General features: G+C 65.3%; 55 protein-coding genes and 1 pseudogene (2 of these 56 running past the window's edge). 32 read left to right on the top strand and 24 right to left on the bottom strand.

Annotated features, from left to right (window positions below; genetic code table 11):
- From GTK09_RS03890 to GTK09_RS03875, 4 genes are all read left to right on the top strand, one after another.
- Positions 1–1,075: the 3' portion of an acetolactate synthase 3 large subunit gene (locus tag GTK09_RS03890; RefSeq protein WP_163461180.1), read on the top strand. Its footprint begins 716 nt before the window's first position; only the last 1,075 of its 1,791 coding nucleotides appear in the window; the start codon falls outside the window, past its left edge; the stop codon is at positions 1,073–1,075.
- Positions 1,076–1,210: 135 nt separating this feature from the next.
- On the top strand, positions 1,211–1,786 hold the full coding sequence (gene ilvN / locus GTK09_RS03885; RefSeq protein WP_163461179.1) for an acetolactate synthase small subunit: 576 nt from the start codon (positions 1,211–1,213) through the stop codon (positions 1,784–1,786).
- A 482-nt stretch (positions 1,787–2,268) separates the two neighbouring features.
- Positions 2,269–4,290 (top strand): hybrid sensor histidine kinase/response regulator, encoded by a 2,022-nt coding sequence (locus GTK09_RS03880; protein WP_163461178.1) that lies wholly within the window; start codon positions 2,269–2,271, stop codon positions 4,288–4,290.
- Between the two features lie 163 nt (positions 4,291–4,453).
- Complete coding sequence (locus GTK09_RS03875; protein ID WP_163461177.1) at positions 4,454–5,584, top strand: ATP-dependent DNA helicase; 1,131 nt, start codon at positions 4,454–4,456, stop codon at positions 5,582–5,584.
- A gap of 13 nt (positions 5,585–5,597) precedes the next feature.
- Here GTK09_RS03875 and GTK09_RS03870 read toward each other — a convergent pair whose 3' ends face one another.
- The gene (locus GTK09_RS03870) at positions 5,598–6,059 is read right to left on the bottom strand and encodes a cupin domain-containing protein (RefSeq protein WP_163461176.1); all 462 of its coding nucleotides are present in this window, start codon (positions 6,057–6,059) and stop codon (positions 5,598–5,600) included.
- A 94-nt stretch (positions 6,060–6,153) separates the two neighbouring features.
- On the opposite strand from GTK09_RS03870, the gene GTK09_RS03865 reads away from it, so the two are divergent.
- Positions 6,154–6,756: a TetR family transcriptional regulator gene (locus tag GTK09_RS03865; RefSeq protein WP_163461175.1), complete on the top strand. Its 603-nt coding sequence runs from the start codon at positions 6,154–6,156 to the stop codon at positions 6,754–6,756.
- Positions 6,757–6,811: 55 nt separating this feature from the next.
- On the opposite strand, the gene GTK09_RS03860 is transcribed toward GTK09_RS03865, so the two are convergent.
- The 4 genes from GTK09_RS03860 to GTK09_RS03845 form a co-directional block, all read right to left on the bottom strand.
- Positions 6,812–7,213, bottom strand: coding sequence for a hypothetical protein (locus tag GTK09_RS03860; RefSeq protein ID WP_163461174.1), 402 nt, complete (start codon positions 7,211–7,213; stop codon positions 6,812–6,814).
- 250 nt (positions 7,214–7,463) lie between these two features.
- Positions 7,464–7,934 carry a MaoC family dehydratase gene (locus GTK09_RS03855; RefSeq protein WP_163461173.1) on the bottom strand — a complete coding sequence of 157 codons (471 nt, stop codon included), beginning with the start codon at positions 7,932–7,934 and terminating at the stop codon, positions 7,464–7,466.
- Entirely contained in the window at positions 7,931–8,389 is a 459-nt protein-coding gene (locus GTK09_RS03850; protein ID WP_163461172.1) for a MaoC family dehydratase, read from the bottom strand. The genes GTK09_RS03855 and GTK09_RS03850 overlap by 4 nt, the downstream gene beginning before the upstream one ends.
- 69 nt (positions 8,390–8,458) lie before the next feature.
- A complete protein-coding gene (locus GTK09_RS03845) occupies positions 8,459–9,052 on the bottom strand; it encodes a hypothetical protein (RefSeq protein WP_163461171.1) in 594 nt (197 codons plus the stop codon).
- Between the two features lie 126 nt (positions 9,053–9,178).
- Between GTK09_RS03845 and GTK09_RS03840 the strand changes: the two are divergent.
- Positions 9,179–9,654: pseudogene (locus GTK09_RS03840) on the top strand (OsmC family protein).
- A 133-nt stretch (positions 9,655–9,787) separates the two neighbouring features.
- Here the strand turns inward: GTK09_RS03840 and ychF are convergent.
- On the bottom strand, positions 9,788–10,891 hold the full coding sequence (ychF, locus tag GTK09_RS03835; RefSeq protein ID WP_163461170.1) for a redox-regulated ATPase YchF: 1,104 nt from the start codon (positions 10,889–10,891) through the stop codon (positions 9,788–9,790).
- A gap of 176 nt (positions 10,892–11,067) precedes the next feature.
- On the opposite strand from ychF, the gene GTK09_RS03830 reads away from it, so the two are divergent.
- Positions 11,068–12,534, top strand: coding sequence for a hypothetical protein (locus tag GTK09_RS03830; RefSeq protein WP_163461169.1), 1,467 nt, complete (start codon positions 11,068–11,070; stop codon positions 12,532–12,534).
- A gap of 183 nt (positions 12,535–12,717) precedes the next feature.
- Here GTK09_RS03830 and pth read toward each other — a convergent pair whose 3' ends face one another.
- The 4 genes from pth to GTK09_RS03810 form a co-directional block, all read right to left on the bottom strand.
- Positions 12,718–13,449 carry an aminoacyl-tRNA hydrolase gene (gene pth / locus GTK09_RS03825; protein WP_163461168.1) on the bottom strand — a complete coding sequence of 244 codons (732 nt, stop codon included), beginning with the start codon at positions 13,447–13,449 and terminating at the stop codon, positions 12,718–12,720.
- Positions 13,450–13,580: 131 nt separating this feature from the next.
- The gene (locus GTK09_RS03820; RefSeq protein ID WP_163461167.1) at positions 13,581–14,246 is read right to left on the bottom strand and encodes a 50S ribosomal protein L25/general stress protein Ctc; all 666 of its coding nucleotides are present in this window, start codon (positions 14,244–14,246) and stop codon (positions 13,581–13,583) included.
- A 235-nt stretch (positions 14,247–14,481) separates the two neighbouring features.
- A complete protein-coding gene (locus tag GTK09_RS03815) occupies positions 14,482–15,204 on the bottom strand; it encodes a L,D-transpeptidase (protein WP_376767945.1) in 723 nt (240 codons plus the stop codon).
- A gap of 321 nt (positions 15,205–15,525) precedes the next feature.
- Positions 15,526–16,251 carry a L,D-transpeptidase gene (locus tag GTK09_RS03810; RefSeq protein WP_163461166.1) on the bottom strand — a complete coding sequence of 242 codons (726 nt, stop codon included), beginning with the start codon at positions 16,249–16,251 and terminating at the stop codon, positions 15,526–15,528.
- 450 nt (positions 16,252–16,701) lie between these two features.
- Here GTK09_RS03810 and GTK09_RS03805 point away from each other — a divergent pair, with 450 nt between their 5' ends.
- The 4 genes from GTK09_RS03805 to GTK09_RS03790 all read left to right on the top strand — a co-directional run bounded on the left by GTK09_RS03805 (position 16,702) and on the right by GTK09_RS03790 (position 19,616).
- Positions 16,702–16,896: a hypothetical protein gene (locus tag GTK09_RS03805; protein ID WP_163461165.1), complete on the top strand. Its 195-nt coding sequence runs from the start codon at positions 16,702–16,704 to the stop codon at positions 16,894–16,896.
- A 101-nt stretch (positions 16,897–16,997) separates the two neighbouring features.
- On the top strand, positions 16,998–17,651 hold the full coding sequence (locus GTK09_RS03800) for a DNA-3-methyladenine glycosylase I (protein WP_163461164.1): 654 nt from the start codon (positions 16,998–17,000) through the stop codon (positions 17,649–17,651).
- 284 nt (positions 17,652–17,935) lie between these two features.
- Positions 17,936–18,493, top strand: a complete 558-nt coding sequence (locus GTK09_RS03795) for a hypothetical protein (RefSeq protein WP_163461163.1) — start codon at positions 17,936–17,938, stop codon at positions 18,491–18,493.
- Positions 18,494–18,692: 199 nt separating this feature from the next.
- Positions 18,693–19,616, top strand: coding sequence for a hypothetical protein (locus GTK09_RS03790; protein WP_163461162.1), 924 nt, complete (start codon positions 18,693–18,695; stop codon positions 19,614–19,616).
- A gap of 98 nt (positions 19,617–19,714) precedes the next feature.
- Here the strand turns inward: GTK09_RS03790 and GTK09_RS03785 are convergent, their stop codons facing one another.
- Genes GTK09_RS03785 through GTK09_RS03775 form a run of 3 tightly spaced genes read right to left on the bottom strand, consistent with a single transcriptional unit; the run spans position 19,715 to position 22,284 of the window.
- Entirely contained in the window at positions 19,715–19,855 is a 141-nt protein-coding gene (locus GTK09_RS03785) for a DUF2474 domain-containing protein (RefSeq protein WP_163461161.1), read from the bottom strand.
- A complete protein-coding gene (gene cydB / locus GTK09_RS03780) occupies positions 19,852–20,856 on the bottom strand; it encodes a cytochrome d ubiquinol oxidase subunit II (protein WP_163461160.1) in 1,005 nt (334 codons plus the stop codon). The genes GTK09_RS03785 and cydB overlap by 4 nt, the downstream gene beginning before the upstream one ends.
- 9 nt (positions 20,857–20,865) lie before the next feature.
- Entirely contained in the window at positions 20,866–22,284 is a 1,419-nt protein-coding gene (locus GTK09_RS03775; RefSeq protein ID WP_163461159.1) for a cytochrome ubiquinol oxidase subunit I, read from the bottom strand.
- A 137-nt stretch (positions 22,285–22,421) separates the two neighbouring features.
- Between GTK09_RS03775 and GTK09_RS03770 the strand changes: the two genes are divergently transcribed.
- Together GTK09_RS03770 and GTK09_RS03765 are read left to right on the top strand one after the other, a co-directional pair.
- Complete coding sequence (locus tag GTK09_RS03770; RefSeq protein ID WP_163461158.1) at positions 22,422–23,717, top strand: glycerate kinase type-2 family protein; 1,296 nt, start codon at positions 22,422–22,424, stop codon at positions 23,715–23,717.
- A 251-nt stretch (positions 23,718–23,968) separates the two neighbouring features.
- Positions 23,969–25,543 (top strand): ATP-binding protein, encoded by a 1,575-nt coding sequence (locus tag GTK09_RS03765; RefSeq protein ID WP_163461426.1) that lies wholly within the window; start codon positions 23,969–23,971, stop codon positions 25,541–25,543.
- 19 nt (positions 25,544–25,562) lie between these two features.
- On the opposite strand, the gene GTK09_RS03760 is transcribed toward GTK09_RS03765, so the two are convergent.
- Complete coding sequence (locus tag GTK09_RS03760; protein WP_163461157.1) at positions 25,563–26,117, bottom strand: DUF2585 family protein; 555 nt, start codon at positions 26,115–26,117, stop codon at positions 25,563–25,565.
- A gap of 238 nt (positions 26,118–26,355) precedes the next feature.
- Here GTK09_RS03760 and GTK09_RS03755 point away from each other — a divergent pair, with 238 nt between their 5' ends.
- From GTK09_RS03755 to GTK09_RS03740, 4 genes are read left to right on the top strand one after another with little or no spacing between them, the layout of a single operon-like run.
- A complete protein-coding gene (locus GTK09_RS03755; protein WP_163461156.1) occupies positions 26,356–27,648 on the top strand; it encodes a glycosyltransferase in 1,293 nt (430 codons plus the stop codon).
- Complete coding sequence (gene crtY, locus GTK09_RS03750) at positions 27,635–28,807, top strand: lycopene beta-cyclase CrtY (protein WP_163461155.1); 1,173 nt, start codon at positions 27,635–27,637, stop codon at positions 28,805–28,807. Before GTK09_RS03755 ends, crtY begins: the two co-directional genes overlap by 14 nt.
- The gene (locus GTK09_RS03745) at positions 28,804–30,330 is read left to right on the top strand and encodes a phytoene desaturase (RefSeq protein ID WP_163461154.1); all 1,527 of its coding nucleotides are present in this window, start codon (positions 28,804–28,806) and stop codon (positions 30,328–30,330) included. The genes crtY and GTK09_RS03745 overlap by 4 nt, the downstream gene beginning before the upstream one ends.
- Positions 30,331–30,355: 25 nt before the next feature.
- Positions 30,356–31,360, top strand: coding sequence for a phytoene/squalene synthase family protein (locus GTK09_RS03740; protein WP_163461153.1), 1,005 nt, complete (start codon positions 30,356–30,358; stop codon positions 31,358–31,360).
- Here the strand turns inward: GTK09_RS03740 and GTK09_RS03735 are convergent.
- Complete coding sequence (locus GTK09_RS03735) at positions 31,334–31,870, bottom strand: sterol desaturase family protein (protein WP_246217685.1); 537 nt, start codon at positions 31,868–31,870, stop codon at positions 31,334–31,336. The genes GTK09_RS03740 and GTK09_RS03735 overlap by 27 nt on opposite strands.
- Positions 31,871–31,940: 70 nt before the next feature.
- The gene (locus GTK09_RS03730; RefSeq protein WP_163461151.1) at positions 31,941–32,873 is read right to left on the bottom strand and encodes a polyprenyl synthetase family protein; all 933 of its coding nucleotides are present in this window, start codon (positions 32,871–32,873) and stop codon (positions 31,941–31,943) included.
- A gap of 299 nt (positions 32,874–33,172) precedes the next feature.
- Between GTK09_RS03730 and fni the strand changes: the two genes are divergently transcribed.
- Positions 33,173–34,258, top strand: coding sequence for a type 2 isopentenyl-diphosphate Delta-isomerase (gene fni / locus GTK09_RS03725; RefSeq protein WP_203560877.1), 1,086 nt, complete (start codon positions 33,173–33,175; stop codon positions 34,256–34,258).
- 8 nt (positions 34,259–34,266) lie between these two features.
- Here fni and GTK09_RS03720 read toward each other — a convergent pair whose 3' ends face one another.
- A complete protein-coding gene (locus tag GTK09_RS03720; protein ID WP_163461150.1) occupies positions 34,267–35,214 on the bottom strand; it encodes a LysR family transcriptional regulator in 948 nt (315 codons plus the stop codon).
- Positions 35,215–35,341: 127 nt separating this feature from the next.
- Here GTK09_RS03720 and GTK09_RS03715 point away from each other — a divergent pair, with 127 nt between their 5' ends.
- From GTK09_RS03715 to GTK09_RS03675, 9 genes are all read left to right on the top strand, one after another.
- Complete coding sequence (locus GTK09_RS03715) at positions 35,342–36,379, top strand: class 1 fructose-bisphosphatase (protein WP_246217684.1); 1,038 nt, start codon at positions 35,342–35,344, stop codon at positions 36,377–36,379.
- A 157-nt stretch (positions 36,380–36,536) separates the two neighbouring features.
- On the top strand, positions 36,537–37,409 hold the full coding sequence (locus tag GTK09_RS03710; RefSeq protein ID WP_163461148.1) for a phosphoribulokinase: 873 nt from the start codon (positions 36,537–36,539) through the stop codon (positions 37,407–37,409).
- Between the two features lie 30 nt (positions 37,410–37,439).
- Positions 37,440–39,449 carry a transketolase gene (tkt, locus tag GTK09_RS03705; RefSeq protein WP_163461147.1) on the top strand — a complete coding sequence of 670 codons (2,010 nt, stop codon included), beginning with the start codon at positions 37,440–37,442 and terminating at the stop codon, positions 39,447–39,449.
- Positions 39,450–39,581: 132 nt separating this feature from the next.
- Positions 39,582–40,667 (top strand): class II fructose-bisphosphate aldolase, encoded by a 1,086-nt coding sequence (gene fba, locus GTK09_RS03700; RefSeq protein WP_163461146.1) that lies wholly within the window; start codon positions 39,582–39,584, stop codon positions 40,665–40,667.
- 183 nt (positions 40,668–40,850) lie between these two features.
- Entirely contained in the window at positions 40,851–42,308 is a 1,458-nt protein-coding gene (locus GTK09_RS03695; protein ID WP_163461145.1) for a form I ribulose bisphosphate carboxylase large subunit, read from the top strand.
- Positions 42,309–42,407: 99 nt separating this feature from the next.
- The gene (locus tag GTK09_RS03690; protein WP_163461144.1) at positions 42,408–42,830 is read left to right on the top strand and encodes a ribulose bisphosphate carboxylase small subunit; all 423 of its coding nucleotides are present in this window, start codon (positions 42,408–42,410) and stop codon (positions 42,828–42,830) included.
- Positions 42,831–42,933: 103 nt separating this feature from the next.
- Entirely contained in the window at positions 42,934–44,007 is a 1,074-nt protein-coding gene (gene cbbX, locus GTK09_RS03685) for a CbbX protein (protein WP_163461143.1), read from the top strand.
- An 11-nt stretch (positions 44,008–44,018) separates the two neighbouring features.
- Complete coding sequence (gene rpe, locus GTK09_RS03680; protein WP_163461423.1) at positions 44,019–44,705, top strand: ribulose-phosphate 3-epimerase; 687 nt, start codon at positions 44,019–44,021, stop codon at positions 44,703–44,705.
- Positions 44,706–44,877: 172 nt separating this feature from the next.
- Positions 44,878–46,017: an endonuclease/exonuclease/phosphatase family protein gene (locus GTK09_RS03675; RefSeq protein WP_163461142.1), complete on the top strand. Its 1,140-nt coding sequence runs from the start codon at positions 44,878–44,880 to the stop codon at positions 46,015–46,017.
- Positions 46,018–46,105: 88 nt separating this feature from the next.
- Here the strand turns inward: GTK09_RS03675 and GTK09_RS03670 are convergent, their stop codons facing one another.
- Complete coding sequence (locus GTK09_RS03670) at positions 46,106–46,327, bottom strand: DUF3072 domain-containing protein (RefSeq protein WP_163461141.1); 222 nt, start codon at positions 46,325–46,327, stop codon at positions 46,106–46,108.
- A 190-nt stretch (positions 46,328–46,517) separates the two neighbouring features.
- On the opposite strand from GTK09_RS03670, the gene GTK09_RS03665 reads away from it, so the two are divergent.
- A complete protein-coding gene (locus GTK09_RS03665) occupies positions 46,518–46,871 on the top strand; it encodes a hypothetical protein (RefSeq protein ID WP_163461140.1) in 354 nt (117 codons plus the stop codon).
- Between the two features lie 54 nt (positions 46,872–46,925).
- On the opposite strand, the gene GTK09_RS03660 is transcribed toward GTK09_RS03665, so the two are convergent.
- The 5 genes from GTK09_RS03660 to GTK09_RS03640 all read right to left on the bottom strand — a co-directional run bounded on the left by GTK09_RS03660 (position 46,926) and on the right by GTK09_RS03640 (position 50,676).
- On the bottom strand, positions 46,926–47,363 hold the full coding sequence (locus GTK09_RS03660) for an EVE domain-containing protein (protein WP_163461139.1): 438 nt from the start codon (positions 47,361–47,363) through the stop codon (positions 46,926–46,928).
- 1 nt (position 47,364) lies between these two features.
- Positions 47,365–47,655, bottom strand: a complete 291-nt coding sequence (locus GTK09_RS03655; RefSeq protein WP_163461138.1) for a YciI-like protein — start codon at positions 47,653–47,655, stop codon at positions 47,365–47,367.
- A gap of 94 nt (positions 47,656–47,749) precedes the next feature.
- Positions 47,750–48,730: an NAD(P)H-dependent glycerol-3-phosphate dehydrogenase gene (locus GTK09_RS03650; RefSeq protein ID WP_163461137.1), complete on the bottom strand. Its 981-nt coding sequence runs from the start codon at positions 48,728–48,730 to the stop codon at positions 47,750–47,752.
- Complete coding sequence (tsaD, locus tag GTK09_RS03645) at positions 48,727–49,803, bottom strand: tRNA (adenosine(37)-N6)-threonylcarbamoyltransferase complex transferase subunit TsaD (RefSeq protein ID WP_163461421.1); 1,077 nt, start codon at positions 49,801–49,803, stop codon at positions 48,727–48,729. The genes GTK09_RS03650 and tsaD overlap by 4 nt, the downstream gene beginning before the upstream one ends.
- 240 nt (positions 49,804–50,043) lie before the next feature.
- A complete protein-coding gene (locus tag GTK09_RS03640) occupies positions 50,044–50,676 on the bottom strand; it encodes a hypothetical protein (protein ID WP_203560875.1) in 633 nt (210 codons plus the stop codon).
- 204 nt (positions 50,677–50,880) lie between these two features.
- On the opposite strand from GTK09_RS03640, the gene hemC reads away from it, so the two are divergent.
- Together hemC and GTK09_RS03630 are read left to right on the top strand one after the other, a co-directional pair.
- Positions 50,881–51,819, top strand: coding sequence for a hydroxymethylbilane synthase (hemC, locus tag GTK09_RS03635; RefSeq protein WP_163461136.1), 939 nt, complete (start codon positions 50,881–50,883; stop codon positions 51,817–51,819).
- Between the two features lie 11 nt (positions 51,820–51,830).
- Positions 51,831–52,541, top strand: coding sequence for a uroporphyrinogen-III synthase (locus GTK09_RS03630; RefSeq protein ID WP_163461135.1), 711 nt, complete (start codon positions 51,831–51,833; stop codon positions 52,539–52,541).
- Between the two features lie 329 nt (positions 52,542–52,870).
- Here the strand turns inward: GTK09_RS03630 and GTK09_RS03625 are convergent, their stop codons facing one another.
- On the bottom strand, positions 52,871–53,323 hold the full coding sequence (locus GTK09_RS03625) for a hypothetical protein (RefSeq protein ID WP_163461134.1): 453 nt from the start codon (positions 53,321–53,323) through the stop codon (positions 52,871–52,873).
- A 163-nt stretch (positions 53,324–53,486) separates the two neighbouring features.
- Between GTK09_RS03625 and GTK09_RS03620 the strand changes: the two genes are divergently transcribed.
- Together GTK09_RS03620 and GTK09_RS03615 are read left to right on the top strand one after the other, a co-directional pair.
- A complete protein-coding gene (locus GTK09_RS03620) occupies positions 53,487–54,686 on the top strand; it encodes a COG4223 family protein (protein ID WP_163461133.1) in 1,200 nt (399 codons plus the stop codon).
- A 15-nt stretch (positions 54,687–54,701) separates the two neighbouring features.
- Positions 54,702–55,992, top strand: the 5' portion of a protein-coding gene (locus GTK09_RS03615; protein WP_163461132.1) for a heme biosynthesis protein HemY. 311 nt of this gene lie beyond the right edge of the window; 1,291 of the gene's 1,602 nt are visible here — the first part of the coding sequence; the start codon lies at positions 54,702–54,704; its stop codon lies off the right edge, out of view.

Raw genomic sequence — 55,992 nt, 5'->3', positions numbered from 1 at the left:
CGAGATGACCGGTTTTCCGATCACCTCGACGCTGATGGGCCTCGGCGCCTATCCGGCTTCCGGGAAGAGCTGGCTCGGCATGCTGGGAATGCACGGAACCTACGAGGCCAATCTCGCCATGCATGGCTGCGACGTCATGCTGTGCATCGGTGCCAGGTTCGACGACCGCATCACCGGCCGGCTGGATGCCTTCTCGCCGGGTTCGCGGAAGATCCACATCGACATCGACCCGTCCTCGATCAACAAGAACGTCCGCGTCGAATTGCCGATCATCGCCGACGTCGCCCATGCCATGAAGGATCTTGTCGCCGAATGGAAGAGTGCCGGAGCGTCGGTCGACCGTACGGCGATGACTGCCTGGTGGAGCGAGATCGAGGCCTGGAAGGCGCGCAATTGCCTGGCCTACAAGCCGCATGACGACGTCATCATGCCGCAATATGCCGTCCAGAGGCTTTACGAAGCGACGAAGCATCGCGAAACCTATGTCTCCACCGAAGTCGGCCAGCACCAGATGTGGGCGGCGCAGTTCTACGGCTTCGAGGCTCCGAACCGCTGGCTCACCTCGGGCGGACTCGGTACCATGGGCTACGGCCTGCCGGCCGCCATCGGCGCTGCGATCGCCCATCCTGACGCGCTGTCGGTCTGCATCGCCGGCGACGCCTCGGTGCTGATGAACATGCAGGAGATGTCGACGGCGGTGCAGCACCGGGCCAACGCCAAGATCTTCATCCTCAACAACCAGTATATGGGCATGGTGCGCCAGTGGCAGCAGCTGCTCCACGGTAACCGGCTGTCGCATTCCTATACCGAGGCGCTGCCGGACTTCGTCAAGCTCGCCGAGGCCTATGGGGCGGTCGGCTTGCGCTGCGAGAAACCCGGCGATCTCGACGATGCAATCGCCGAGATGCTGGAGGTCGATGCGCCGGTGCTGTTCGATTGCCGGGTCGCGAACCTTGCCAACTGCTTCCCGATGATTCCGTCGGGCAAGGCGCACAACGAGATCCTGCTGCCGGAAGAGGCGACCGATGAGGCCGTCGCCAAGGCGATCGACGCGAAGGACCGGGTGCTGGTCTAGATTTCTGACCCCACGGCCGGCGGGAGTTCGCCGGTCGTGATCTCATCTTCCAATAGGGGCTGCATCTTGCGACCGGGGAGACCCGAACGGGCGCAGGCTGAAAGCGCAGCGTCTCCATCCGCAAGGTCCAGTTTCATGAACAATCCCGTCGTCCAGCCGCCGGCCTCGGCCTATTTCATCACTCCGGAAAAGGAAACGGCGGTCGCGCGGACCCTCGCGGTGCTCGTCGACAACGAGCCGGGCGTCCTTGCGCGCGTGATCGGGTTGTTTTCGGGCCGCGGCTACAACATCGAGAGCCTGACGGTCTCCGAGACCGAACATGAGAAGCATCTGTCGCGCATCACCGTCGTGACGCGGGGCGCGCCCCACGTGATCGAGCAGTTGAAGAGCCAACTCGACCGGATCGTGCCGGTCCATCGGGTGGTGGATCTCACGGCCACGGCTGGCGAGACCGGCGAAACCGGCCCGATCGAGCGCGAACTTGGCATCGTCAAGGTCGCGGGCCAGGGTGAAAAGCGGGTCGAGGCGCTGCGGCTTGCCGACGTCTTCCGCGCGAAAGTGGTGGACTCCTCGATCGAGCATTTCGTCTTCGAGATTACCGGACGCCCCTCGAAGCTCGACAAGTTCGTCGCGCTGATGGCGCCGCTCGGGCTGGTCGAAGTCTGCCGAACGGGAGTCGCCGCGTTGTCCCGCGGCAGGGAGGGCATGTAGTTCTGCGTCCTTGCCCGTCGGTTGATATCCGGCGGGCAAGGACGCAGACACATCCGTCCGCCGAACATTCCGGCATTTCTCGGCCTTCGAGCCAAGGGCTCGACGAAGCCGCGATACGAAAGCATGAACCGTTTTCGATGCCTGTCGCTGATATCGTCGGCAGCGTCGCGCCGCTTTTCGACGGTCGACCTGCGGCAACCGCTGCAGCTCCCGACGGTGCGGCGGCTCGTGGAAGTGATACCCGATTTTGAATGATGTTCAGTCCGGATTGATTGTGATTCGTTTGACACGAGTTGGTTCGTGCAGAGAATGTATTGCGCAGTGATATTCGGCACTAAATCTGTCCGTTGACCTGGGAATTTCGCCATTTTGCGGCGAATTGTCACATGCGTACATTGCAGTCTCTGGAATTTCCGGACCGATGTGGCATCGTGTTCAAGCTCTGATGGACGTAATGTAACTTTAGATCGAAGGGTTACATTATGGATTCTGGAATTGATCGGCCCGACTGGCACCTCGGCGATGAAACCTATCGGCTATTCGTCGAAAGCGTGACCGACTACGCCATCATACTGTTGGACCGGGAAGGACGCATCGCTACCTGGAACGCAGGCGCGGAACGGCTCAGAGGCTTCTCGGAACGAGAGGTCATCGGACGCGATTTCTTTGCGGATTTTTACTGGCAGCGGCCCGGCGACGCGAAGATCGCCGAGATTCTCCACGGATCCGAGCACCGCATGCGCCACGAGGTCGAAGGGTGGTGCATGAGAAAGGACGGTGGCCGGTTTCGCTGCCATCTCGTCCTGCAGCGGATCGACGGCGGGACTCCTGCCAAGACCGGTTTCGTGGTGATCTGCCGGGACCGGACGCAGCGCTACAGCGCTGAAGGCGCCAGCCGTCGTAGCGAGCAGCAGTTTCGACGCCTCATCGGCGGTTTTCGCGATCTGGCGACCTGCACCTTGGACCAGGTCGGGCAGATCAACAGTTGGAGCGAGGCGCTCGAGCGGATGCTCGGCTATGGCTCGGGAGAAATCGTCGGCCGGGCCTATGCCGAGCTTTTTTCGGCGGAGTGCTGTCGGTTGGGACTTCCGAGCCAGGCCCTCGAGCACGCCCTGCGCGAGGGGCGGTTGCGACAGACCGGCTGGCGCAAGGCCAAGGACGGGACCCAGGTCTATGCCAGCGAGGTCATCGACGTGATCCGCACGGAGACTGGCGAGCACCTCGGATTTTCCTTGGCATTGCGCGACGTGTCGGCCCAGGCCGCCACCGAGGAGGCGCTCGACGCCGCGAGGCGAGCGTTGTTCCAGTCGCAGAAGCTCGAAATGATCGGCCAACTCACCGGTGGTGTCGCTCACGATTTCAACAATCTCTTGAGCGCCATCCTGGGAAACCTCGAACTCGGCCGCCGGCGCCTTCCTGCCGACAGCGACGTGACGCGGTTTCTCGACAACGCCATCGTCGGCGCCCAGCGCGGTGCCGCGCTGGTAAGTCGGATGATGAACTTCGCGCGCGAGCAGGAGATCGAAGTCAGGACGATCGAATTGCCGGCTCTCTTTAAGGAACTCTGCGAGCTCGTCGCCAAGGCGCTCGGGCCGGAGACCGTCATCCAATCGAACTTCCCCGACAGGCTCGCACCGCTGAGGATCGATCCGCATCAGTTGGAACTCGCGTTGATGAACCTTCTCATCAATGCCCGGGACTCGATGACGAAAGGCGGGACGATCCGGCTTTCCGCGCGCAACCGGCGGATCTCCGCCGGAACGGACGGTTTCGGCGAGCCCGGTCGCTACGTTCAGTTGGACGTCACCGATGACGGATGCGGCATGGATGCCGAGACGCTTTCTCGCGCCTGCGAGATTTTTTTCACGACCAAACCGCCAGGGAAGGGAACCGGGCTGGGGCTGTCGATGGTTCAAGGACTTGTCGACACCGTCGGAGGACGGATGTCGATCAAGAGCCGCCCCGGCAGGGGAACGACGGTGACCTTGCTTTTGCCGGCAGCGCCGTCGCGAGCGGACGAGGTGTTTGCGGGCGATGAATTGGAGACGGTCCACGTGCAAGCTCCCTTGGAGCGCAAGCTTCGCGTCCTCGTCGTCGACGACGACGCCCTGGTCCTCATGAACTCGGCAGCCTTGCTGACGGACCTGGGGCATGAAACGACTGCGCTTTCTTCGGCAGAGGAGGCACTGACCTTTCTGCACAGCAGGTCGTCGCGACGGCCGGTCGATCTCATCGTCACCGACCATGCCATGCCACGCACGACGGGATTGGAGCTGGCCCAGGTCGTGCGGAGCGAGTGGCCGTCTCTGCCCGTCATTCTCGCGACGGGTTATTCCGAAGACATCGTCGAGGGCAACGGCACGGTCTCCGCTCGCCTGCAAAAGCCCTTCGGCATTCGCGATCTGCGAGCCGTTATCGCCGCGGTGTTCGAGGGAGCCGAAGCCGGAAACGGCGGCGGCGTCGCCACCATGCCGCCCCACGCGTCATCGGCGATCCTGAGCTAGCGGCTCGCTCCAGGCGGCGCGACCTTCGTCGCGCCGTGGCGCAATCCCCCGATTTCTTCACCTTTTCGATTGATGACTGCGCGGCCCGCTGCCAAGTGTCGGTCGGTCGCATCGTTTCGACGCCTGCGATCATTCCGAGCCGACGCCATGCGGGAGAGACGCCTTGCAACTGACGCCGCAACAGGACGACGCGCTGCGCGCCGTCGCCGACTGGCTCGATCGGGGCGATCAACCGATCTTCCGCCTGTTTGGCTATGCCGGAACGGGCAAGACGACGCTCGCCCGGCACTTCGCCGAGGGGATCGACGGCGCCGTGCAATTCGCCGCATTCACCGGCAAGGCGGCGCAGGTGCTGCGCTCCAAGGGCGCGAAGTCGGCGCGGACGTTGCATTCGCTGATCTACCGGCCGCGCGGCGAGGAAACCGTCTCGGACGAGGCGAGCGGCGTCTCGCGGGTCTCGCCGACCTTCTCGCTCAATCGCCAGAGCCCCGTCGCCAAGGCCAAGCTCGTCGTCGTCGACGAATGCTCGATGGTCGACGAGGCGCTCGGCCGCGATCTCCTGTCGTTCGGCACGCCCATCCTTGTCCTCGGCGATCCGGGCCAGTTGCCACCGGTCTCGGGCGGCGGCTTCTTCACCGAGGCGGAGCCGGATTTCCTGCTCTCGGAGATCCACCGCCAGGCGCGAGACAATCCGATCATCGAGATGGCGCTCGCGGTGCGGGAAGGTCGCGAGCTGATGTATGGCGACTATGGCGAGAACGCGCAGGTGATCTCCAAGCGCGAGGTGGAGACGGAAAGAGTGCTCGCCGCCGACCAGGTGCTCGTCGGCACCAACCGCACCCGGCGGCGCTACAATGCCCGACTGCGCGAGCTGAAGGGCTTCGAAGGGCCGCTGCCGATGGCGGGCGACAAGCTGGTCTGCCTCAGGAACGATCCGCCAAAGGGGCTCCTCAACGGCTCGCTCTGGCAGGTGATGACCGCCTCGCGCGAGACGACGAAGCCCGGCGTCAACCTGATCGTCAAGCCGGACGACGACGACATCGACCAGGGCGCGGCGAAGATCCGGCTCCTGAAGCAGGCCTTCGAGGAGCCGGACGCCGACGTGCCCTGGGCGACCAAGAAGCGCTTCGACGATTTCGACTATGGCTACGCGCTGACCGTCCACAAGGCGCAGGGCTCTCAGTGGGACGACGTCATGCTGTTCGACGAGAGCTTCGCCTTCCGCGATACCCGCGAGCGCTGGCTCTATACGGCGATCACCCGGGCGGCGGAGAAGCTCACCATCGTGCGGTAGCTCTCGTTGCCGCTCAGTGCCCGGGCGGCGGCAGGATCGTCATGCCGACGGCCTCTGCGGTCTTGACGATCCGCCCGACATCCGGCGGGCCGTCCATGCCGGCGGGCTCGCGGGTCTCGTCGGCGACCGGCTCGCCGAGCTCCGTGAAGAAGCGCTCGTGCATGTGGCCGGGTGCGTTGAGGATGAGGATGCGGGCCGGCGACGGTCCCCTGGCGGAGAAGGCGTGGACCGCGCCGTCCGGCACCGCCACGTAGTCGCCGGCCTTGGCTGTGAAGGGTTCCGTGCCGAAGCGGAAATCGATCTCGCCGTCGAGAACGTAGAAGGCCTCGGTCTCGCCCGCATGATGGTTCGGCGGAGCTCCAAGGCCGGGCGGAACCACCGCCTCGACCAGGCAGAACTTGTCCTGCACATCACCGGGAAAAGCGTGGAATTTCATCAGGATGCCAAGGGACTGATAGGTCCTGGGGCGGGTCATCGCTGCGGTCTCCTGTTGCGGGAAGCACCCAATTCATTCACAATACACCAGTCTCTTTATAAGACAAGTGTCTCACGAAAGAATTTGGGTCCCGATGTCCCTGTCCCATGAACGCCTGCAGCAGAAGTCACGCACCCGGGAGGCCGTGCTCGCCGGGGCGCGGGCGCTCATCGCCAGGGGAGAGGCCGTGACAGTGGCGGCGGCGGCGGCCGAGGTCGGCGTCTCGAAGGCCACGGCCTATCGCTATTTCTCCGACCCCAACACCCTTGCTGCCGAGGCAGGGCTCGCCCTCGACGTTCGCCCCTACGAGGCGATCGTCGTGCATTCCTCGAAGCTGCGCGAGAAGCTTTTGGCGATCGGTCTGGAAATGTTCGATCTGGCGCTCGGTCACGAAGCCGAGTTCCGCCGCTTCCTGGCACGAAATCTCGATGCGTCGGGCCAGAACGATCGGCGGCAGGCGCCGCCACGGGGCGCCCGCCGTACGGCGATGTATCGACGGGCGCTCGACGAAACGCCGCACGATCTCACCGAGGAGGAACAGGCGCGGCTCGTCCGGGCGCTGTCGGTGGCGACCGGCGTCGAGGCGATGATCTCGCTTCTCGACGTCGCGCAGGCAAGCCGGGAAGAGGCTCGTGCGACGGTGCAGGAGGTCGCCGAAGCCATCCTCGACAAGTATCTGCCAACGAAAAAGCCCTGACCGTGGGGGAACGGCCAGGGCTTCCTTCAGGTGCGGGGATGCGGGATCTGGGGGATTATTCCGCAGGCACCATCTCCGGCGTGTTCCTTCGTGCGGGGGAAGCGAGGAACAGCCAGAGGAAGAGGACGACGCCAATGATGACGATCGGCGAACCGATCATCAGCAGGGCATTCGGGACGCCGGTCGCGTCGACCATGATCTTGCCGGCGAGGAGCACGATGGCGCCGATCTCGTAGACGGCAAACTGGATGACGGCGAGCGTTCGCTCGCGCAGTTCCGGCCAGCCACGATGGACGAGGCCGAAGAGCATGGAGGCGACGAAGCCGAGCAGGCCGATATGGGCGTGCGATTCGGAAAAGTTGAAATGGCCGCTCGCACCCAGCCACGTGCCGAAGCCGGCGGCAAAAATCAGCCACCCGAAGCCGGCGGCCACATACACCTTGTCGATGTTGCGCATGGAAGTGGATCTCGAAAGACGCCGAAACCAACGGACGCATCCGGGCAACCTTGCCTCGGGAACCGTTCGGCGGCCGCTCCTCTAGACCCACGGTATTTCAGATTGATTTCGCGTTGTGTTTCGCTCGGATTTCGTTTCTTTCGGTTCCTTGGTGCGGCGACGGCGCCGTTTCCGCCGGGGCTGATGAACCTCGTATGCATGGCGGATGCTGCGGGGCGCTCGCCGATCCTTGGCGCCGGTACCGAAAGTTCTAGTCCGTCCCCTGGAACGCCGCACCGTCGAAGGCGAAGACTTCCGCGCCGTTCTGGTTCACCCCGAGGGTGGTGAAGCTGAGGATCCCCCAGCCCGGCCGCGTCTCCGAAACCCGCTTGTCGGTGACCGTCTGGGTGAAGGTCACGGTGTCGCCGGCATAGACGGGCTTCGGCCAGCGCATGTTCCTGAAGCCGGGGGAGGGGCCGATCTTCGGCGCCGTATGGCCGGCCTCGACCCACTCCTTCAGCCTACCATAGCGATATTCGACGTTGAGCCGCATGCATGCGGCTGCCGTGTGCCAGCCAGAGGCACAGAGCCCCCCGAGGACGGAATTCTTCGCCGCCTCCGGATCGAGGTGGAAGACCTGCGGGTCGTACTTCTCGGCAAAGCGGATGATGTCCTCGGCCAGGAATCGATGCGATCCGAGGGCAATCGGCTCACCGACGACGAATGTGTCCCAGAACCTCATGCGGCGGCTCCCTCGCGGGTAAGGACGAGGAGGGTGTACTCGGTCTCCAGCACCGTCACACCGTCCTGATTTTCGAGGGTGACGCCCATCTTGGCGATGCCGAGGGTCGGGCGCTTGGCCGACAGCCGGCGCGAAAGAACGCGGGCCGTGCCGGTCAGCCTGTCGCCGGGGCGTACGGGAGCCCGCCACTTCACGAAGTCGACGCCGGGCGAGCCCTGGGACGTCGAGTCCAGGAGGAAGCCGTCGGCCATCGTCCGCATCAGCATCGAACAGGTGTGCCAGCCGGACGCCGTCAGCGAGCCCACGAGTTCGTTGGCGCCGCCCGCTGCGTCGTCCAGGTGAAAGGGCTGCGGGTCGAATTCCTCGGCGAAGGCGATCATCTCGTCACGTTCGGCCGTGTAAGGGCCGAGAGGAATCTCCAGCCCGTCCTCGAAATCCTCATAGGCGCGTTTCATCGCAGACGGACTCCCATCTCGGAACAAATCAGGCCGGGTTATAGGCTCATGGCCCGCACCGCGAAACGCCTATCTGAGGAGGTTGGCGCGGCGCAGCTCCACCGCCGAATTCGCCGGCGGGGCGTCGGCGCCCGCAAGCGTGCCCGCGAGGGTGATGGTGACGATCGCAGCCCCGCTCTCGAAGCGCATGCCGGGCGGCACGTTGACGACGAAGTATTCCTCCTCGCCAACGGTGTCCGCCTCGGTGAAGGCGACAGTGCCGGCGAGCCGGCTTCGATCCGCCTCCGTCAGCCGGGCGGGACCAGGCGCAGATTCCTCGCCGCTTTCGGTCTCGTCGCCGACCGGTTGGAGATAGACGTCGATGAACACGGTCGCGGCAGGATCGATGGCGCTTGGCGCCAGCACCAGCGACAGCCGTGTCGGCGCGAGCGGCGATGCAATCCGCATCCAGGCGTCGCTCTCGATCGTTGCGATTTTGTGCTCGGCCAGAGCATCCGGCTTTGCCGTCAACCGCTCCTCGGACTTCGGCGCCGTCTGGGCCATGGCAAGCGGGAGCGGCAATGCCGCGAACATTCCGGCGAGCAGGATCGCGGCGAAGATCGTCTTCGAAGCGGTGACGAAAGGGCGGTCGAAAGCGCGCGAAGGGGGCGATAGGCACTGCATGGGAGTTTATAAGCATTGCCGGACGCGCCTTCGCAAGCGCAGCGGGCGTCAGTCGTAAGACAGGGTTACCGCCGCCTCGAGAGCAGCCGGAGGCGCGTCGGGGTGCGGCGATAGGAGGAAAGAGCCATGGGCGAGAAGCGACACCACTACGCGATCCGGCTCGAATGGACCGGCAATCTGGGGCAGGGCACCGCGAACTACCGCGCCTATTCCCGCGACCATGTGATCTCAGGCGAAGGCAAGCCGACGATCGAAGGCTCGGCCGACCCCGCCTTTCGCGGCGATCCCGCCCGCTGGAATCCTGAGGAGATGCTGCTCGCTTCGCTCTCTTCCTGCCACCAGCTCTGGTATCTGCATCTGTGCGCCGTGCCGGCGTCGTCGTCACTGCCTATGAGGATGTCGCCGAGGGCGAGATGCGGGAGGCGGCGGACGGCGGTGGAGAATTCGTCCGGGCTGTCCTACGGCCAAGGGTCACGATCGCCGCAGAGAGCGATCAGGACCAGGCGATGGCGCTGCACCACGAGGCGCATGCCAAATGCTTCATCGCGCGATCGGTGAATTTTCCGGTGGGGTGCGAGGCCGAAATCAGCGTCGAGGGGTGAAGAGCCACAATGATTCTCGTCATCCTCGGCCTTGTGCCGAGGATGACGCAGTTTCAGAGGCCAAGGCCAGCTCTCATGCGTCGGTGGGAGGACGAGCAGCGTGGCCGGCTGGGGTTGCCGATTGATCGCGTCCTCACACGTTGAATTTGAAGTTCATGATGTCGCCATCCGCCACCACATATTCCTTGCCTTCGTCGCGGGACTTGCCGGCTTCCTTGGCACCCACTTCGCCACCCAGCGCGACGAAATCGGTAAAGGCGATGGTCTGGGCGCGGATGAAGCCCTTTTCGAAGTCGGTGTGGATGACGCCGGCGGCCTGGGGGGCCTTGGTGCCCTTGTCGATGGTCCAGGCGCGGGTCTCTTTCGGCCCGGCGGTGAAATAGGTGATGAGGTCGAGGAGTTCGTAGCCGGCGCGGATGAGGCGATCGAGGCCGGGCTCGGTGAGGCCCATGGCTTCGAGATAGTCGCCGACTTCTTCCTCTGGCAGCTGGGCGATTTCGGACTCGATGGCGGCGGAGATGATCACCGAGCTCGCGCCCTGCTTTTCGGCCATGGCAGCGACGGCTTGCGAATGGGCGTTGCCGGTGGCCGCATCCGCCTCGGCGACGTTGCAGACATAGAGGACGGGCTTGGAGGTGAGGAGGTTGAGGTTCCTCAGAATGGCCTTCTCCTCCTCGTCCATGTCGGCGAGGAGAACGCGCACCGGCTTGCCGTCGTTGAGGACGCCAAGGGCCTTTTCCATGACGGGGAGGACGGTGATCGCCTCCTTGTCCTTGCCGGTCGCCTTCTTGCGGGTGGAAGCGACGCGGCGTTCCAGGCTTTCCAGATCCGACAGCATCAACTCGGTCTCGACCGTCTCGGCGTCGGCGACCGGGTCGACCCGGCCCTCGACATGAACGATGTCGTCATCCTCGAAGCAGCGCAGCACGTGGACGATGGCGTCCACTTCGCGGATGTTGGCGAGGAACTGGTTGCCGAGCCCTTCGCCCTTGGAGGCACCGCGCACCAGGCCGGCGATGTCGACGAAGGTGATGCGCGTCGGCAGAATGGCCGCCGACTTGGCGATCCTCGCAATGTCCTTCAGCCGCGGATCGGGCACCGGCACGTCGCCGGTGTTCGGCTCGATCGTGCAGAACGGATAGTTCGCGGCGGCCGCGGCTGCCGTCTTGGTGAGGGCGTTGAACAGCGTCGACTTGCCGACATTCGGCAGGCCGACGATCCCGCATCTGAAACCCATGGGGGCAATCCTTCGGAAGACTGGGGGATCGCCATGCGATCCGGAATTTGAAGCGCTGTTTGCAGCCGAAAGGGCAGGGGGTCAACAGCGCTCGGATTCTGCCTAGCGAATGCGCCCAGTTGACCTAACGTCGTTACGATCTTAGATTGTGGTCTGATGGATGTTGGAGCACACTCATGTCGGATGGACCACCACAATCGACTGGACTCTCCCTTTCGGATGTGCAGGAAGTAGTCAAGCGCGAATTAAATCGACGTTACCGGAATATTACAATTATAAGCATTACATTATTTATGCTTGGCAATGGCGCTGCACTGTATGGTGTTTACCAATATCTCGATAAGCAAGTAAAGGAAAGCATAATTAGCGCAGTGTCCACAAGATCTAAAGAATTGCTCGATTCACAAGTTCGTATCGGCACCGAGGAGCTTCAGAGAAAAATGGCCGTCTTTGAAGATAGAATAGCCACAGCAAAAGCGGCAGCGGAGTTGGCCGAGGAAAATGCAAAAAACGTTAATGACAATGCAGTCAAAAGTATAAATAAGTCGGTCCAAGCTGCTAACAACAACTTGCAGAATTATTTGTCTAATGTTGATGAGGCATCATCCAATCTGGCGAGTAGAAAGAAAGAAATCGACGAGCGAGCAGAAAATCTTAGGGAGGTATACGAGAAAGCCCAAAATGGGATAAGTACGATATTACAGACCGCGCAAGGGAAATTGAATTCCTCCGAGGAGCTCCTTGAGAAAACTAAGGAAGAAACCATCCGAACAGAAGAAAGACTAAAGGTTGAGGCCAGAAGAATAACAGGTACTTTAGTAGAGCTTTCAAATTCTGTTCAAGTCGAAACTCTGAACTATAAAAGGAAGATAGAATTATTATATTCCGATCTTGATGATGCGAGCCAAAATCTTAATAAATTACGCGACCAAGTGACAACTTTGTCGAATGCGGATTTTGTTAAACTAACTCAGTATATTGAGTTAATCAAGAAAAACAAAGAGATTTCTGAAATGCTAGAATTTGGCGTCAAATTCGCGTCATTGTCAGCTGAAGTCGGAAGTTTGCAACAGGCATTAGATCGCTCGAATGATCAATTTCGTATCGCACAGGAGGGCCTTGCACGAGTTCAGGCGGCGAATATTGGTCAAGATGCGCACCTCAACGAGATCGAAACCGAAATGGGGATAATGAAACGCAATAGTATCGATTTTGAAAGCCAATATAGATATTTCGTGAACCAATTTTCCGAACTCGGAAAAGGTCAAGAAAATATTAGAAATAATATAAATCGCATAATTGACGTGATTGGAAGTGAAATGGTCGTCGGATCAGTCCGGGAGTGGGAGTTATGTCCAGAAAAGCGTTGCTATGATGTTTCAAATATGAGTTTAAGAGCGCTTATCCCCTTCGATATTAACATTTTCGGAAATAAGCCAATATTTATATCATCTGTTAATACGCGAAGCGGTGGGATTTACCTAGATGGTGCATCGACATCGTACAACATCAATGATGGTATGATCGAGGTCATAGTCCGTTGGCAGGGGCCGGGAAAGCCTGACGTCGAGCTCGCAAACGATAATCAATTTCGAGTTGACTACATTATGCTACCCGAGCGGTCATTGGGCGGTCCGGGGTGAAGTTCGGTCTGCATAAGATGCGTGGTTTATTCGCACTCTAAGACGGTTCCGGCGAAGTCCAGGGACGTATACGGCGATAGTTGTAACAAGTGTGGTTGCGAAACGTGGCAGCCTTTTTGTAGGGAAAAAGCGCGCCAAGTGTACTGTGGAGCAGGACGACAATCGAAGTCATCGCTGTTTCCCCTATTCATTCCCCCCGAACATCCGCCTGAGCATTTCCGCCATCGGGCCCTTTTCGGGCACCTTGATCGTCGGCTTCGGCGAGCGGGCCTGCTGGATGTGGCTCTGGGCCTTCGGGGCTGGCTTCGACGCGCCCGATCCCTTGGCGCCGGCGGGCTCCTCGCGGCCGCCGGTGGCGACGCTGACCTTATTCATGAACATTGCGTCCTCGCCTTTGGCGAGGCTCTCGACGTTGCGCGCGATGGCGTCGAGGAAGGGCTCCAGCCATTCCCGGTCGACCTTGGCGAAGTCGCCAAGGACATGCGGGTTGACCTTCTCCTTGCCTCCCGGATGGCCGATCCCGAGGCGCACCCGGCGATAGTCCTTCGAGCCGAGATGGGCGTCGATCGACTTCAGCCCGTTGTGCCCGCCATGGCCGCCGCCGGTCTTCACCCGCATCTTGGCCGGCGCGAGGTCGAGTTCGTCATGGATGACCACGACGTCCTTGGGCTCTAGCTTGTAGAAGCGCACCGCCTCGCCGACCGAGCGGCCGGACTCGTTCATGAATGTCTGCGGCTTGAGGAGCAGCACCTTGTCGCCGCCGATGAGACCTTCAGCGATCTCGGCGGAGAACTTCTTCGACCAGCCGGGAAAACTGTTCTGCCGGGCGATCTCGTCGACGGCCATGAAGCCGATATTGTGGCGGTTGCCGGCATATTTCGATCCCGGATTGCCCAGACCTGCGATCAGAAGCATCGATGATCTCCGTGATTGAGCCTGGCGTTCATGGCTCGCAGCGGCGCGCGAGCGGCATCAAGGCGGCGCTCGCAGAAACGGCCGGACAATGCCCGGCCGTCGCATGATGTCGCAAGACAAAGCCGAAAGGCTTATTCCTTGCCGGCCTTGGTCTCGCCCTCGACGGTCTGAGCCTTCTGCTCGGTGACCTCGGTCTCGCCGGCCTCGTCCTCGTCGCCTTCCGAGCGCATCGCGGCCGGGGAAACGATGGTGGCGATGGTGAAGTCGCGATCGGTGATCGTCAGCTCGACGCCCTTCGGAAGGGTCAGCGCCGAGGCGTGAATCGAGTCGTTGATCTCGAGACCGGTCAGGTCGATCGTGAAGAACTCCGGAATCTCGCCGGCCGGAGCCTCGACCTCGACCTCGTGGCGAACGACGTTGAGCGTGCCGCCGCGCTTCAGGCCCGGGGACTTTTCCTCGTTCTCGAAATGCACGGGGATCTCGACCGTCACGCGGGTGTCTTCGGACACGCGCAGGAAATCGACGTGCATGAGGAAGTCGCGGACCGGCTCGAGCTGGTAGTCCTTCGGCAGGACCTTGATCTGCTTGCCGCCCACTTCGATCGTCGCGATCGAGGTCATGAAACCGCCGGCGTGCAGCGCCAGGAAGGTTTCCTTGTAGGGCAGAGCGATCGGCATCGGCTCTTCCTTGCCGCCATAGATGACGGCGGGGATCTGGTTGTTGCGGCGCAGATGTCTGGCGGCCCCCTTGCCGACCTTTTCGCGCGCCTCGGCCTTGACCGTGAAGGTCTGGTGCATGGCGTAACGTCCTTCAATGTTCGAGGGGTCGGAACGGGCCCCATGCCCGGAACGACGAAAAGCGGCGCCCGAGCCGGGGCCGCTTCACTCCGCGCTGCCTCCAAGGGTGTCCGCGCGGACGCCCGAGCCTATAGCGCAAGGGCTGCCGGGAGACAAGGCGGGCGCCATTCATGGCACGCAAACGCCCGCCGCTTCGTTGGGAAGGGCGGGCGTCGAAACCGTCCTGGGCGGGAGATCAGCCGCCGAAAATCGCTTGAAGCAGCCCGGGCTGGCGGGCGGGACCGACCTCGGCATAGACATTGCCTGCGCCGCGGCCGTCCGGGCCGATGACGACGACCTTGGAGCCGACGGGGACGCGGCTGTAGAGATGCTCGACGTCCTCGTTCATCATGCGGATGCAGCCCGACGACATCATCTGGCCGATGGTCCAGGGCTGGTTGGTGCCGTGGATGCGGAACATCGAGTCGCGGCCGCCGCGGAAAAGATACATGGCGCGCGCGCCGAGCGGGTTGCCCGGGCCTCCCGCCATATAGGCCGGCAGTTCGCGGCCCTTGGCCCGCTCGCGCTTGACCATGGCCGCCGGCGGCGTCCAGCCCGGCCACTCGGCCTTGCGGCCGACCTTCATCGTGCCGGACCAGCCGAAGCCTTCCTTGCCGACGCCGACGCCGTAGCGCGTCGCCATGCCGTTGCCCTCGACGAAGTAGAGGTAGCGCCGGCTGGAATCGACGATGACCGTGCCGGGCTTCTCGTCGGTCTGGATGCGGACCTCGCGGCGCATGAACTCGGCGGCCGGCTTGCGGGCCAGGATCTGGCGCTGCCTTGCGGCGGGCGCATTCGCGTCCACCTCTTCCCACGAGAAGGTCGCATAGTTGTAACGGCGTGTCGTCTCCGCCGAGGCTTCGGCCGCAAGCGACGACACCATGCCGACTGCGGCCATGCCCATGACGAGCTTGTTCAAGACTTTCATCAACTTCTCTCCAGCCAATGCCCGCTCGATCGGCAGGCTTTCTGTGGTTACAGCCACGGACGTTGCCAGTGGCCTCGCATTCATCCATCGGTGCCTTCGGCCGATGGGCCGGCCGCTTCGGGCCGGCGGATGCACGCCATCACACCACCATGTTTTCGCCATGTTTCAAATGCGGAAGGTCGACGGATCGATCCCGCACGAAATGGCCGTATTTCGTAACAATTTCGTGAGGCGTGGCGTGGCGTGGCGTGGCGGGGCGGATGGCGTCCGGCGCCGGCCGACCGCAGGCGGCCTTGCCCGGCTGGGCGATCTTCAGAGGACGATCACCTTCGTGCCCACCGGCACCCGACCGTAGAGATCCGTGACGTCCTCGTTGCGCATGCGGATGCAGCCCGAGGAGACATTGCGGCCGATCGTCCAGGGCTGGTTGGTGCCGTGGATGCGGTAGAGGGTGGAGCCGAGATACATCGCCCGTGCGCCGAGCGGATTGGCCGGGCCGCCGGGCATGTGGGATGGCAGGTTGCGACCCTTTTTCCTCTCGCGGGCAATCATCTGCGCGGGCGGGGTCCAGCCCGGCCATTCGGCCTTGCGGGTGACGCGGTGGGTGCCGGACCAGCCGAAGCCCTCCTTACCGGTGCCGACGCCGTAGCGGCGGGCGGTGCCGTTTTCGCCGACGAGATAGAGGAAGTGCGACCTGGAATCGATGACGATGGTGCCCGGCTTCTCGTTGCCGGCATAGGCCACGTCCTGGGGCAGGAACTTCGGATCGATCGCGTGGCGCGGGTCGAGGGTGCGACCACCTTGAGCCGGCTGGCCGGCGAGCGCGACAGACTGGATCGCGGCGGCGGAATCGGGGGTGCGGGCGCCGAGCACCACGCCGCTGGGCGAAGCGAATTCCATCATCCAGGGTCCGCCGACGCCGGGGGCGATGCGGACGGCGGGGCGCCAGGCGTTTCGCTCCTGCGCCCCGGCGGAACCGGCGCAGAATGCCAGGCTCGTGCCGACGGCGAGCGCAGCGAGGGCTGCTCGTGAAAGCATCTGTGTCTCCTCATGTGACGATCGGTCGCCTCTCATGCGACCGGCTCGCCTCAGAGGCTCGCGCGAAAGACCAAGCGAATGGTTAATCCCAAGCGCCTGGCCGCTAACGATCTTTCGAAACCGTTCCCTAGGGTTAACAGGGGGTTGTCGCGCGGCCGCGGCGGCCCGCTCGACCCGCGTGGCAAAGCTGTTTGGTGCAAGGAGACGATGAAACCATAGGCAATACAGAAATAGCCCAATTTGAGGGCGTTGTGCAGTGCAGCAAAGCTGCTACCATCGCCGGCGTCTGCCGGTTCCACTGGCAAGGCCAAGGTCGCGAAGGCCGGATAGCAAAGGCCCGTTCGAGGCCGACACGGGGAAGGCGTTCGAAAGGGTCACGTCCGGCCGAAGAGGCGGACGACCATCCACCGTGCCGCCAGGGAGGAGCGGCCCAGCACCCGGAGCCGATCCATGATCGCCCTGACTTTGGTCATGTGCCTGAATTCCCAGCCCGCCAACTGCCATGCCGAGGACGTCGCCTTCGACGGCTCGATCATGCAATGCGCTATGTTCGGCCAGGCGGTTGCCGCCAACTACATGAACGGACGGCCGAAATGGTCGCTGCAGCGCTATCGCTGCTCGTCGCGGCGGCTGAAGGACGCGTGAGATCGTCTGCTGGACGCGCCAGCAGCCTCGCCGCCGGCATGGGTTCGACGGCGGTTTGAGCTCTTGCCAGCCGGCGCGCCGACTGACATGAGCTTTCGGCCATGGACGCCGATCACCACATCGCAGACGGATTGATCCGCCGGGACGATGGCTCGCTCGCCTGCGCCTGGCATGGCGCCGATCCGCTCTATCGCCGCTATCACGACGAGGAGTGGGGCCGGCCGACGGCCGACGACGATCGGCTCTACGAAAAGCTCTGCCTGGAAGGTTTCCAGGCCGGGCTCTCCTGGCTGACGATCCTGAGGAAGCGCGAAGCGTTCCGCGAAGGATTCGAGGGCTTTTCCATCGAGCGCGTCGCACGGATGGGCGAGGCGGACGTCGAGCGGCTGGTGACGAATCCCGGCATCGTCCGCCATCGCGGCAAGATCGTCTCGGCGATCAACAATGCCCGGCGCGCCGCGGCTATCCAGGAGAGCCACGGCTCGTTGGCGGCGTTTCTCTGGTCGTTCGAGCCTGAAAAAGGCGAGCGCCCGGATGAGGTGGATATCGCCTTCATTCGCGCGACTCCGTCGAGCGCCGCCTCCATCCGCCTGTCTAAGGCGCTGAAGAAGCAGGGCTTCAGCTTCGTCGGCGCAACCACCGTCTATGCCTTCATGCAGTCCATGGGCTTCGTCAACGACCACATCGAGGGATGTACGGTACGAGCGGACTGCGAGGCGGAGCGCGTGCGGTTCCAGCGGCCGTTGCGCGTGTAGCGCGGGCGGCCGGATCAGCCGAATGAGCGGCAACCCTACTGGGCGCCCGCCTTCAGGCACATTTGAAGCAGAACACATTGAAAGTATTCGGATCGACTTGAGCTCTGTGATCTCTCTCTTTCTCGGACCAATAAGGTGAGTCGGATTCGATCTACACCACTAGCGTGCGGCTTCAGATCTGAAGAACCTCGTCACTGTGCGACACTGAAATTTTTTGATGGTCTCCCAGTTCACTAGGCTGTTCAGCGCAAACATCTGTGATATTGACGTTGCGGAAGGGGCGGGTGGGGTCGCTGCGCGTGCTCGGGACAGCAGCCGGCGATGTCGGCATCACGAAGGCAAAACAGGAAATGAAGACTTTTCAGCGCGCCGCACGAGCCATCGTGCTGGTCGGGGCTATGATTGTGGGCGGCTCGCCGGCTCACGTACAGGCGGAACCCTTCGGACAGCCGATCAGCGGCTGGAGCCTCACGCAGGAAGCGGTGAAGGGGGAGTGGAGGGTCCGGTGTCGCGCAACGCGTAACCGCAGTGGCAGCACCTACCGGATCGATGTCTATGCGAACTGGAAATGGTACGTCTCGGTGTCGCCGATCCCTCGCGGGCTGAACGGGAAATATCCGAAGGCCCACATGAACCTGACGGATGGCCCAATCGACACGCCCGCTTACACGTCGGGCAATCTGCTCGTCTTCGGACCGATCGAGGATTTTTCGCTGGATGCCATCGCGCAACAGGGCGGCGGCGTCGCCGTCGTCGGGCCGACGACGGTCGAGGTCGATCTCGGCGACAACACCTCCACCGTCACGAACAGCCTGGTGCAATGTATCCAGGCGAACTCTTGAAAGCCGGACGATCCATCGGATCCTAGCACGATCAGGAAACCGACCGCGCGGGGCGCAAGATCATTTCGTTTGCGTTGATTTTCACTCTGCGATGCGGTGTCCTGAATAGCATCATATCCAGCCACCATCAATCTGCGGAACATGGCGTTATCGTCGGTTCTGCGTCCTCGTCGCTACTTGCTTCTGAAAGGCTGCTCAGATGATCGGTTCGTCCCGTTGGTTCGCCTGTGCACTTCTCCTTTGGCTTGGCGGTCCTGTACTTGCTCAGGCACCGGAGAGGGGCGACGGTTCCATCACCATCGTCGATGATCCCGAAGTCACGCAGGGCGATTTTTACGCCGAGACGCGCGGCTGGAACGTGGTCTCCGGCAGCACCGACGAGGGATTCGCCTTCTGTGCGGCGGAAACGGCAACGCCGGAACTGACATGGCGCTTCGGCTACGACATCGGCCCGCAGTGGCAGATCGCCATCAAGCACCCGTTCTCCGGCGAAACGCCTTATGGGACCTTCGAAGTCGACGGACACAAGTCGGGGATAAGCGGGTGGGGCAGCGGCGAATGGGTAATCCTGTTTCCCCATAAGGGCGAGTACGAAAGGATTGCCAAGGGTAGCCGGATGGAAATCCGCCTGGGCGACATCTGGTACGAGATGCAATTGAAAGGCACCGCGGCGGCTGCGCTGAAAGTCCAGGAATGCGTGGCGAGCCGTGGCAATCCGGAGGGTGCCGCAGCACCACGCAACGCGGCGCGGCCAGTCGCACTTGCCCGCACCGCATCGGCCGGCGCGTCGCAAATGCCGGACCCGAACCGGCGCGGCGAGGAGTTCGTCGGCAATTGCCGAACCGACTATGCGAGTTACCGCTGCATGGCGGCGACGCTGACGCCGACGATCGGCAACGGCCAAGCGGAGCTTGTCTACGACCCTTCAGGCAGCGAATTCAGCTACATCGTTCAAACCGACAAAAACGATCTGTCTGAGGTCTGGGTGGAATTCGGCGGCCAGCCCTACCGATACATGGGTCGGTGGAGTTCGGATGGCCGCTGCCGCAGCCCTTTGCCGGATCAGAATCCGCAGGTCATTGCGAATCTAGGCCATGACGCGTGGAAACTCTGCATCGAGTGACCTGAAAAGGCGCAGGCTTTACAAGAAGGGGATGAACTCTCGCGCGAATATCTGCGGCTATGCCATCACGCCGGAGGGGATGCCGATAAACCCCAATGTTATCCGATCAGCGCAAGCCGGATCGTCAGGGCGATCGCGCCGACCATGCCGACGCCGGCCATCCAGAACAGGACGAACCACAGCCAGCGATGCCAGCGCGGGCTTTCGTCGGATTCTCGTCTGACCTCGTCCGGGGTCAATGGTGATATCCTTCGCCCTCGCGCACCTTGCCGCGGAAGATCCAGTAGGCAAAGCCGGTATAGATCAGGATCGCCGGGATCAGAACCGCGGCGCCGACGAGCAGGAAGATCAGGCTGGATTCGGGCGCTGCCGCCTGCCAGATCGTCACGTCCGGTGGGATGATGTTCGGATAGAAGTTGATCCCGAGGCCGACGAAGCAGAGCAGGAACAAGCCGAGCACCGAGAAGAACGGCCGGTGATGGCGCCCTGCGATGAGCGACTGGAAGAGGCTGAAGGCGAAGACCAGGAGCAGCAGCGGCACCCACGCGACGCTTGCGAACTGCGCCGTCGAGGAAAACCAGCGCGTATAAAATTCCGGCTGCAGATAGGCCATCCACAGGCTGACGATGCCGATCGCCGCCAGCGTTGCGCCGGCGAGGACATAGGCGTAGCGGCGGGCGATGTCGTGGACGTCACCTTCGGTCTTCATCACCAGCCAGGTCGCGCCGAGGAGCGCGTAGCCGGCAACGACCGAAACCCCCGTCATCAGCGAGAACGGCGTCAGCCAGTCGAACCAGCCGCCGGCATAGGCTCTGTTCGAGACTTCGATGCCCTGCACCAGCGTGCCCAGCGCAAGACCCTGGCAGAAGGCGGCGACGAGCGAACCGGTGAAGAAGGATACGTCCCACATCCAGCGGCCGCGCACCGTCTTGAACCGGTATTCGAAGGCGACCCCCCGAAAGATCAGCGCCAAAAGCATGGCGATGATCGGCGCGTAGAGTGCCGGCATGATGATCGCATAGGCCAACGGGAAGACGGCAAAGAGGCCGCCGCCGCCGAGCACCAGCCAGGTCTCGTTGCCGTCCCAGATCGGGGCGACGGAGTTCATCGCCGTATCGCGGCTCTCGTGCCGGCCGAGAAACGGAAAGAGGATCCCCGTTCCCAGATCGAAGCCGTCGAGGACGACATAGGCGAAGACGGCGAAGGCGATGAGGAACGCCCAGAGAACCGCGAAATCCATGGCTGTCTCCTATTCCGCCGGATCAGGGACGTTGCGCCCCTCCAGGGAGGGGGCGGGGGTGATGCCGGCCGTCCGCGTCGGCTGATGCGGCGTATCCTCCTCGTAGGGGCTCGGTGCCTTGCCCATCAGGCGGAGGATGTAGAAGGTCCCGGCGCCGAAGAGCAGGAAGTAGACGACGATGAAGGCGACGAGCGAGGCGCCGACCGCCGGCGCGCTGATCGGCGAATGACTTTCGGCCGTGCGCAGGAGGCCGTAGACCGTGAAAGGCTGGCGGCCCATCTCCGTCGTCACCCAGCCGCACAGCACGGCGACGAATCCCGCCGGCGACATCAGGATCATCGCCCGCTGCAGCCAGTGGGACTCGTAGAGCGAACCCCGGAAGCGCTTCCAAAGGGACCACAGGCCGAGGCCGAGCATGGCGAAGCCGATCGCCACCATGACCCGGAACGTCCAGAAGATGACGGTGGAGTTGGGCCAGTTTTCGCGCGGGAAGTCCTTCAGGCCCTTCACCTGGCCGTCGAGCGAGTGGGTGAGGATCAGGGAGCCGAGATAGGGAACGTCGAGGGCATAGTCGGTCTGCGCCGTTTCCATGTTCGGAATGCCGAACAGGGTGAGCGGCATCGGATGGTCGGTGTTGGTCTCGAAATGCCCTTCCATCGCGGCGATCTTCGCCGGCTGATGCTCCAGCGTGTTGACGCCGTGGAAGTCCCCCGCGACGATCTGCAGCGGCGCGACGATCGTCGCCATCCAGAGCGCCATGGAGAACATGACCCGGGCGCTCGCATTGTAGCGATTGCGCAGGAGATGGAAGGCGCCGACGCCGCCGACGACGAAGGCCGTCGTCAAGTAGGCGGCGAGCACCATGTGGACGAGGCGGTAGGGGAAGGACGGGTTGAAGACGATCGCCCACCAGTCTTCCGGGACGAACTGCCCGTCCGCATTGATGCCGTAGCCCTGCGGCGTCTGCATCCAAGAATTCACCGACAGGATCCAGAAGGCCGAGAACAGCGTGCCGATCGCGACGACGACGGTGGCGAAGAAATGCAGGCCGTTGCCGACCCTCTTCTGCCCGAACAGCATGATGCCGAGGAAGCCGGCCTCAAGGAAGAAGGCCGAGAGGACTTCGTAGCCCATCAGCGGGCCGAGGATCGGTCCCGTCTTGTCCGAAAATACCGACCAGTTCGTGCCGAACTGGTAGCTCATTACGATGCCCGAGACGACGCCCATGCCGAAGGACACGGCGAAGATCTTCACCCAGTACTTGAAGGTGTCCATGTAGACCGGCTTGCCGGTCGCCAGCCACAGCCCCTCCAGCACCGCCAGATAGGAGGCGAGGCCGATGGTGAAGGCAGGAAAGATGATATGGAACGAGACGGTGAAGGCGAACTGGAAACGGGCCAGGTCGACGGCATCGAAGCCCTCGAACATTTCAAGGCTCCCGGTTGTTTCGGACAGGCGTTGTCTGGACTCAATCTAATCATCCTGCAACGCAGCACGAGGCGAATGCGACCTTTTTTCGCTCTTTGCGCTATGCATTGTCAGGATGGCAGGAAAAAGCGGAGGACATGATGGACGAAGCGCAGACGAAACGGTGTTTGGAAGAGATATTTACCGCCTGCGTCGGCGCGGCTCATCCGGCGAAGATCCTGGCGGAGCATCTGCCCGAGCCACCCACCGGCCGCATCGTCGTCCTTGCCGCCGGCAAGGCCGCGGCCTCGATGGCATCAGCCGCCTTCGAGCATTACCGCGACATCTGCGGCCTCGATCCTGCCCGGATCACCGGCGTTGCGGTGACGCGCGAAGGCTACGCGCTGCCGGCCGGCCCGATCCGCGTCGTCGAGGCGGGCCATCCGCTGCCGAACGAGGCGGGCCTCGCGGCGACCGAGGAGGTGCTGGAACTTGCCGCCGGCGCCGGCGAGGGCGATCTCGTCCTGGCGCTGATCTCTGGCGGCGGTTCGGCGAACTGGCTAGCGCCGGCGGACGGCGTCTCGCTCGCGGACAAGCAGGCGGTGACCAAGGCGCTGCTGCGCAGCGGCGCCGGGATCGGCGAGATCAACACCGTTCGCAAGCACCTGTCGCGGATCAAGGGCGGGCGCCTCGCCGCCGCCGCGCGGGTGAAGGGCGCGCGGCTGGTGACGCTGGCGATTTCCGACGTGCCGGGCGACGATCCGAGCGTCATCGCCTCCGGGCCGACGGTGCCGGACATGTCGACGCTCGCCGAGGCCTTGGCGATCATCGAAAGCCGCGGCATCGCGCTGCCGGAAAGTTGCCGCGCGGCGTTGAACGATCCCGCCAACGAGAGCCCGAAGCCGGGAGATCCGGCTTTCGCGGGGGCCGAATTTGCCATCGTCGCGACGCCGGCCGAAGCGCTCGCCGCGGCCGCGCAGGCGGCGGAAGCCGCCGGCTACCGCGTCGAAAATCTCGGCGCCGATGTCGAGGGCGAGGCGCGCGACATTGCCGCCGAGCATGCGCGGCTGGCGCTGGAGGCGAGGGCTCGGGGTGAAAAGCTCGCGATCCTGTCGGGCGGCGAACTCACCGTGACGATCCGCGGTGAGGGGAAGGGCGGCCCGAACCAGGAATATGCGCTGGCCCTCGCCGTCGCCCTGAAAGGCGAAGAAGGCATCGCCGCGCTCTCCGGCGACACCGACGGCACCGACGGCGGCACCGGCCTCGCCACCGACCCGGCCGGCGCCTTCGTCCTGCCCTCCACCCTGGAGCGGGCGCGGGCGGGTGGCATCGATCCGACCGCGGCGCTGGCTGACAACGATTCGACCGGGTTCTTCACGGCGCTTGGGGACCTGCTGGAACCGGGACCGACGCACACGAACGTCAACGACTGCCGGGTGATTCTGGTGGGGTGAGCAACGGGGGCGGTGGTTTGCTGACAGCCGCGCTGAGCACGCCTATGGAAGGGGCGCTGCAGAATTCTCGCGGGCCGGCCTTGGCCACTGTAGGTGTCTCCACAGTGGACTTGCGATTCTGTGGACAGCCGCATCTGCGGCGGCAAAGCTACACCGCGCCGTGCTAGTCTCAGCCATGGTGCTGGTCGCCGCTCCGGCGTTCCGCGCGCCGCCCCGCCGAACCCAAGCCCGATCCACCCGAAAGGCAGATGATGACCGTCGCCGTCGATCTCGGCACGACCCAGAACGGTGAGCCCGCCGAACTCGATCTGGAAGAGCTCCTGTCGACGCGGTTGCTCGTCCAGGGCAATTCCGGCTCGGGCAAGTCGCATCTCCTGCGCCGTCTCCTGGAGCGCAGTGCCGGCCACGTGCAGCAGGCGATCGTCGACCCGGAGGGCGACTTCGTCACGCTCGCCGAGAAATACGGCCACGTCGTCGTCGACGCCAATCGGACCCCTGCCGAGCTGACCCGCATCGCCGGCCGCATCCGCCAGCATCGCGCCTCCGTGGTGCTCAATCTCGAAGGCCTCGACGCGGAGGTGCAGATGCTGTGCTCGGCGGCGTTCCTCAACGGGCTGTTCGAGGCCGACCGGGCCTTCTGGTTCCCGATGCTGATCGCCGTCGACGAGGCGCATCTGTTCGCCCCCTCGATGTCCGGCGAACATTCCGAAGAGGCGCGGAAAGCCTCGCTCGGCGCGATGACGAACCTGATGTGCCGCGGTCGCAAGCGCGGCCTTGCCGGCGTCATCGCCACCCAGCGCCTCGCCAAGCTCGCCAAGAACGTCGCGGCGGAAGCCTCGAACTTCCTGATGGGCCGCACCTTCCTCGATATCGACATGGCCCGCGCTGCCGATCTCCTCGGCATGGACCGGCGCGCCGCCGAGCGGTTCCGCGACTTGAACACCGGCGAATTCGTCGCCCTCGGACCGGCGCTCTATCGCCGCCCCATGCCGATCCGGATCGGCACGACCGAGACCCATTCGAAGGCCGGACGGCCGACGCTGGCCCCGCTGCCGGAACTCGCGCCGGAGGATCTCGCCGATCTCGTCTTCACCGCCAGCCCGGAAGAGCAGGAGGCCGAGCGCCGCCAGTCCCGGCGCCAGACGCCGGGCTTTCCGCCGGCGCCCGCCGCGCCGCGCCTCGATCCTGCCGACGCGGCCGTGCCCACCCGGGCGATCCTGGAGCGTGTCAGCCAGAGCCCGTCTGTTTCGGAACCGGTCGAGGACGAGGACCCGCGGTCTGCCGAAGATCGTGCTGCCGCCGTCGACGCGATCTTTGCCGAAATGCTCGACGACCCGGAAGCCGCCTTCCGGCCGGTGCCGGTGCTCTATCAGGAGTTCCTGACCCACTGCCGGCTGAAGCGCATCTCGGGCGCTGCCACCGACATGACGGCGTTCCGCCGCCGGTTGTCGCTGGCCAGGGCCGGTATCGGCGAGGCCACCGACGATCCGGAATGGCAGGCGGTGATCGCGCTCGCCGGGGAACTGCCGGAAGAGATGCAGGGCGTCTTCATGATGCTCGCCAGGGCCGCCAGGGACCAGGCCGAATGCCCCTCCGACGAAGCGCTGGCGCGGGCCTATGGCAGCCACTCGCCGTCGCGCGGCCGGTTCCTCCTGTCCTTCATGGACGAGCGCGGTCTGATCAAGGCCGACCGCGACTTCCGCGGCAACCGGGTGGTGACGATATCGGGCACCGACTGGCGGACCAAGCTGCCGGAGGTCAGGCTCGACAGCATCGACGAGGCACGGGCGAGGCGCGCGGCAAGGCTGGCGCGGACGAGCGGGTAGAACGTTTCTCGCGCCTGCGTCAGCCGGAAATCAGCCGCAGCGTGCCGAGTACGAAGCCGTCGCCGATCGCCAGTTCGATGGTCAGATCGAGCGCGACGGCCATGACGACCGTCACCCAGACCGGAAGCCTTGCCGCCATGAAGAAACCGGCGAGCACGAACAACGTGTCGCCGCTCGCATTGAGAATCGAGTCGCCGAAATAGTCGGGCGCGTCGGGGGAGTGGCTGAAAGTCGCGATGAGGAGCGGTGTGTTCTCCATCGCCTCCCAGGCGGCGCTCGACAGAACGGCCAGGACGGCGCGCTTGGCGAGCGGCCAGCGGGGCGCCATGACCGTCACGAAGCCGTAAAGCGCCATGCCAAAGATCACGTGCAGCGCCGAGTACCAGTCCGAGAACTGCTGGCTGTTCTGGGCCTGCGTCAGCTCGCCTTGCCAGATCTCGACGATCCCGCAGGGACAGATCCAGGGACGGCCGAGAATGCGCAGCCACAGGACGAGGCCCGCAAACACGGCGGCGCCGGCAAAGACGCTGACGCCCAAGGACTGGAAGATCGATCTGTCGACCTTCGCCGGCATGCGCTCGCTGATCGCGTGCCTTGCCGACTGCAGAGGATTGTGGCGCGCCTTCTGTGTGCTGGAGGGCGCTGCGGCACTTTGATCTGACGGAAGAGACAAGGGCGCTTGCTGAAGAGAGGACTTCGGTGGCTGGAACGGCAATGAACCAAGCGCGGGAATGGCGCGGCTGGAAGGCTTGGCCTAAGGATGTCATGCCCGCCGAGCGTTTCAAGCTGCATCTGCCGCAAAGCCCCTCTCGATGACCGAATTTGCCGTCGTCTGTCCACCCTATTACAGCCATATGCGCCTCTTCGAAGCCCTGGCGGAGGAGTTGCGCTGCCGCGGCCATGGCGTTCACTTCATCGTCAATGCAGGCGCCGCCGAGATGATCTCCGCCGCCGGCGAGGGGATCTTCGTCCACGAGGTCGGCCGGCGTTCGCGTCACGATCTCGACCGGCTGATCGCCAGGGCGGCTGGCGGCGGCACGCCTTTGGCGGTGCTGAGGACGGTGCGCGATGCCGCGCGTTTGACGGAGGATCTCTGCCGCGAGGCGCCAGCGCTGTGCCGGGAACTGGACGTCACGGCGATGGTCGGCGATCAGATGGAGCCGGCCGCCGGGCTGATCGCCCGCCACCTCGGCCTGCCGCTCGTCTCGGTCGCCTCGGCGCTGCCGGTGCATGACGATCCGACGGTGCCGCTGCCGTTCCTCGGCTGGCCCTACGATCCGAGCGAGACGGGGCTGAAGCGCAACCGGGGCGGGGTGACGGTGGCTGGCCTCCTGCTGGCCCGGCAGAAGAAGACCATCGTCCGTTGGGCTAATGTCTTCGATCTGCCTGGTATCGCGACGCTGGGCGACTGCCTGTCGACGACCTGCCAGATCAGCCAACTCGCCGACGGCTTCGACTTCCCGCGCCAGCCCTCACCGATCCGCCATGCCGTCGGGCCGATCCGCCGAAGAGGACTCGACGAAGCGGGGCTGCCGATCCGGCGCGACCCGGCTCGCCCCCTCGTCTTCGTCTCTTTCGGTACGCTGCAGGGCCATCGTCTGCGCCTGTTCCGCAAGATCGCCAAAGCATGCCAGCGGGTCGGCGCGGACTGCGTCGTCGCCCATTGCGGCGGCTTGACCGAGGCGGAAGCGGCGACGATCGGGGCCCGCCTCGTCACAGATTTCGTGCCGCAGCGCGCGATGCTCGCCGAGGCCGACGTCTGTGTCACCCATGCCGGAATGAACACCGTCCTCGACGCGCTGGAAGCGGGCACGCCCATGCTGGCGATCCCGATGGCCTTCGATCAGCCGGGAATTGCCGCCCGCATCGTCCATCACGGCGTCGGCCTGCGTCTGACACGCGGCCATTTGTCCACGCGATCCATTGCCGCCTGCCTTGAGCGATTGCTGAGAATGTCTAGTTTCACTGACAATGTGTTGCGCATCGGGCGCGACATCCAACGGTCCGGTGGAGTGAAGTTGGCGGGAGACATCATCGAGCGGGCCGTGGCAGCCCCCGGCGCCTTCGAGCGGCCGGCCGGTCGGGACAGCCATGTCGGAACCTGAACGTCTCGACATCGCGCTCGTCGGAGGCGGGCTCGCCAACGGCCTCATCGCCTGGCGCCTGTCGCAACTGCGTCCCGAACTGCGTTTCCGGCTGATCGAAGCGGGCCCCGAGGTCGGCGGCAACCACACATGGTCGTTTCACGAGGGTGATCTGACGTCCCCCGAACACGCCTGGATGGCGCCCTTCGTGACCTATCGCTGGAGCGACAACGAGGTGCGTTTTCCGAACCGCCGCAAGCGCCTCGGCACCGGCTATTGCAGCGTCTCCTCCGAGAGGTTCCGGGAACTGCTGACGGCGCGGCTGGGTGAGCGGATACTGTGCGGCTCTCCGGTTAGGGGCGTGACGCCGACCTCCGTCTTGCTCGACGACGGCACCGAGATCGAGGCCGGCTGCGTCGTCGACGGGCGCGGCCATGCGCCGAGCCGGCACATGCGGCTCGGCTTCCAGAAATTTCTCGGCCAGGAAATCGAGATGGCAGAGCCCCATGGAGTGGACCGGCCGGTGATCATGGACGCGACGGTGCCGCAGTCGGACGGCTACCGCTTCGTCTATCTTCTGCCGCTGACGGCGACCCGGCTGTTGATTGAAGACACCTACTACGCCGACGGCGCCGACCTCGATCGTGCGCGGCTGACGGCCTCGATCCGGCAGTACATGACCGACCATGGCTGGGAGGCTCAAACGATCGTCCGGGAGGAGGAGGGCATCCTGCCGATCGCCATCGATGGCGACATCGAGGCCTTCTGGGACGAGAAGGCCGGCGTTCCCGCCTCCGGACTTGCAGCCGGGCTGTTTCACCCGACCACCGGCTATTCGCTGCCGGATGCGGTCAAGCTGGCCGACCGCCTGGCCGGTTTGCCGGACCTTCATGCCGAGGCCGTCTATGCCGAGACACGGGCCCATTCCGTCTCAACCTGGAAGGAGCGCGGCTTTTTCCGCATGCTCAACCGCCTTCTCTATTTCGCCGGCGACGCCTCGCAGCGTTACCGCATCCTCGAACATTTCTATCGGCTCGACGCGCCGCTGGTCGCGCGCTTCTACGCCGCCCGGCTGAAGACGCGGGACAAGCTGCGGATTCTGACGGGCAAGCCGCCTGTCCCGTTCGGCAATGCCATCCGCGTCCTTGCCCGCCACCGCCTGACGGGAGATCTCGCATGAGCGCCGCGCCTCTGGATGCGACACGAGACACCGCTGCAGCCGGCCGCCGGGCGGTGGTCGTCGGCGCAGGGTTTGGCGGCATCGCGCTCGCCATTCGCCTGCAGGCCGCGGGCATCGAGACGGTGCTCCTCGAGAAGCGCGACAAGCCCGGCGGTCGGGCCTATGTCTACGAGGATGCTGGCTACACCTTCGACGCCGGGCCGACGGTGATCACCGATCCGAGCGCGCTCGAAGAGCTTTTCGCCGCGGCCGGCCGGACGATGGCGGACTATGTCGAACTCCTGCCGGTCTCGCCCTTTTACCGGCTCTGCTGGGAAGACGGCCGCTTCTTCGACTACGTCAACGACCAAGCCGAGCTCGACCGGCAGATTCTCGAGTTCGAGCCGGCCGACGTCGAGGGCTATCGCCGCTTCCTCGCCTATTCGAAGGACGTCTTCCGGGAGGGCTACGAGAAGCTCGGCACCGTGCCGTTCCTGAATTTCCGCGACATGATCCGCGCCGGGCCGCAGCTCGCCCGGCTGCAGGCGTGGAAGAGCGTCTATGCCAAGGTCGCCGATTTCATCAAGAACGAGCAGCTGCGCCAGACCTTCTCGTTCCACTCGCTGCTGGTCGGCGGCAATCCCTTCGCCACTTCCTCGATCTATGCGCTGATCCACGCCCTCGAGCGGCAATGGGGCGTCTGGTTCGCCCGGGGCGGCACGGGCGCGCTCGTCGCCGGCCTCGTCAAGCTGTTCACCGACATCGGCGGGCGGATCGAACTCTCGGCGGAAGTCGCCGAGATCGAGATGGCGAACGGCCGCGCGAGCGCCGTCCGGCTGAAGGACGGGCGCCGTTTCAAGGCCGACATGGTCGCCTCCAATGCCGATGTCGTCCACACCTATGGCGGCCTGCTCGGCGCCAGCGCCCGCGGCGCCTCCGAGGCGAAGCGGCTGACGAAGAAGCGCTTCTCCATGTCGCTCTTCGTCATCTACTTTGGTTTGAAGACCCACCGGCCGGACATCCGCCACCACACCGTCTGCTTCGGCGCGCGCTACCGCGAACTGATTTCCGAGATCTTCAACGGCGCGGATCTGCCCGGCGACTTCTCGCTCTATCTGCACAATCCGTGCGTCACCGATCCCTCGCTTGCGCCGGAGGGGGCGGGCGCCTTCTACGTCCTGTCGCCGGTGCCGCATCTCGGCAATGCGGATATCGACTGGGAAAGGGAAGGGCCGATCTACCGCGACAGGATCCTCGCCTATCTGGAGGAGCGCTACATTCCCGGCCTTCGCGACGACCTCGCCACCTGCCGGATCTTCACCCCCGCCGACTTCAAGTCGGAGCTGAACGCCCATCTCGGCTCGGCCTTCTCGCTCGACCCTGTGCTCACCCAGAGCGCCTGGTTCCGGCCACACAACCGCGACGACAAGATCGCCAACCTCTATTTCGTCGGCGCCGGGACGCATCCAGGCGCCGGCGTGCCGGGTGTCGTCGGATCGGCCAAGGCGACGGCCGGTCTGATGATCGCGGATCGTGCGGGCTGAGACGATGTCGATTGCGAGCGAACCGATGCCGCCGCCGCACGCCCGCGCCGACAGGGCCGAACTCGCGGCCCTCGCCGAGGACACGATCGCCAAGGGCTCGAAGAGCTTTGCCGCGGCCGCGAAGCTGTTTGCTCCGGAGGTTCGAAAGAGCGCCATGATGCTCTATGCATGGTGCCGGCATTGCGACGATGTGATCGACGGCCAGCATCTCGGCTTTTCGAGACGTCCGGTGGCCGAGCAGCCGGAGCCGATGCAGCGGCTGAACCTTCTCGTCATCGACACGCTCCGAGCCCTCGACGGCGACGGAGGGGTGGATCCCGCGTTTCTCTCGATGGCCGACGTCGCCCATCGCCACCAGCTGCCGACACGGCTCTTCGTCGAGCACCTCGAAGGCTACCGTATGGATGTCGGCGAGGAGCATTACGAGACGATCGAGGAGACGCTGTCCTACTGCTACCGCGTCGCCGGCGTCGTCGGCGTGATGATGGCGATGATCATGGGGGCGAGGGGCGAGCGCGCTCTGGACCGGGCGAGCGATCTCGGCATCGCCTTCCAGCTGACCAACATTGCCCGCGACATCGTCGAGGACGCGCGCCTCGGGCGTATCTACGTTCCCGCCGCGTGGCTGGCCGAAGCCCGGTTGGAGGCGAAGGACCTCGCGGATCCGGCGAAACGGGAGAAGGTCGCGGCGCTGGCGGCGCGGCTGATTGATTTCGCCGAACCCTATTATCGCTCCGCCTTCTTCGGCTTGAGCGCGCTTCCGGCCCGCTCGGCCTGGGCGGTGGCCACGGCGCACGGCGTCTATCGCCAGATCGGACTCGACATCAAGGCGCGGGGGGCGGCCGCCTACGGCCAGCGTGTCTCGACCAGCCGGGCGGCGAAGCTGCGCCATGTCGGGCTCGGCGCCCTCAAGGTAAGCGCAACGCGAATCCCCTGGCCGGTCAGGCGTTCGTCGAAGCTGTGGGCGCGGCCGCTCGGGGAAGCGCCCGGCGCCGAGCGGACGTCAGGAGACCGGCGCACGAGGCTCTGACGGCTCGCCCTTCTGCGCTTGCCGCTCGGCCGCGACCGTTCCCCGGCGCCGCAGCTCCGAGGACAGCTGCTCGACCGGCGGCGCGTAGAGGAAGCCGAAGGAGACGCAGCCCTCCTTGCCCTCGACCGCGTGGTGCAGGCGATGGGCCTGCACGAGCCGCTTGGCATAGCCCTTGTGCGGAATGTGGCGGAATGGCCAGCGCTGATGGACCAGGCCATCATGCACCACGAAGTAGAACACGCCGTAGAGCGTGATGCCGACGGCGACGGCGAACACCACCGGATGGCCGTCCGAACCGACGACGAACAGCGCGATCGCGAGAACCGAGAACACCACGGCATAAAGGTCGTTCTTTTCGAAGAGACCCTCGGTCTCCTCGTGATGGGACTTGTGCCAGCCCCAGCCGAAGCCGTGCATGACGTATTTGTGGGCCGCCCAGGCGACGCCTTCCATCACCAGAAAGACGACGAGCGCCACTACCCCGAGGCCGAGAAATTCGAGCGTCGTCATAACTTTCTCCATCGCTGGCGGCCCCTCTCGGCGGCGCCGCCACATGTCTTCACCGACGTCCTGCGCCCGCCTAATTCGCGCCGACGTCCTGCCGGCTGGTGGCTGCACGCGCCATCTCGGCAGGTATCGCCTCTTCGAAGATGAAGTCGACGCAGCCGTGCATCAAGCTCTTCGGGCCGAGCGACTCGTTCAGAAAGGCGTGTGCCCTCTTCACGTGAGCGCCGATCCGTCCGACGACGGAATCGCTGCCGATGACCGAACCGATGGTCGACTTGCCGACATCCTTGCCGACGTCCTTGCCGGTGCGGCCAGCATTGACGGCCTCGTCGAGCAGATCGTCGAGCAGCTGAAACGCGTGGCCGAGCTCGGTGGCGAAGTTGCGGAGCGAGATCCGCACCCGGTGGTCGGCACCGGCGACGACCGCGCCGATTTCCACCGCCGCCGAGAACAGGGAGCCGGTCTTCAGGCTGTTGGTCGCGGCGATGTCCGTCACGTCCCGCTGATGGGCGCCGTCGCGCAGATCGGCCAGCTGGCCGGCGACGAGGCCGGAAACGCCGACCGCCCGGGTAAGGATCACGACGCTTTCCGCCCGCACCTGGTCGCTCGCGCCGGACAATTTCGCCAGCGTCTCGAAGGCGCCGGAGAGCGCGGCGATGGCGGCAAGGATGGCGACGTCCTCGCCATAGGCCGCATGCACGGCAGGACGGCCACGTCGCATCGTCGCGTCGTCCATGGACGGCAGGTCGTCGAGGGTGAGCGAGGCGGCATGCACCATCTCGACCGCACAGCCGGCATCGACGGCGGTTTCGACGTCGCCGCCGAGATCCATGGCGACCAGGACGGTCATCATCGGTCGGAGCCGCTTGCCCGGCGCAAGGACACTCGCCGCGATGGCTTCGTCGAGTGCCGTCTGGCCGGGCAGGGCGCGGGGAACCAGGTATCGAAGCCGCCGATCGATCAGATCACGCTGCTTGGTCAGGCTGCGAAGGAGCTCAGGCGACATCGCCACCTCGCCGGGTCGAAGCGCGGGCCGGGACGGCCGCCGAGGGGAAGGTCGCGAATTCTGCGAGCATTGCTATCGTCTTGAACTCCATACCGCATCGACAATTGGCGACGTTCGACTGGACCTTTAACCGGAAACCGACCTTGTCGACAGTCTTTCCTCGCCGTAAACGCGTTGTATGTGGCGCTTCCAGTCAGCGGCGATGGTCATCGTCGCAAACGAATCCGCCCAGGACAATAGCCGGATCGGCAGGCCGTGAAAGCTCCCGCCCGAAGGCTGCGACGATAGGACCAGCGCGCTTGACCAAGCCACGAGAGCCCCGCGACGGACCGGTGGCAGAAGGCGCCGACATCGCCGGACGCAAGAGCGACCACATCGACATCGTGCTCGCCGCCAGCCCCTCCGAGAGCGACCGGATCGCCACGGGCCTCGAAGCCGTGCGCTTTGAACATTGCGCGCTGCCCGAATTGTCGCTGGCCGAGATCGACGTTTCGGCGGCGTTTTTCGCCAAGCGGCTGAAGGCGCCGCTGTTGATCTCGTCGATGACCGGAGGGCCGGAGCGGGCGGCACGAATCAACGCCCATCTGGCGGAAGCCGCCGAGGAACTCGGCATTGCGCTCGCCGTCGGCTCGCAGCGCATCGCCATCGAGGGGCGGGCCAGCGGCGGGCTCGACGCCTCGCTGCGACGCCGCGCCCCCTCGATCCCGATCCTGGCGAATATCGGCGCCGCGCAGCTCGTCCTCGGCTATGGCCGCAACGAGGCGATGCGGGCCGTCGAGATGATCGGGGCCGACGCGCTGATCGTTCATCTCAACCCGTTGCAGGAAGCGGTCCAGGCCGGCGGCGACACGGACTGGCGCGGGGTCCTCGGCAAGATCGGGACGTTGGCGCGGGAGCTCGCCGTGCCGCTGGTCGTCAAGGAGGTGGGTGCCGGCATCTCCGCATCCCTGGCCCGGCGGCTTGTCGATCTCGGCGTCGCCGCGATCGACGTCGCGGGAGCCGGCGGCACGAGCTGGGCGGCCGTCGAGGCGGAGCGCGCTGCGGATGCGAGGCTGAAACGGACCGCCATGGTCTTCGCCGACTGGGGCATCCCGACGGCGCGCGCCATTGCCGAGGCGAGGGCGGCCTGCCCCGACACCCTCCTGATCGGCTCGGGCGGACTGAAGACCGGTCTCGACGTCGCCAGGGCGATCCGGCTCGGCGCCGACCTCTGCGGGCAGGCGGCGGCATCTCTGGCGGCGGCGGATCATTCGTCCGAAGCGGTGGTGGCGCATTTTGCCGCCGTCGTGGAGGAACTTCGGATCGCCTGCTTCTGCACCGGCTCGACCGATCTTAAGGCATTGAAGCGGGCGCCGCTGATCAATCCGCCGGATCTTGCCGGCTGATCGCGGTGCTATCCCGCCTCGATCGCCTCCGCCGGATAGAGCCGGTCGAGCAGTGGAAGGTGTTTTGCGCCGCGTTCCACCAGGAACTGCTTGAAGGCTCTCTCGGCCGGGGCGGCGATACGGTCCTTCCGGCAGACGGCGTACCATTTGCGTCGGATCGGCATGTCGGCGACGTCGAGGACCACGAGCCGCCTCATCTCCACCTCGAAGGCGATCGTGTGGGCCGAGATGAAGGCGATGCCGAGCCCGGCCATGACCGCCTGCTTGATCGTCTCGTTGGAGCCCATCTCGACGCTTCGCTCGGCGAGCCGATCGGGATGCTCGGCGAAGAAGCCTTCGAGCGCCGCCCGTGTGCCGGAGCCCTGCTCGCGGATGATGATCGTCTCCGCGAGCAGCCGGTCGCGCCCGATGTCCCGCTCGCGCACCAGCGGATGGGCCGGATCTGCGATGATCACCAGCGGGTGGTCGCCGAAGAAGATCGACTCGACGGGAAACTCGATCGGCGGGCGCCCCATCAGCGCGACGTCGAGCTTGTAGTCCTTGATGCCCGCGATGATGTCGTGGCGATTGCCGACCTTGAGCTTGAGGTCGATCTGGGGATAGGCCTCGCGGAAAGAGGCGATCAGCCGCGGCGCGAAGTACTTCGCCGTCGAGACCACGCCGAGATGGATGGTGCCGGACCTGACGCCCTTGATCGAATCGATTTCCTCGGACAGCCCCCGCAGCGTCGTCTCGATGGCATTGGCGGCCGCAAGCACGGCGGCGCCGGCCACGGTCAGCCGCATGCCTTCGCTCGTCCGGTCGAACAGGGCGAGTCCGACGTCGTCCTCCATCTGTTTCACCTGTAAGGTCACAGCCGGCGCCGTCAGCCCTACTTGTCTGGCGGCCGCGGCGATGGTGCCGTGCCGGCTGATCGCCTGGATCGAACGCAACTGGCGCAAAGTGAGGTTCCGCATGGCCCTTAGTTAGTTTGATTTACCGCTTGCGTAAAGATAATAAATTTTACTTACCCGTCCCGGGCGCCCATGCTGCTTTCACTCGAGCGAGCGGGGCGAAGAACCTCGCAGCTCAATGGAGGAAAGCATGGCATCGTCCCTCGACGCTCATCTCGAATCGCAATGCGGCAACGACCCGCTGAAGCGTCAGGTCGCCACCACGATCCGCAACCTCGCGGCCGCCGCGGTCAAGCTTCGCAACAAGATCACCGCCGGCGGAGAAGGTCTCGGCCAGGCAAGGGGTGGCACGAACGCCGGTGGCGACGTGCAGAAGGAGCTCGACGTCGTCGCCGACAAGATATTCATGGAAGCGGCCGAGGCTTCGCCGCTCGCCTTCTTCGGCTCCGAGGAACAGGACGAGGCGGTTCTCATGAAGCCCGATGCCGGGCTGGCGATGGCGATCGACCCGCTCGACGGTTCGTCCAACATCGAGACCGACGTCACGATCGGCACCATCTTTTCGGTCCTGCCGGTCGAGGAAGAGCATCGCAACGACCCCGCGACGGTGTTCAGGCAGAAGGGCTCGCGGCAGCTCGCGGCCGGCTTCTTCGTCTACGGGCCGCAGCTGCTCCTCGTCATGTCGATGGGCAACGGCACCCACGTCTTCATCTTCTCGCCCAGCTTCGGCGGCTTCGTCGAGCTGAGCGCGGCCATCGCCATCGCCGACAAGGCGAACGAATTTGCCATCAACGCCTCGAACTACCGCCACTGGGACCAGCCGATCCGCAGCTACATCGACGATCTGCTCGCCGGCGGCGAAGGTCCGCGCGAGCGCGACTTCAACATGCGCTGGGTCGGGTCGCTGGTCGCCGACTGCTACCGCATCCTTTTGCGGGGCGGGATCTTCCTTTATCCGGGCGACGGACGGAAGGGATATGCGAAGGGCCGGCTGCGGCTGGTCTACGAGGCCAACCCCGTCGCCTTCTGCGTCGAGAACGCCGGCGGCAAGGCGACCGACGGAACGACGCCGATCCTCGACATCGTGCCGGAAGGCCTGCACGACCGCACGCCGCTGGTCTTCGGCTCCAAGCGCGAGGTCGAACGGGTCGCCCGATACATCCTCGATCCCTCGGCGCTGGCCGAGCGTTCGCCTCTGTTCGGCAAGCGCAGCCTTTTCAGGCCGTGAACCGGAACGCTGGCGTGAGCTCGCAAGGCGCCGAGGATCGAGCTGAGACGGCGTTCGATCGAGTGCCCGGCGTCCGCCCCTGCGCGAGCCACGGCATGCGTGAGTGATTGATTGCCGGCGCGTTGGGAGGCGCGCCGGATTTCGGGAGGGAAAACCGATGTCTGCCAAGCATCCGATCATCGCCATCACCGGCTCGTCCGGCGCCGGCACGACGTCGGTGAAAAACATTTTCGACCAGATCTTCCGCCGCGAGCACGTGATGGCCGCCTTCATCGAGGGCGACGCCTTCCACCGCTACGACCGGCAGGCGATGAAGGCGAAGATGCTGGAGGAGGAGGCGAAGGGCAACCGCGACTTCTCGCATTTCAGCCCGGAGGCCAACATCCTGGAGAAGCTGCAGGAAGTCTTTCAGGACTATGGCCGCAAGGGCCGCGGCGAAACCCGCCACTACATCCACGACGTCAAGGACGTCGAGCTCTATGGCGGCGAGCCCGGTACCTTCTCGGACTGGGCGCCGCTGGAGGAGAGCGAGCTGCTGTTTTACGAAGGACTGCATGGCTGCGTTAAGACCGAGACGGTCGATCTCGCGCCGCTGGTCGATCTGAAGATCGGCGTCGTGCCGGTGATCAACCTCGAATGGATCCAGAAGATCCACCGGGACAAGGCGACGAGGGGCTATTCGACCGAGGCTGTGATGGACACGATCCTCAGGCGCATGCCGGACTACGTGAAATACATCTGCCCGCAATTCGCCCGCACCGACATCAACTTCCAGCGCGTGCCGATCGTCGACACCTCCGACCCGTTCATCGCGCGCTGGATCCCGACGCCGGACGAATCGATGATCGTCATCCGCTTTGCCAAGCCGCGGGGCATCGATTTTCCCTATCTTCTGTCTATGATCCACGGGAGCTTCATGTCCCGCGCCAACTCCATCGTTGCGCCGGGAAATAAGCTCGACATCGCAATGCAGCTCATCCTGACGCCGCTGATTCTCCAGCTGATGGAAAAGAAACGTCGCGCGTCCTGAGCTCGAAAAGAGATTCCAAGGGAAAACATCATGTCCCAAGCCGCCGAAAACACGCCGCAAGAGATGGCGGGCGTTTCGACCCGCGACATGGCCAATGCCATCCGCGCGCTGTCGATGGACGCCGTCCAGAAGGCCAATTCCGGCCATCCCGGCATGCCGATGGGCATGGCCGACGTCGCCGCCGTGCTGTTCTCCAAGTTCCTGCGCGTCGATCCGAGCCAGCCGGATTGGCCAAATCGCGATCGTTTCGTCCTGTCGAACGGCCACGGCTCGATGCTGCTCTACTCGGTCATGCATCTTCTCGGGTTCCCGGAGATGACCATCGAGGAGATCGAGAATTTCCGCCAGCTCGGCAGCCGCACCGCCGGCCATCCGGAATATGGCCACGCCGCCGGCATCGAGGCGACCACCGGCCCGCTCGGCCAGGGCATCACCATGTCGGTCGGCATGGCGCTGGCCGAACGGATGCTCGCGGCCCGCTTCGGCGAGGATCTGGTGGACCACTACACCTATGTCTTCTGCGGCGACGGCTGCCTGATGGAGGGCATCTCCCACGAGGCGATCGACCTCGCCGGCCACCTGAAGCTGAACAAGCTGATCTACTTCTTCGATGACAACCACATCTCGATTGACGGCGATACCAAGCTCGCCACCTCGATCGACCAGCGCGAGCGCTTCGAGGCGCACGGCTGGAACACCTGGGCTGTCGACGGCCATGATCCGGAGGCGATCGAGAAGGTGATCGTCGAGGCCCGCGCCAGCGACAAGCCGGCCTTCATCGCCTGCCGCACCATCATCGGCTATGGCGCTCCCAACCTGCAGGGCACCGACAAGGTGCACGGCAACGCGCTCGGCAAGGACGAGGTCGCGGCGACGCGCAAGAACATCGGCTGGACGTCGGAGCCCTTCGTCCTGCCGGAGCCGATCACCGCCGCTTGGCACAAGGCCGCCCAGAAGGGCCGGGAGGCCCGGGAAGCTTGGGAGAAGACCCGCGACGCCGCGCCGAACCGCGCCGCCTTCGAGGCGCAGTACGCGACGACGCTGCCGGAGAACCTCGCCGAGCTGATGGCCAAGGCCCGCGCCGACATCGTCACCGAGAAGCCGAACGTCGCCACCCGCAAGGCGTCGGAAATGGCGCTCGAGGTGATCAACGGGGCGAGCGAGTTCACCATCGGCGGCTCGGCGGATCTGACGCCGTCGAACAACACCAAGACCAAGGGCCTGAAGGACATCACGCCCGGCGACTATTCCGGCCGCTACGTCCGCTACGGCGTGCGCGAGCACGGCATGGCCGCAGCGATGAACGGCATCGCTTTGCATGGCGGCTTCGTGCCCTATGGCGGCACCTTCATGTGCTTCACCGACTATGCGCGCGGCGCCATTCGCCTGTCGGCGCTGATGGGCATCCGGGTCGTCTATGTCATGACCCATGACAGTATCGGTCTCGGCGAGGACGGCCCGACGCACCAGCCGATCGAGCATCTGGCGATCCACCGCGCGACGCCGAATCTCCTGCTCTTCCGCCCGGCCGACGCGGTCGAGACCAACGAAGCCTGGGAAATCGCCATGGGCGAGACCAAGCGTCCGTCGGTGATGGCGCTGTCGCGCCAGGGCGTGCCGACGGTGCGCTCCGGCTCGGTCTCGGAGAACAAGACCCGCAAGGGCGCCTACGTCCTCAAGGACACCGACGGCCCGCGCGACTTCACCCTCCTGTCCACCGGCACCGAGGTCTCGCTCGCCCTCGAAGCCGCCGGAAAGCTTGAGGAAAAGGGGCTGAAGGTCGCCGTCGTCTCGATGCCCTGCTGGGAGCTCTTCGAGGAGCAGGACGCGGCCTATCGCAAGAGCGTCCTCGGCAATGCCCCGCGCATCGCCATCGAGGCCGCTGCAAGGCTCGGCTGGGACCGCTGGATCGGCGAGGACGGTCGCTTCATCGGCATGCATGGCTTCGGCGCCTCGGCGCCGGCGCCGGAAGTCTACGCGAAGTTCGGCATCACCGCCGATGCCGTGGTCGCCGCGGCGCACGAGATGCTGCAGCAGTAAGCGCCTCCGAGGCGCACTGGGCCGGCTGACGAGGCCGGCCCGGCATACCGAAAGACAGCATGGAGACGACAGGCGCGGGGAAACGCTTCCCCGCGCACGGGAAAGATGTGTGCGAAGAGGAGGTCGCATCCCATGGCCAAGATCACGCTGAGGCAGTTGCTCGATCACGCCGCCGAACAGGGTTATGGCGTGCCGGCGTTCAACATCAACAACATGGAGCAGGGGCTGGCGATCATGGAGGCGGCCGCCAAGAGCGACGCGCCGGTGATCATGCAGGCCTCGCGCGGGGCGCGGTCCTACGCCAAGGACATCATGCTGGAAAAGATGATGGACGCGCTGGTGGAAATGTTCCCGCAGATCCCCGTCTGCATCCATCAGGACCATGGCAACAACGAGCAGACCTGTCTCACCGCAATCCGCCACGGCTTCACCTCGGTGATGATGGACGGCTCGCTCGAAGCCGACATGAAGACGCCGGCCTCCTACGAATACAACGTCGCGATCACCGAACGGGTCACCCGCATGGCCCATTGGGTCGGCGCCTCGGTGGAAGGCGAACTCGGCGTCCTCGGCTCGCTTGAAACGGGCGAGGGAGAGAAGGAGGACGGCGTCGGCTTCGAGGGCAAGCTCGATCACGACAAGCTTCTCACCGACCCCGACCAGGCCGTCGACTTCGTCCGGCGCACCCATGTCGACGCCCTGGCGATCGCCATGGGCACCTCCCACGGCGCCTACAAGTTTTCCCGCAAGCCCGATGGCGAGATCCTGGCGATGCACGTCATCGAGGAGATCCATTCGAAGCTGCCGAACACCCATCTCGTCATGCACGGCTCCTCCTCGGTGCCGGAGGATCTCCAGGAGATCATCAATCGCTATGGCGGCAGGATGCGCGAGACCTATGGCGTCCCCGTCGAGGAGATCGTCCGCGGCATCAAGCACGGCGTGCGCAAGGTCAACATCGACACCGACTGCCGGATGGCGATGACCGGGCAGTTCCGCAAGGTGGCGATGGAGAAGCCGGAGGAGTTCGATCCGCGCAAGTTCCTGGTGCCGGCGATGGACGCTTTGAAGAAGCTCTGCCTCGACCGCTACGAACAATTCGGCTGCGCGGGGCAGGCGAGCAAGATCAGGCCGCTGCCGCTCGACCGGATGGCGGCGCGCTATCAGTCGGGCGAACTCGATCCTCGGGTCGAGATGACGGCCGTCGCCGCCGAATAGGCGAAGGAAAGCCCGGCCGCGCCTCATGGGCCGGCCGGCGGAGTGATCAGTATCGCAGCGAGATTGCGACGACGCGGGGCCCTGCTTCGCGGCGACGGGAGAGACTTGTCCGCATTCCGCCAAGAGCGGGCCGTCGGGCGAGCCGGATTTCACCGGCGGAATTCACGCGAAGGAGAAGACGACATGGCCGAAGGATCGCAGACCGTCACCGGCAAGGACCGCTACAAGTCCGGCGTCATGGAATACAAGAAGATGGGCTATTGGGAGCCCGACTACCAGCCGAAGGACACCGACATCATCGCCTGCTTCCGGATCACGCCCCAGGACGGCGTCGATCCGATCGAGGCGGCGGCGGCGGTGGCGGGCGAGAGTTCGACGGCGACCTGGACGGTCGTCTGGACCGACCGGCTGACGGCTGCCGAGAAGTACCGCGCGAAAGCCTACCGGGTCGACAAGGTGCCGAACGCCGAGGGCCAGTATTTCGCCTACATCGCCTACGACCTCGACCTGTTCGAGAACGGCTCTATCGCCAATCTGACGGCCTCGATCATCGGCAACGTCTTCGGCTTCAAGCCGTTGAAGGGCCTTCGCCTCGAAGACATGCGGCTGCCGACGGCCTATGTGAAGACCTTCCAGGGCCCCGCCACCGGCATCGTCGTCGAGCGCGAGCGCCTCGACAAGTTCGGCCGGCCGCTGCTCGGCGCGACGGTGAAGCCCAAGCTCGGGCTCTCGGGCCGCAACTACGGCCGCGTCGTCTACGAGGCGCTGAAGGGCGGGCTCGACTTCACCAAGGACGACGAGAACATCAACTCCCAGCCCTTCATGGATTGGCGCGAACGGTTCCTCTACTGCATGGAGGCGGTAAACAAGGCCCAGGCCGCCACCGGCGAGATCAAGGGCACCTATCTCAACGTCACCGCAGCGACGATGGAAGACATGTACGAGCGGGCGGAGTTCGCCGCCGAGCTCGGGTCCAACATCGTGATGATCGACCTCGTCATCGGCTGGACGGCGATGCAGTCCATGGCCAAGTGGGCGCGCCGCAAGAACATGATCCTGCATCTCCATCGGGCGGGCCATTCCACCTATACCCGCCAGAAGACCCACGGCGTCTCCTTCCGCGTCATCGCCAAATGGGCGCGGCTCGCCGGCGTCGACCACATCCATGCCGGCACGGTGGTCGGCAAGCTGGAAGGCGATCCGGCGACGACCAGGGGCTACTACGACATCTGCCGCAACGAGTTCACCGAGCAGCGGCTGGAAAACGGCATCTTTTTCGACCAGCCCTGGGCCTCGCTCAACAAGATGATGCCGGTGGCCTCCGGCGGCATCCATGCCGGCCAGATGCACCAGCTCATCGACCTCCTCGGCGAGGACGTCGTCCTGCAGTTCGGCGGCGGCACGATCGGCCATCCCATGGGCATCGCCGCCGGCGCGACGGCCAACCGCGTGGCGCTGGAATGCATGATCCTCGCCCGCAACGAGGGCCGCGACATCGTCCGCGAGGGGCCGGACATCCTCAACGAGGCGGCCAAGACCTGCTCGCCGCTGAAGGCCGCCCTCGATACCTGGAAGGACGTCACCTTCAACTACACCTCGACCGACTCTCCGGACTACGCGGTGACGGCCACGGCTGCCTGAGCCGTGGCGTGAGGGCTGGGGCGGGTTTTTCCTCCCAAGGGCCGCCCCAGCCGCTTCACGCCAGTCCCGTCGCCTGAACCCATCAGAGGAGCCAATACCATGCGCATGACACAAGGAACGTTCTCATTCCTGCCCGATCTCACCGACGAGCAGATCACCAAGCAGATCCAGTACTGCCTCGACAACGGCTGGGCGGTGAATCTCGAATACACCGACGATCCGCATCCCCGGAACACCTACTGGGACATGTGGGGCCACCCGATGTTCGACATCGCCGATGCCGCCGGCGTCATGATGGAGCTGCAGAGCTGCCGCAAGGCTTTCGGCGACCGCTACATCCGCCTGTCGGCCTTCGATTCCACCCATGGCTGGGAGTCGGTGAAGATCTCCTTCATCGTCAACCGGCCGAAGGAGGAGCCCGGCTATCGCCTCCGCCGCCAGGAGGGCAACGGCCGCAACATGCGCTACACGACAGAGCCCTACGCCGACGCCAAGCCGGAAGGCGAGCGCTACGGGGTGTGAGGGGCAGGCCTTCGCCCGTCCCTTTGACGTCGGCGCCGAGGGGGTGGTCGCGGGCGCGACGTCATTCCCGATTCCCGAGCATTCATCCAACGGGAGGTCATAGATGAGCTACCTCGACCAGTTGAACAAGGGTGGCAAACCGGACGGGGCCGCCGCCAAGCCGGCTCCAGTCGCAGCCACGCCTGAGGACGCAGCGGAAACGGCCGCCCCCGAGCCCCCTATCACCACCGTCGACCTCAAGCGCGAATACGAGGACGCCGGCGTCCGCGACGTGCTGGAGGAACTCGACCGCGAGCTAATCGGCCTCAAGCCGGTGAAGAAGCGCATCCGCGAGACGGCGGCGCTGCTGCTGGTCGAGCGGGCGCGCCGGCGGCTCGGCCTCGCCCATGAGACGCCGACGCTGCACATGAGCTTCACCGGCAATCCCGGCACCGGCAAGACGACGGTCGCCCTGAAGATGGCGAACCTCCTCCACCGGCTCGGCTATATCCGCAAGGGCCATCTGGTCTCGGTCACGCGGGACGATCTCGTCGGCCAGTATATCGGCCACACCGCGCCGAAGACCAAGGACATCCTGAAGAAGGCGATGGGCGGGGTCCTGTTCATCGACGAGGCCTATTATCTCTACCGGCCCGAGAACGAACGGGACTACGGCCAGGAGGCGATCGAGATTCTCCTGCAGGTCATGGAGAACCAGCGCGACGACCTCGTCGTCATCCTCGCCGGCTATGCCGACCGGATGGACAAGTTCTTCGAATCGAACCCGGGCTTTCGCTCGCGCATCGCCCACCACATCGATTTTCCCGACTACTCCAACGACGAGCTGCACCGGATCGCCGTCGGCATGCTGGAGCGGCAGAACTATCATCTCACCGACGAGGCGGCGACGATCCTCGCGAGCTATATCGAGCAACGGCGCGGCCAGCCGCATTTCGCCAATGCCCGCTCGATCCGCAATGCGCTCGACCGGGCGCGGCTGAGGCAGGCAAACCGGCTGTTCGAACAAGACGCCGGCCCGCTCGATGCGGCGGCCCTGTCGGAGATCGCAGCCGAGGACATTGCGGCGAGCCGAGTGTTCCTGCAAAAGCCCGGACACAACGCCGAACCCGTCCACCCCGAGACGGCTGCCCGCGAAACGGGGCCCCGCGAATTGGGGGAAGAGGAGAGACACCCATGAGCCGCCCGCCCATGACACGCCCGATCGTCATCGCCCCATCGATCCTGTCGTCGGATTTCTCCCGCCTCGGCGAGGAGGTCGCCGCGGTCGACCGGATGGGTGCGGACTGGATCCATCTGGACGTGATGGACGGCCATTTCGTGCCGAACATCACCTTCGGCCCGCCGATCGTCAAAGCGATCCGCGCGTCGTCGGCGAAGGTGTTCGACTGCCATCTGATGATCGCTCCCTGCGACCCCTACATCGAGGCCTTCGCCGATGCCGGCTGCGACATCATCACCGTCCATGCCGAGGCGACGACGCACCTCGACCGCTCGCTCCAGGCGATCAAGGCGACGGGCAGACGAGCCGGCGTCGCGCTCAACCCGTCGACGCCCGAAAGCGTCATCCAATACGTCCTCGACCGGCTCGATCTGGTTTTGCTCATGACCGTCAATCCGGGTTTCGGCGGCCAGGCTTTCATTCCCTCGGTCGTGGACAAGATCCGGCGGGTCAAGGCAATGATCGGCGACCGGCCGATCGACATCGAGGTCGATGGCGGCGTGACGCCGGAGACGGCGCCGCTGGTGGTCGCGGCTGGGGCGAATGCCCTCGTCGCTGGCTCGGCGGTGTTCAAAGGCGGCACGCCGGAGCACTACGAGCGGAACATGGCCGCGATCCGCGACGCGGCCGAGGGCGCTGTGGCGAAGGCGGACTGAGCGGGCCGCGCCGCGGCGTGTCTCTGAAAGGAAGCATGGTCGCCTTGAAATGAAGGCGCGTGTGGCGGCCGATTTGTGGAAATAAATGCGGGGGGCAGCCGAACACGCACCCGTGTCATCACAGGTTGTTATTCTTGCGCTATGTTGCCCGGACGTGTTTCGGAGGCCCGTCATGCGCATTGCCAGCTACAACGTTGAAAATCTCTTCGACCGCGCGAAGGTCTTCAACGACGACGCGAGAGGCGCCCATCAGGACGTCATTGACGCCTATGCCGAAATCTCCAAGCTGTTCGAGAAAGTGGAATACTCCGCGGCCGACAAAGCGCGGATGCTGGAACTGCTCGCCACGCTCGATCTGTTGAAGGATGACGACGGCCAATTCGCCCTGTTGCGCCAGATCCGCGGCCAGCTGATCCGCCGTCCGCGCGATCGGGAGAAGCCGAAGGAGATCGTCGCCGAGGGACGCGGCGATTGGGTTGGCTGGGTGGAGCTGAAGACCGAAGCCGTCGATGAAACGGCGATGGTTCTGACCGGCCGGGTGATTTTCGACGTCTCGGCGGACGTCATCGGCGTGGTCGAGGCGGAAAGCCGACCGGTGCTGACGATGTTCCAGGACTTCATGGCCAAGAAGTTCGATCTCGCCCCGCCCTATGCCCATGTCATGCTGATCGACGGCAACGACCAGCGTGGCATCGACGTCGCCATCGGCACCAAGCAGGACTACGACATCGTCTCGATGCGCAGCCATGTCGACGACCTGATGGCAAATGGCGAGCGGGTGTTCAGCCGCGACTGCCCCGAATTTATCGTGCAGACGCCGTCGGGCGCGCGAATCGTCTTTCTCGTCAACCACTTCAAGAGCAAGTTCGGCGGCAACGATCCTTCCTCGCAGGCCAAACGCCGGGCACAGGCCGAGGCCGTGGCGGGAATCTATCGGCGGCTGCAGGGCGAAGGCATGCTAAACGTCGTCGTTCTCGGCGATCTCAACGACACGCCGGACAGCGATGTGCTGGCGCCGCTCTTGGCCGACACCGACCTTGCGGACGTCTCGCGCCACGAACGGTTCACCGACTTCGAGTTCAACGCCAATACCGGCGATCGCGGCATCGGCACGTTCGGAACCGGCCGCGACAAGGACAAGATCGACTACATCCTTCTGTCACCTGCCCTTTTCGCCAAGATCGCAAGAGGTGGGATCTTCCGGAAAGGCGCCTGGACCGCCAGCGGTCGGTGGAAGGTCTACCCCGAACTGACCGCGGAGAAACACGCCGCCTCCGATCACCATCTCATCTGGGTCGACATCGATCTCTGAGCCGGCGACGCGCCAGCCGCCGGCGCCGACGACCTCGGGCTGCCGAGGCTGGCGAAACGCGATTATCGGACGAAAGGGATTTTCAGCGTCAAGCGTCGCTGACGCGCTTGCTCTCGCCCTGCAACAGGTCGATCAGTTTCGACGCGTCGGCCTTGGTCAGGCTCTCGTCGAACGGGTGTCCCGTCTCTTCGCACAGCGTCTTCAGGTAGGAGGCCTGCGCGCCGGTCATCGGCTCGCCGCCCGTCGTCCAGTCGGCCGGGTCCTTTTCGGTGTTCGAGATATCGTCGCTCTTCGGGGTGATGTCGCTCATTGATTGTCTCCGGAACGGATGTGTCGTTCCTCAAATGTTCTGGTGTCTCCTTGGTTCCCGAAGCATGCCTGTCGACCACCGTCGAGATCGGCATTCGCTCGCAACTCGCGTAGCGGTCGAATCTGCCTTTACGTAACTATCAAAGGTTGTATAGTTCTGCTCCTCAGCAACCATAAAGGGAGGAGACGCTATGGCCTATCAATTCGATCAGGGGGCGGTTCAAGCTGCGCTGGACGCGGCGAAACAGGACTTTGCCGAAGGAGACGTTCAGACCCTGGTGCAGCGTGGGATGACCACCCGCAGCACCGAGAGAAGCCTGCTCGCCGAGTGCGTGGCGATCACAGTCCAGGATAACAAGGTCTGCGTCGAACTGCCGTTGGGCCTGGGGACGCACTGCATTCCGATCCCGCTGACCATTCCGAACGGCGAGGCCGGCAGCGCATGCCTGACGATCTGCACGACCTGGGGTCTCCCCACCGGCGTGAAGGTCTCGGTCATCATCGCCGGCATCACCGTCGTCTCGGAAACCTTCGGCAAATGCTGATGTGGCAATGAGCGGGAGGGAGAGCCGCCGAGCGCAAGCCCGGCGGCAAAGTCCTCAGCTCTTCATGACCGTCTTCGGATCGACACCGCCCATTTCGCAGACATGGCGAAACTCGTCCTCCGCCACCGGTTGAACCGACAGCCGGGAGTTGTTGACCAGCACCATGTTCTTCAGCGCGGGCTCGCCCTTGATCCGGTCGAGCGTCACCGGCTCTGGCACATCCATCACCGCCTTGATGTCGACGCACTCCCATTTGGGATCGTCGGCGGACGAATCAGGGTGGATCTCCTTCACCACCTCGACGATGCCGACGACCTCCTTGCCCTCGTTGGAATGGTAGAAGAAACCACGGTCGCCGAGCTTCATTTCGCGCATGAAATTGCGGGCCTGATAATTGCGCACGCCCGTCCATTCTTCCCCGGCCTCGCCCTTCGCCTTCTGCTGCTCCCAGGACCACGTGGCGGGCTCGGACTTGTAGAGCCAGTAGCGCATGTCAGGCGGCGTCCGGGTTCTTGACCGACCAGTTCCAGCGCTTCACCGTCACGCTCTCGAAGAGGCCGGCCTTGGCATAGGGGTCCTCGGCGGCGAGGGCCTTGGCAGCCTCGAGCGACTCCGCATCGATCATGACGAGGCTGCCATTCGGCTTCTCGTCGTCGCCGAGGAAGGGGCCAGCGAATTTCAGCTTCTCACCCAGCGAGTTCAGGAAGTTCAGATGCTCTGGACGATTGTCCAGCCGAACCTGGAGATGATCCGGCTTGTCGGTGCAGAGGACGGCGAACAGCATGGACGTTTCCCGAATGTTGGTCGGCGCCGGCAAGCGGCGGCGACTGGCGGCGAATGCATGGTGAGCGAGGAGCTATCGCGGGATCGTCCGGCTTTCAACCGACTTCGCGCTTCAGCGGCCGCTGCAGAAGGCGCTGGGCCGCCTCGTCCACCGAAAGCTCGCCCGACAAGAGCTCGGCGACCGTCTCGACGATCGGCGCCTCGATGCCGTTCTCTCGGGCCAGTCGTGCCGCGATCGCCGCGGTGAAGACACCCTCGGCGAGCTTCAGGCCGGAAAGATCCTCGCCCCGTCCAAGCGCCGCGCCATAGGCGAAATTGCGCGACTGCGGCGAGGAGCAGGTGAGGATCAGGTCGCCGAGGCCGGACAGGCCCATCAGCGTTTCCGCGCGCCCGCCCAGCGCCTCGCCGAGCCGGCGCAGCTCGACAAAACCGCGTGTCACCAGCGCCGCCTGGGCCGATGCGCCGAGGCTCCGGCCGATGACGACGCCGGCCGCGAGCGCCAGAACGTTCTTCAAGGCACCGCCCGCCTCGACGCCGCGAAGATCGTCGCTGGCATAGCAGCGGAAACTCTCGGTCGACAGACCGCGGGCGAGCGCGTCGGCGGTCTCGCCGTCTTTCGCGGCGACGGTCACAGCCGTCGGCAGGCCGCAGGCGACGTCGCTGGCAAAGCTCGGGCCGGAAAGGATACCGACCGGCCGGTCGGGCAGGACCTCGGCGACGATGTCGGACATGAACCGGCCGGTCCGCCGCTCGATTCCCTTGGCGCAGAGGACGAGCGTCGCATGCGCCGGGAGGTCCTCGGCGAGATCGGCCGCAAGCCCGCCGAGGCTTTGCGCGGGAACCACCAGAAGGACGAGGTCCGCCCCCGCCAATGCTTTGGCGGGGGCGGTCGTGGGGCGGATCGAAGGCGGCAGGGCGATCCCTGGGAGATAGCGCGGGTTCTCGCGGCGCGCCTCGATTGCGGCGATCGTTGCGGCGTCGCGGCCCCACAGGCGCACCGCTTCGCCGCCCCGGGCATAAAGCGCGGCGAGCGCGGTGCCCCAGGCGCCGGCGCCGAGAACGGCGATCGTGCTCATGCCTTGGCTCCCCGTCTGCCATGGCCGACGAGCGGCGCGGATTTTTCGTCGAGCGGCCAGCGCGAGCGCACGGGCGCGTCCAGTCGATCGATCAGCCCCGCCTCGAAGCGCTCCAGCCCGGCATAGGCGATCATCGCCCCATTGTCCGAGCAGAGCTTCAGCGGCGGTGCGACCAACCGGGCACCGGCGGCCTCGCATTCGGTGAGAAGCGCGTCCCGGATCGCCTGGTTGGCGCCGACCCCGCCCGCGACTCCGAGGACGGGATCGGCGAGGCCCGGAAAGGTCTCCCGGAAGCGGATCAGGGCGCGCCGGACGCGGTCGGCGACGGTCTCGGCCGCGGCGCGCTGAAAGCTGGCGCAGAGATCGGCGACGTCTTCGTCGGAAAGCGGCGCATGGGCCTCGGCGACGAGGCGGACTGCCGTCTTCAGTCCGGAAAACGAGAAGTCGAGCCGTGCATCCCCCTTCATCGGCCGGGGCAGGGCGAAGCGCTTCGGATCGCCTCCGGCCGCCATTTTCTCGACGTTCGGCCCGCCTGGCTGGGGCAGCGACAGGAGCTTCGCCGTCTTGTCGAAGGCCTCGCCCAGCGCGTCGTCGATGGTCGAGCCCCAGCGTTCGTAGTCGTCGAGCGCCCGGACCAGCAGGATCTGGCTGTGGCCGCCGGAAACCAGCAGCAGCAGATAGGGGTAGGCGACGCCGTCCGACAGGCGCGGCGACAGGGCGTGGCCCTCGAGATGATTGATCGCGAGGAAGGGCAGACCCCGTGCGGCGGCGATCGCTTTACCGGTCATCGCCCCGACGAGCAGCCCGCCGACGAGGCCGGGCCCGACCGTCGCGGCGACGGCGTCGATGTCGGCGAGCGTCACCTCGGCCTCGATCAGCGCGGCGCGCACGATGCCGTCGATGGCTTCGACATGGGCTCGTGCCGCGATCTCCGGCACGACGCCGCCGAAGGCCGCGTGTTCCTCGATCTGCGACAGGACGACGTTGGACAGGATCTCCGCCCCGCCCGCCGGCGTACGCCGGACCACGGCGGCGGCGGTCTCGTCACAGCTCGTCTCGATGCCGAGAACCACGGCGTTATCGCCGGCGAGAGCCTTGCCGGGCTTCGGTATCGTTTCGCTCGAAGACGGTAACGTTTCGGTCGAAGACAAGGGGCGCCCGTTCGCTGGCTGAGGCAACTCGCCTCAGATAGGCGAAAGCGCTTCCCGATGCCAACCAGGAAGATCGGCGCCAGGCTCCGCGCGGCGATGACGCCGGCCGGGACCGGAGCCCCGGCCGGCCGGCTGAATGCGTCGATCCGATCGCGCAGACGATCACATCGGCGGGACGACGCCCTGGTTGCCGACGACGACGAAGGCGGTGGAGATCGATCCGTCGGATGCCTTCTGCGCCGGCACGAAGACCGGGGCGCCGGGTTCGAGGTCGGCTTTCGTCGCTTCGGCAAAGGTGACGATCGGGATGCCCTCCGGCAGCGACACGGTCTTTTCGCCGGACGGGTAGGTCAAGGTGAGCTCGCGGCCGTCGGCATTCTCGACCTTGTTGGAGACTGTGGCGTTCGTCATCGTGGAATCCGGCTCGAGATCCCAAGGATAGCTGCCCTCGCCAGTGCCGGCCATGGCTTTGGGAAAGATCAGAACCTCGACGGCGTCGGCGCCGCCGCTGGAGCCGGGAACGGAGGCGACACCGACGAAGTCGCCTTCCTTGATGTCGGCGACCGAGGCCTTGGCGATGCCGGTGATCCGGTAGCCGGGTGCGAGCGTGATCGCGACGCTGTCTCCCTCCCGTGACTTGACCGTCAGGGTCGTGTCCTCGAGGGACTCGATCGTGCCCCGAACGCGTTCCGGTTGGCCGGAGGACTGAGCGAATGCCGCGGGAAGAAATGCGGTTGCGGCGCCGAGGCCGAGCACGAAGGCGAGCGTCGTGCGGCGCGCGAGAGACCGTTGCATGATAAGTTATCCAATCGAATGTTGGTGCCCGGCTGCTGTTCGTCTGTCTCGCGGAGGCCGCAACATGAACGCGAAAACGTGATCGGCGTGGCGGCGCCGCGGACGCTCCGTCGAAAAAGGCGGGGCGGGCGGTTCCGGTCCGCGGTGTCGCGATCTAAGTTGCGGCTTCGACGGGAAACGTTTTCAGGGGGCGGACGGCAGGCGATGGCGAGCGACAGGACCATCCGAATCGGGACGCGCGGCAGCCAGTTGGCGCTGGCGCAGGCGAGCGAGGTGCGAGCCCGGCTGATGGCGGCCCACCAGCTGCCGGAAGAAGCCTTCGCGATCGAGGTGATCTCCACCTCAGGCGACCGCATCCTCGACAGACCCTTGTCGGAGGTCGGCGGCAAGGGCCTGTTCACCAAGGAAATCGAACTGGCGCTGATCGAAGACCGGATCGACGTCGCCGTCCATTCTTCCAAGGACATGGCGACCGCGCTGCCCGACGGTCTTGAGATCTCGGCCTTCCTGCCGCGCGAGGACGTCCGCGACGTCTTCATCGGCCGTGCCGCGCCGACCATCGCGGAACTGCCCAAAGGGGCCATCGTCGGGACGGCCTCGCTGCGGCGGCAGGCGATCGTCAAGCGCATGCGGCCGGATCTCGAGGTCGTCATCTTCCGCGGCAACGTCCAGACGCGGCTGCGCAAGCTCGACGAAGGGCAGGCCGACGGCACGCTGCTTGCCATGGCCGGCCTCAACCGGATGGAGATGGCGAACGTCGCGACTGAGATCCTCGCTCCCGAGGTCTTCCCGCCGGCCCCGGGGCAGGGCGCCATCTGCATCGAGAGCCGCCGTGGAGACGAGACGACGAAGGGCCTCGTCGCCGCGATCGCCGATCGCCCGACGACCGTCGCGCTCCTCGCCGAGCGGGCGTTCCTCGCAGAACTCGACGGCTCCTGCCGCACGCCGATCGCCGCCCATGCGACGGTCAACGGCGACGGCATCCTTGTCCTCCACGGCATGATTCTGAAGCCGGACGGTAGCGAGATGCACGAGACCCGCCGCGAGGGGGTTGCCGAGGATGCGGAGCTGATCGGCCGGCTCGCCGGCCGCACGGTGCTCGAAGCCGCCGGGCCCGGCTTCTTCGACGGCTGGGCGAGCTGACGCGAGCGGCCGTGGGACACGCGCGCGTCCTCATCCTGCGCGAGGCGGGCGAAGCGGAGCGGACCGCCCGGCAACTCGCCGAGCGCGGCCATCAGCCGTTGATCCTGCCACTGGAGCGGAGCGTCGAGCTTCCGTCGCCGACCGCGGAGGGTGACGAAGGTGCGGCGGGCTTTGCGCTGACCAGCGCCCGAGCGGTTCCGCCCTTTGCAAGGCGCTTTCCGGGCGACTTGCGGCCCGTCCTCTGTGTCGGCGGCAGGACGGGCGAGGCGGTGAGAGCAGCTGGATTTGCCAATGTCCACGTCGCCGAGGGCGCGGCGGCGGCAATGGGAGGTCTGGCGCTCGCGGCCGGGATCGGCCCGGGCGAGACGCTGCTCTATGCCGCCGGCCGACGGCGGACCGGAACGCTCGAACGCGCGCTCGCAGCCGCCGGCATTCTCTGCCGGATCTGGGAGGTCTACGACGTCGTCCCGGTGGCGTGGTCCGAGGCGATGGTGCGGAGCGTCCTTGTCGGTGGTCCGCCGGATGCCGTGCTCATCCTGTCGGTCGGCCAGGCCGAGGGTTACCGGCGGCTCTATGAAGAGATGCCGCAGCTGTTCGATCCGCAACCCTTGCTGCTGACGTTGTCGGCCCGCATCGCCGCGGCATTGCCGCACGAATTATGCGGGAACGCACATATCGCGGCGGAGCGGAACCTCGCCTCGCTTTTCGAACGCCTCGGCTAACCTACATCACGGTTCAATGTGCACTCGAAGCTTGCGCCATGCGCGCGAATGAAGGACCAATGTGCCAGTGTGCCAGACATGTCGCGCCGAGGGTGATCCCAACCCGCGGCCGCGACCCGCGAGCATGGAGCCGACGCTATGACCAACCGTCCCCGGCGATCTAGACCGACCAAGCCGCGCAGCCAGACGATCGATCTCAAGGCGGAAAAGAAAACGACAGTGAGCGAAGGCGACAAGACGAAGACGGCGGCGACCGCCACGCCCGGCGATGCAGTCAAGCCCGCCGGCGATCCATCGACGCGGGCGCAGCCCGCAGCGGCAGGCCCGGCTCAACCGGCGACGTCGGCACACCCCGCAGCCCCGGCTCCCTCGGCGACGGCGGCCACGGGCGGCGCTCCAGCGAAGAGCGAGACGAGCGAATCGCTCTCGACCGCACCGTCCTCCGTCGGCACCTCCTCGGCGAGGATGCCTGCGACTGGCGGCGTTGCCCCTGCGACGGCGAGCGGTCCGGCCGGAAATGCATCGGCGGTCGGGAGCCCGTCCAAGGCCGGTATCGCCAGCGCTGCCGGCAATCCGGCCAAGATCGCCGCGGCTACGCCGCCGAAGGCGGCGACAGGGCCGTCCCCGGAGCCCGGCAAGCCGAGCGCCGGTGCGGCCGCGGCACCGGCAGGCGCCGCAGGCACGGCCGCCCCCAAGGCCGCGCCTTCGGCCGCCGCAGCTTCGTCCTCGTCTTCCGCTGCATCGAAACCGGCTGCCGCCGCCGCGGCGGGATCTGCTTCCACTTCCGGGACATCCGGCGCGACAACCAGCGGGTCGAAGCCTGCGGATGCCTCGTCCGGTCGGTCATATGCCTCGTCCGGTTCCGCGTCCGGCGCGGCTCGCACCGAAGCCAAGCCGGCATCGCCGCCGCCGCCCAACCGTTCCGGCGGCGTCGGCGTCGGCGGTGTGATCGGCGCTGCCGTCCTCGGCGCGGTGCTGGCCCTCGGCGGTGCCTGGGCCCTGATGGCGAGCGGTGCGCTGCCGGGCCTCGGTGCCGCACCCCAGGCCACCGGCGGCGACTACGCGACCACCGATGCCTTGAACAACGTGAACGAGGAAGTCGCCCGGTTGCGCGAGCAACTCGCCGCCGGCACGTCCGGCGAGGCGGCTCCGGCGGTCGATCTCTCGCCGCTCGAACAGCGGATCGCGACGCTCGAAAACTCAACCGCGGACTTGGCCTCTCTCCAGCAATCGGCCGAGAGCGCCGGCAAGACCGCCGAGGAGGCCAACCAGACCGCGGCGGCCGCGCAGCAGGCCGTCCGAGGCGCGACCGAGGCGAGCGAGCGCGGTTCCCGCGACGCTGCGGACGCGCTGAAGCAGGCATCGGCGGCCAACCAGACCGCCGGTGCGGCCCAGCAGGCGGCGACGAACGCCCAGCAGACGGCCAACACCGCCCAGACGACGGCGCAGTCGGCGCTGGAAACCGCGAACACGGCCGCAACCGACGCGAAATCTGCCAACGAAGCGGCATCCGCGGCGAGCGCCAAGGTCGACGGGGCAGTGACGGATCTCGGACAACGGCTCGCGTCGGTCGAGGAAGCCAACGATCGGGCCGCCACCGCGCTTGCCGCTGCCAACCTGAAATCGGCCATCGATGCCGGCGGGCCTTTCGCCGAACAGCTCGAAACCTTCGCCACGACGGCGGGCGCCGGGCAGGCGACCGAGAGCCTCAGGACCTTCGCCGCCGAGGGGGTTCCCTCGGAGCGCCAGATCGCTCAGCAGTGGCCCGAGGTCGAAAGCAAGATTTCCGCGGCGCTCTCGCCGCCGCGGCCGAATGCGCCGGTGGGCGATCAGTTCATGGCAGGACTGCGGTCGCTGGTGAACGTGCGCTCCTCCGACACGCCGCCGCCGGCCGATCAGAGCGACAGCGCCGTCTTGTCCCGCCTCGACGCGGCGATGCGTGCGGGAGATCTCCAGGGTTTCGTGTCGGAGTGGGACAAGCTTCCCGACAACGCCAAGCAGGCCAGTGCCGATTTCGCCGACAATGTGCGGGCGAGGCTGACGGCCCAGCAGATCGTTTCCTCGACCCTGCAGGAGGCGATCTCGGGTTCCGAGCCGGCCTCGACGGACGCGCCCACCACCGCCGAACCCGCCAACCAGGGCTAGCCCGGGAAAGACTCAATGCTGCGAATTCTCGCCTTTTTCCTCGTCATTCTGGCGCTTTCCCTGGGCTTCGGCTGGCTTGCGGACAATCCCGGTTCGGTCACCTTCGACTGGCAGGGCCAGACGGTCCAGACCAGTCTGATGGTTTTCCTGATCGGGCTCGCCGTCGTCATCGTCGCGGTGATGTTCGTCGTCTGGCTGATCTCGGCCTTCTTCCGCACGCCCCATACGATCAACAGCTACTTCGCGGCGCGGCGCCGCGACAAGGGGTACGCTGCGCTGTCGAGCGGCATCATCGCCGCGGGGGCCGGCGATGCGATCGAGGCACGACGGATGACCAAGCGCAGCCAGAAGCTGCTCGACAAGCGCAAGGAGCCGCTGATCCGCTTCCTCGACGCCCAGACGGCGATGATCGAGGGCGATCACGCCCATGCACGCTCGGTGTTCCAGAGCATGGAGGGCGATTCCGAGACGCGTCTTCTCGCCATGCGCGGCCTCTATCTCGAGGCCGAGCGCGTCGGCGACGAGGATGCCGCCCGCTTCTATGCCGAACGGGCGGTTCGCCTGGCACCGCATGTCCCTTGGGCAGGCGGCGCAGTGCTGGAAGGCAAGTCGCTTGCCGGCGACTGGGACGGTGCGATCCACGTTCTCGAAGCCCAGAAGAACACCCGGCTGATCGATCGCGACGAATCCAAACGCAGCCGCGCCGTGCTTCTGACCGCCAAGGCCATGGAGCATGTCGAGGCGGACCCGAAGACAGCGAAGGCGGCGGCCCTCGAGGCCCACAATCTCGCGCCGGAGCTGGTGCCCGCCGCTCTGGTGGCGGCGCAGGCCTGCATTCGTCTCGGCGATCTGCGCAAGGCGGTGAAGGTGCTGGAGAAGAGCTGGACCTATGGGCCCCATCCGGAGGTCGCCGATGCCTATGTATCGGCGCGCGCGGGTGATTCGGTCGAGGATCGGCTGAAGCGGGCGCGCCATCTGGCGAGCCTTCGGCCGGGCCATGTCGAATCGGCGATCTGCCTGGCCCGGGCGGCGCTCGACGCTCACGACCTCCAACTCGCCCGCAAGTCGGCGCTGGAAGCGGCCGAGATCGAACCGCGCGAAAGCGTCTATCTCCTTCTCGCCGACATCGAGGAAGAGGACACCGGCGAAGTCGGGCGGGTGCGCGAGTGGATGGCCAAGGCGATCCGCGCGCCGCGCGACCCGGCCTGGACGGCCGACGGCGTCGTTTCCGAGCACTGGGCCCCGATATCGCCGGTCACAGGGCATCTCGACGCTTTCGAATGGAAGTCGCCGCCGCATCGGGTGA

Source organism: Jiella pacifica (assembly GCF_010500815.1).
Taxonomy (GTDB): domain Bacteria; phylum Pseudomonadota; class Alphaproteobacteria; order Rhizobiales; family Rhizobiaceae; genus Jiella; species Jiella pacifica.
Note: the sequence above shows the minus strand (reverse complement) of the source record. Positions and strands in the feature narration are given on the sequence as shown.

Coding starts and splice junctions, on each gene's coding strand:
- ilvN (WP_163461179.1), top strand. CDS start 1,211: ATGAACAATCCCGTCGTCCAGCCGCCGGCCTCGGCCTATTTCATCACT.
- GTK09_RS03880 (WP_163461178.1), top strand. CDS start 2,269: ATGGATTCTGGAATTGATCGGCCCGACTGGCACCTCGGCGATGAAACC.
- GTK09_RS03870 (WP_163461176.1), bottom strand. CDS start 6,059: ATGACCCGCCCCAGGACCTATCAGTCCCTTGGCATCCTGATGAAATTC.
- GTK09_RS03865 (WP_163461175.1), top strand. CDS start 6,154: ATGTCCCTGTCCCATGAACGCCTGCAGCAGAAGTCACGCACCCGGGAG.
- GTK09_RS03860 (WP_163461174.1), bottom strand. CDS start 7,213: ATGCGCAACATCGACAAGGTGTATGTGGCCGCCGGCTTCGGGTGGCTG.
- GTK09_RS03855 (WP_163461173.1), bottom strand. CDS start 7,934: ATGAGGTTCTGGGACACATTCGTCGTCGGTGAGCCGATTGCCCTCGGA.
- GTK09_RS03850 (WP_163461172.1), bottom strand. CDS start 8,389: ATGAAACGCGCCTATGAGGATTTCGAGGACGGGCTGGAGATTCCTCTC.
- GTK09_RS03845 (WP_163461171.1), bottom strand. CDS start 9,052: ATGCAGTGCCTATCGCCCCCTTCGCGCGCTTTCGACCGCCCTTTCGTC.
- ychF (WP_163461170.1), bottom strand. CDS start 10,891: ATGGGTTTCAGATGCGGGATCGTCGGCCTGCCGAATGTCGGCAAGTCG.
- GTK09_RS03830 (WP_163461169.1), top strand. CDS start 11,068: ATGTCGGATGGACCACCACAATCGACTGGACTCTCCCTTTCGGATGTG.
- pth (WP_163461168.1), bottom strand. CDS start 13,449: ATGCTTCTGATCGCAGGTCTGGGCAATCCGGGATCGAAATATGCCGGC.
- GTK09_RS03820 (WP_163461167.1), bottom strand. CDS start 14,246: ATGCACCAGACCTTCACGGTCAAGGCCGAGGCGCGCGAAAAGGTCGGC.
- GTK09_RS03810 (WP_163461166.1), bottom strand. CDS start 16,251: ATGCTTTCACGAGCAGCCCTCGCTGCGCTCGCCGTCGGCACGAGCCTG.
- GTK09_RS03805 (WP_163461165.1), top strand. CDS start 16,702: ATGATCGCCCTGACTTTGGTCATGTGCCTGAATTCCCAGCCCGCCAAC.
- GTK09_RS03800 (WP_163461164.1), top strand. CDS start 16,998: ATGGACGCCGATCACCACATCGCAGACGGATTGATCCGCCGGGACGAT.
- GTK09_RS03790 (WP_163461162.1), top strand. CDS start 18,693: ATGATCGGTTCGTCCCGTTGGTTCGCCTGTGCACTTCTCCTTTGGCTT.
- cydB (WP_163461160.1), bottom strand. CDS start 20,856: ATGGATTTCGCGGTTCTCTGGGCGTTCCTCATCGCCTTCGCCGTCTTC.
- GTK09_RS03775 (WP_163461159.1), bottom strand. CDS start 22,284: ATGTTCGAGGGCTTCGATGCCGTCGACCTGGCCCGTTTCCAGTTCGCC.
- GTK09_RS03770 (WP_163461158.1), top strand. CDS start 22,422: ATGATGGACGAAGCGCAGACGAAACGGTGTTTGGAAGAGATATTTACC.
- GTK09_RS03765 (WP_163461426.1), top strand. CDS start 23,969: ATGACCGTCGCCGTCGATCTCGGCACGACCCAGAACGGTGAGCCCGCC.
- GTK09_RS03760 (WP_163461157.1), bottom strand. CDS start 26,117: ATGCCGGCGAAGGTCGACAGATCGATCTTCCAGTCCTTGGGCGTCAGC.
- GTK09_RS03755 (WP_163461156.1), top strand. CDS start 26,356: ATGACCGAATTTGCCGTCGTCTGTCCACCCTATTACAGCCATATGCGC.
- crtY (WP_163461155.1), top strand. CDS start 27,635: ATGTCGGAACCTGAACGTCTCGACATCGCGCTCGTCGGAGGCGGGCTC.
- GTK09_RS03745 (WP_163461154.1), top strand. CDS start 28,804: ATGAGCGCCGCGCCTCTGGATGCGACACGAGACACCGCTGCAGCCGGC.
- GTK09_RS03740 (WP_163461153.1), top strand. CDS start 30,356: ATGCCGCCGCCGCACGCCCGCGCCGACAGGGCCGAACTCGCGGCCCTC.
- GTK09_RS03735 (WP_246217685.1), bottom strand. CDS start 31,870: ATGACGACGCTCGAATTTCTCGGCCTCGGGGTAGTGGCGCTCGTCGTC.
- GTK09_RS03730 (WP_163461151.1), bottom strand. CDS start 32,873: ATGTCGCCTGAGCTCCTTCGCAGCCTGACCAAGCAGCGTGATCTGATC.
- GTK09_RS03720 (WP_163461150.1), bottom strand. CDS start 35,214: ATGCGGAACCTCACTTTGCGCCAGTTGCGTTCGATCCAGGCGATCAGC.
- GTK09_RS03715 (WP_246217684.1), top strand. CDS start 35,342: ATGGCATCGTCCCTCGACGCTCATCTCGAATCGCAATGCGGCAACGAC.
- GTK09_RS03710 (WP_163461148.1), top strand. CDS start 36,537: ATGTCTGCCAAGCATCCGATCATCGCCATCACCGGCTCGTCCGGCGCC.
- tkt (WP_163461147.1), top strand. CDS start 37,440: ATGTCCCAAGCCGCCGAAAACACGCCGCAAGAGATGGCGGGCGTTTCG.
- fba (WP_163461146.1), top strand. CDS start 39,582: ATGGCCAAGATCACGCTGAGGCAGTTGCTCGATCACGCCGCCGAACAG.
- GTK09_RS03695 (WP_163461145.1), top strand. CDS start 40,851: ATGGCCGAAGGATCGCAGACCGTCACCGGCAAGGACCGCTACAAGTCC.
- GTK09_RS03690 (WP_163461144.1), top strand. CDS start 42,408: ATGCGCATGACACAAGGAACGTTCTCATTCCTGCCCGATCTCACCGAC.
- cbbX (WP_163461143.1), top strand. CDS start 42,934: ATGAGCTACCTCGACCAGTTGAACAAGGGTGGCAAACCGGACGGGGCC.
- rpe (WP_163461423.1), top strand. CDS start 44,019: ATGACACGCCCGATCGTCATCGCCCCATCGATCCTGTCGTCGGATTTC.
- GTK09_RS03675 (WP_163461142.1), top strand. CDS start 44,878: ATGCGCATTGCCAGCTACAACGTTGAAAATCTCTTCGACCGCGCGAAG.
- GTK09_RS03670 (WP_163461141.1), bottom strand. CDS start 46,327: ATGAGCGACATCACCCCGAAGAGCGACGATATCTCGAACACCGAAAAG.
- GTK09_RS03665 (WP_163461140.1), top strand. CDS start 46,518: ATGGCCTATCAATTCGATCAGGGGGCGGTTCAAGCTGCGCTGGACGCG.
- GTK09_RS03660 (WP_163461139.1), bottom strand. CDS start 47,363: ATGCGCTACTGGCTCTACAAGTCCGAGCCCGCCACGTGGTCCTGGGAG.
- GTK09_RS03655 (WP_163461138.1), bottom strand. CDS start 47,655: ATGCTGTTCGCCGTCCTCTGCACCGACAAGCCGGATCATCTCCAGGTT.
- GTK09_RS03650 (WP_163461137.1), bottom strand. CDS start 48,730: ATGAGCACGATCGCCGTTCTCGGCGCCGGCGCCTGGGGCACCGCGCTC.
- GTK09_RS03640 (WP_203560875.1), bottom strand. CDS start 50,676: ATGCAACGGTCTCTCGCGCGCCGCACGACGCTCGCCTTCGTGCTCGGC.
- hemC (WP_163461136.1), top strand. CDS start 50,881: ATGGCGAGCGACAGGACCATCCGAATCGGGACGCGCGGCAGCCAGTTG.